Raw genomic sequence first — 54949 nt, 5'->3', positions numbered from 1 at the left:
CCTAACCTGGTCCTCGTGACTCTCGATCCTGAAGACAGCAAGATCATCACCTTGGCGCGGGCGGCCAGGGCGCGCAACGAGGCCGCCGAGGGCGCCGCCGTGCGCGACGAGACCGGCCGCACGTACTCGGCGACCGACGTCGCGCTGTCGTCGCTGAGGCTGTCGGCCGTGCAGGTCGCGGTGGCCATGGCGGTCTCCAGCGGCGCGCGGTCGCTGGAGGCGGTCGCGCTGGTGACGGCGGGCGAGCCGTCCCCGGCCGACGAGGCGGTCGCGTCGGAGCTGGGCGTCAAGGCCCTGCTCGTGGCCGGCCCCGACGGCACGCTGAGGTCCTGACGTGGGCATGACGCCGTTCCTGGCCCGGCTGCGGGCCAAGATCGGCAACGACCTGCTCATGCTGCCGTCGGTCAACGGGTGCGTGTTCGACCGCGCCGGGCGGGTGCTGATGGCCAGGCACGGCGACGACGGCCTGTGGGCCACCCCCGGCGGCGGCGTCGACCCCGGCGAGCGGCCCGAGGAGGCGGTGGTCAGGGAGCTGCGCGAAGAGCTGGCCATCGAGGTCGAGGTGCGCGGGCTGGTCGGCGTCTTCGGCGGCCCCGAGTACCGCACGGTCTACCCCAACGGGCACGAGGTGGCGTACGTCATCGCCATGTACGCCTGCACCCTCGCCTCCGGCACGCCCGTCCCCGACGGGGACGAGATCACCGACTACCGATGGGTGGCCGAGCACGAGGTCGACGGCCTGACGACGACGGCCTGGACGCCCCTGGCGCTGCCCGACGCGTTCGCCTGGTGGCGTGAACACGGCGGCTGATAAGCGACAATGCACAATGTGACTTCGCCAGACAACCATCGCGCCGGATTCGCCTGCTTCGTGGGAAGGCCGAACGTCGGCAAGTCCACGTTGATGAACGCCCTGGTCGGCGCCAAGGTGGCGATCACCTCGTCCAAGCCGCAGACGACCAGACGGGTCATCAGGGGCATCGTGCACCGCCCCGACGCCCAGATCGTCATCGTGGACACGCCGGGCCTGCACCGGCCGCGCACGCTCCTCGGCGAGCGGCTGGACAGCCTGGTGCTGTCCACGCTCACCGAGGTCGACGTGATCGGCTTCTGCGTGCCGGCCAACGAGCCCATCGGCAAGGGCGACCGGTTCATCGCCGACAAGCTGGCGGCGGTGAAGAAGACGCCCGTGGTCGCCGTGGTGACCAAGTGCGACCTGGCGAGCCGGCAGCAGATCGCCGAGCAGCTGCTCGCGGTGTCGCAGGTGGCCGAGTTCGCGGCGGTCGTGCCGGTGTCGGCGCAGTCGGGCGAGCAGCTCGACGTCCTGGGCGACGTGCTGATCGAGCACCTGCCCGAGTCGCCGCCGCTCTACGAGGGCGGGCAGCTCACCGACGAGCCCGAGCAGGTGATGGTGGGCGAGCTGATCAGGGAGGCGGCCCTGGAGGGCGTCCGCGACGAGCTGCCGCACTCGATCGCCGTGGTCGTCGACGAGATGTTGCCCCGCGAGGGGCGCGAGGACCTGCTCGACATCTACGCCCACATGTTCGTCGAGCGGCCCTCCCAGAAGGCCATCGTCATCGGGCACAAGGGCGAGCGGCTGCGCGACGTGGGCACCAAGGCCCGCAAGCAGATCGAGGCGCTGCTCGGCACGCGGGTCTACCTCGACCTGCGGATCAGCGTGGCCAAAGACTGGCAGCGCGACCCCAAGCAGCTGCGCCGGCTCGGTTTCTTCGACTGACCCGACAGCGCCCGTGACCCCACAGCGCCCGAGCGGGCCGGGTCAGCGGGCCCGGCGCACCAGGGTGAGCACGGACAGCACGACGATCGCGAGCGAGCAGGCCAGCGCGGCGAACCAGCCGAACCTGATGACCGGCTCGACCGACAGCAGCCGGCCCAGGTCGATGGAGAGCCGGTCGCCGATGCGGCCGGGGTCGGCGACGAACATCACCAGCAGCAGCGTGGCCAGCGCGCCCGGGATCACGGCAAGGGCCGCGACGCGCGGCCGGCTGCCCAGCAGGCCCGTGACGCCGAGCGCCAGCGCCGCCAGCCCGGCGAGCAGGGTGTACAGGCCCGTGCTGACGTCGATGCCGCGCACGTCGTCGGAGACGCCGCCGCCGAGCAGGTCGCTGCGGGCCTCGATCCCGGCCCAGGGCATGATCGCGGTGAGCACCAGGAGGGCGGCCGCGACGGCGACGGCCAGCGCGGCGCCGCGGCGGGCGGACGTCGTCCGGGCGGGCTTGAGGTCATCGGCCACACGATCACTGTAAGCCGGGCTCCCGCCCGTCACCACCCGGCGCGACGGACTCGTCACCAAGCCGCGCGCCCGCCGCCGGGCGGTGATGGGGGCGGGGGCCGGCGGTCAGGTCGTCGCCAAGCCGCGCACCCGCCGTCGGGTGGGGACGGGCGGGGGCGGCGGTCAGGGGGTGGCGAGGAAGGCGCGGGCGTTGGCGGCGGCCCGGCGGTCGCCGGTCTCGTCGAAGATCTCCAGGGCGGCCGTGGCCAGCTCGCGGGCTCGTCCGGCGGCGCCCTCCGCCCGGTTGACCCGGGCCAGGGTCAGCAGCGCGTACGCGTCGAGCAGGCGGTCGCCGAGCCGTACGGCGATGCCCCTGGCGCGTTCGGCGGCGGACCTGGCGTCGGGTTTGGCGCCCTGCGCCAGCCGTACGGCGGCCAGGTCGAGCAGGGTGTCGGCCTGCCGGTGCCGGTCGCCCAGCTCGGTCAGGTGGCCGACGGCCGCCAGCAGGCGGACGGCGGCCTCCTCCAGACGGCCCGCCCGGCGCAGCACCGCGCCCAGCACGCGTTCGGCGTCGGCGGCGTCCCGCTCGTTGTCGGCCGCCTCCAGGCAGGCCAGCAGCGCCCGCTCGGCCTCCTCCAGCCGGTCCCGCTCCAGGTGCACGCGGCCCAGGCGGCGCCGGGTGTGGTTGACGTCGCGGGTGCGGCCCTGGCGCAGGAACATGCCGAGCGCCAGCCGCAGCTTCTCGTGGGCCAGGTCCCAGTCGCGCTCGGCCAGGTGCAGGTCGCCCTGGTCGAGCAGGACGAGCGCCTCGCCCCGGTCGTCGCCGGACCGCCTGGCGCTCTCCAGCGCCCGGTCCGAGACCGCCCGCCAGTCGTCGAGGAACCGGTGACGCTCCAGGTACGGCCCCAGCAGGTGCGCCAGCCGCCAGCACGGCTCGTCGAGGCCGGCGGCGTGCAGGTCGGCCACCAGGCTCACCAGGAACGGCCGTTCGGCGTCCAGCCACTCGACCGACTCCCTGATGTCCCTGGTCGCCACGGCCGTGCCCGGGTCGCCCGACACCAGCGAGAAGCGCGAGGCCCGCACCCGGGCCAGCACGAGCTCCGACACCTCGGCCAGCACGCCCGGCAGCGGCTGCTCGCGGGCGAACAGCCGGGTCAGGTCGTGCATCCGGTAGCGGACCTGACCGGCCGCGTCCACGCCGTGCGTCTCCAGCAGGCCCGCGTCCACCAGGGCCTCGGCGCCGCCGCCGAGCCGGTCGGTGAGCCAGTCGGCGAAGTCGGGGGCCGACAGCGCGCCGAGGCCGCGTAACGTGCGCCTGGCGGGCTCGGGCAGGCCCTCGTAGCCGATGGCGAACACGCTGCGGACCGCCTGGTCGCCCGCGTGCAGCCGGTCGAGCCGCTTGTGCTCGTCCTCAAGGAGGCCCACCAGGTAGTCCACCGTCCAGTTCGGGCGGGCCGCCAGCCTGGACGCGGCGATGCGCAGCGCGATCGGCAGGCCGCCGCAGAAGCGGGCCAGGCGGTGCAGCGCCTCGTCCGCGGGTCGTCCGGAGCCGGTCGTGAGCAGGGCCAGGGCGTCCTCCTGGCCGAGCACGCCCACCGACAGCCGGGTCGCGCCGGTCAAGCCGCCCAGGGACGAGCGGCTGGTCACGACCGTCGGGCAGGACGTCAGCAGCGGGCGCACCTGGGCCTCGCCGGCGGCGTTGTCCAGCAGGACCAGCAGGCCGCGGTTGGCGGTGTAGGCGCGGAACAGGCGCTCGCGCTGCTCAAGCCCGGCCGGGATGGCCTGGGCCGGGCAGCCGAGCCAACGCAGGAAGTCCTCCAGGACGGCCGAGGGGGCCGTGGTCTCGCGCAGGTCGGCGTACAGGATGCCGTCGGGGAAGGACTCGCGGGCCCGCCAGGCGGCGTGCACGGCCAGGGCCGACTTGCCCGCGCCGGCCTGGCCGTGCACGACGACGTGGCCGCCGACCACCCGGTCGAGCAGGTCGGCGCGGCCGGTGAAGCCCGCGATGTCGGGCGGCAGCAGCACCGGAGGGCCCGCCGACACGTGCAGCGACACGTCGTCGTGGAGCATGCGGTGGTAGAGGAGCTGGAGCTCGGGGTCCGGCTCGATCGCGTGGCCGCCGTCGAGCTGGTCGCGCAGCACCGCGTACGCGGCCAGCGCGTCGACCCGGCGGCCGCTGCGGTAGAGGGCCAGCATGTACTGGCCGCGGAAGCGCTGCCACAGCGGGTGCTGCTTGGTCAGCCGCTTCAGCTCGGCCAGCAGCTCGCGGTGGCGGCCGGCGTCCAGGTCGGCCTGGAGGCGGCGTTCCAGGGCGAGCAGGCGCAGCTCCTCCAGCTCCTCGCGCAGGCGCCGGGTCTCCTCCCACCGCTCGCCGTCGGGGTCCAGGTCCTCCAGCGCGGGGCCGCGCCACAGCGCCAGCGCCTCCTCGTACGAGCCGCGGTCCACCAGCAGCCGGAACCGGTCGACGTCGAGCTGGTGGCCGCCGATCGCCAGCGCGTACGAGCCGGACACGGTGGTGATCACGTCCTTGCCCAGGAGCTGGCGGAGCTGGCCCACGTACCCGCGTACCAGGGAGTCGGAGCGGTCGCCGCCCTCGCGCGGCCACAGCAGCCGGCGCAGCCGCTCCACGGTCAGCGGACGGCCCGCGTTCAGCAGGAACATCGCCAGCAGGTCGCGGTGCTTGGGGGTCGTGGGGGTGCGATCCCGGCCGCCGTCACGGACGTCGAGCGGCCCCATGATGCGAAATTCCACGCGACCTTCCTTTTGGGAGGGGATGTCGATCAGAATGGCACATCTGATGGCTCCTCTGATCTCGTCCGACCCTCACCGGTTGGGCCGCTACTGGCTGGCCGGACGGCTGGGCGCCGGTGGCCAGGGCGTGGTCTACGAGGCGTACGGCGAGGCCGGGGAGCGCGTCGCGGTCAAGGTGCCCAGGTTCGACAGCGCGCAGTCGCGGTCCAGGCTGGCCAAGGAGGCGGCGGCGGCCCAGCGGGTGGCCTCCTTCTGCACGGCCAGGGTGATCGAGGCGCAGGTGGACGACGCGCCGCTGTACATCGTCAGCGAGTACGTCCCGGGGCCGAGCCTGCGGGAGGTGGCCGCGGGGACGGGGGCGTACGAGGCGGACGCGCTGCGCCGCCTGGCGATCGGGGTCGCCACCGCGCTGACGGCCATCCACCGGGCCGGGATCGTGCACCGCGACCTCAAGCCGGACAACATCATCCTGGGCCCGGACGGCCCCCGCGTGATCGACTTCGGGGTGGCCAGGGAGGCCGGGCCGACCACCAGCGGGCCGGCCATGGGCACGCCGGGCTACATGGCGCCCGAGGTGCTCACCGGGCGCGCCGCCACCGAGGCGGCGGACGTGTGGGCGTGGGGGATGGTGGTGCTGTTCGCGGCGCGGGGGCGTGACGCGGTCGAGCCGGGCGAGCCGATGGCGGTCGTGGGCCGGGTGCTGGAGTTCGAGGCGGACGTCGCCGGGCTGCCGGAGGAGCTGGCGTCGCTGGTGTCGGCCGCCACCGCCCGCGACCCCGCCGCCCGTCCTGCCGCCGGGGACCTCCTGCTCCGCCTCCTGGGCGAGGGCCCCCGGCGGGACGACGGCGATCCCCTGGCCCGTGGCGGGATCGTGGCGGGGGAGCTGAAGGGGCAGGCGGGGCCGGACCTGGGGGCGATCGCCGAAGAGCTCTACGGCGAGCTGAGCGAGGACGAGCGGGCCGCCGTGCCCGAGGTCTTCCTGCGGCTGCTCGACGGCGACGGGCTGCGTCCCGTGGAGCGCGAGGAGCTGCCCGAGGCCAAGACGGTCGACTCGATGCTGGGCCTGTTCGTCTCGGCGGGCATCCTGAGGACGGGCGGCGGCGCGTACGAGCTGGTCGCCCCCGGCCTGGTGCAGGCGTGGCCGCGGCTGCGCGACTGGCTGGCGGGCAACCGCGAGGGCCTGCCCGTGCACCGCCGCCTGGCCGAGGCCGCCGCCGAGTGGGACGGCCACGGCCGCAAGCCCGCTGACCTGCTCCACGGCACCCACCTGGACCGCACGCTGCAATGGGCCGCCACCGAGCGCAAGGACCTCACCCTGGCCAGGCGCGAGCGCGAGTTCCTGGACGCCGCCGCCGGGCAGGCCCGCACCCGCACCAGGCGGCGCGGCCTGCTCGCGGCCGTGCTGGCGGTGCTGCTGGTGGCGGCGCTGGGCGGGCTCGGCGCGGCGGAGTACCTGCGCAGGGAGTCGGCCCGGCAGCGGGACGAGGCGCTGGCCAGGGAGCTGGTGCTGCGCGCCGGCGGGCTGCGCGAGCTGGAGCCCGCGCTGGCCGGCCTGCTCTCCGTGGCGGCCTGGCGGCTGGCCCCTGAGCTGATCGAGACGGCGGGCGGGCTGTACGACGCGGTCTCCCAGCACGTCACCGACGTGTTCGTGGCGCCGAACGTGGCGGCGGGGAGCGTGCAGGCGCTCAGCTTGGACGGCCGCGTCCTGGCCTCCGCGACGGACGGCACCGCCCGCCTGTGGGACATCCCGACCGGCCGGGAGCTGCACGAGCTGGCCGGTCTGGGGGCAGGCGTGCAGAGCCTCGCCGTGAGCCTCGACGGCCGTCTTGTGGCCGCCCTGGACGACAAGGGCGTGCGGCTGTGGGACACCGCCACCGGCAGGCCGCTCGGCGGCCGGTTCGCGAACAACGCGAGCGGGTTCGGGGCGCTGGAGTTCGACCGCACCGGTCGCAGGCTCTCGGTCCCGTACAGCTCCGAGAGCGAGCGATGGTGGGACGTCGCCACCCGCGCCCCCCTCACCGCCCCCGACGGCGCGATCCTGAACGGCGTCAGCCCCGACGGCCGTTACGGCTACGTCGCCGACGACGACGAGGAGCGGGCCGTGGTGTGGGACCTGCGCCGCCGCAGGCGCCTGGACCTGCCGACGCTGCCCGGCACCGGCACCTCCGTCGAGGCCAGGTTCAGCGAGGACAACGGCGCCCTCGTGGTCATCGAGGACGTCCCCCGCCACGACAAACCCAAGATCCATCTGTACGAGCTGACCGCCGGCACCGCCGAGAGCGAGTTCGAAGGCCAGAACGCCCAGGCCGCGGACCTGGTCTTCGGCGGCCGGTACATGGCCACGTGGCGGCCGGGGGACCTGCTCGTCCTGCGGCCGCGCGACAGCCTGGTGACCGCTCTGCGGCTGCCCCTGCCGGACGGCGTCACGCAGGTCCGCTACGACCTGGCGGGCAAGGCCGTACGCCTGCTGGACGCGGCCGGCGGCGTCACCACGGTCGACGTCTCCCCGCTGTTCGACCCGGCGGTCGACGGGGAGCTGCCGGACCTGCGGATGCGCGAGGACGGCCGGGTCCTGGCCGTCAAGCGGGACGACCGGCTCGAACTGCTCGACCCGGCGACCCGTCGCCGCCTGGCCGGCCCGATCGCCTGGAGGGGCGAGGGGTCGGCGATGGCGTTCAGCGGGGACGGCACGCGGCTGGCCTACGGCGACGGCCCCCGCGTCCGCGTGCTCGACGTCGCGGGCGGGCGGGAGACGCAGGCGTTCGAGCTCGCCGGGAAGGGGGCGGAGAAGGCGGACGCGCTCGCCTTCAGCCCCGACGGCCGCACCCTGGCCGTGCTGCCCTCCAGGTTCGAGGGGGCGCTGCCGCTGGAGCTGCGCGACCTCGCGACCTCGCGGACGCGGACCACGAAGGTGTCCGGCGTCGGGCCGATGAGCTTCGCGCCGGACGGCTCGCGGCTGCTCATGGGAGGCCCTGAGCTGCGGCTCTACGACCCGGTCGGCGGGACCGTGCTGCCGGTGGGGGACGAGGCCAGGCGGATCGGCGGCGCCTTCGCCTACAGCCCCGACGGACGCCAGGTGGCCTTCTCCCATCCCGACCGGATCACGCTGTGGGACCGGGACCTGCGGACCCTGCTCGGCGCTTTCCCCACCGTGCCGGGCGCGGAGCAGTTCGAGCTGCCGGCCTGGTCGCCCGACGGGCGGCTGATCGCCACGTACGAGAAGGGCCCGCGGATCCGCCTGTGGGACGTGGCCTCGCGGCGGCACATCGGGGTCGTGTTCGACGGGCTGGCCGAGTCGACGGGCGACAACGTCTGGCTCGGCTTCTCGGCCGACGGGACCAAGTTGCGCACGCTGGACGACGACGGCGCCTTCCGTACACATGACCTCGACCGGCGGCACGTGGCCGCGACCGTGTGCGCCCGCGCCCGCCGTGCGCTCACGGCGGCGGAGTGGCGGGCGTACCTGCCGGGGGTCGAGCCGTTCGACGTGTGCCGCTAGGACGTCCAGGCGACCACCTGGAACCAGACCGCCTTGCCGGGCGGCTCGGGATGCCAGCCCCAGCCGTAGGACAGCCGGTGGACGATGGCCAGCCCCCGCCCGCGCCCCGCCAGCGGGTCCGCCTGGCCCATCCGGGGCAGGGCCGTGCACGAGTCGCGGACCTCCACGGTCAGCAGGGAACCCTCCCTGACCACCACGATCCGGACGGGTTCCGCCGAAGGGTCGTGGGTGAGCGCGTTGGTGGCCAGTTCCGAGACGAGCAGCTGCGCCGTCTCGACGGCCTCCATCAACGCTTCGTGGTCGGTGGCGAGGTCGCCGACGAACCGCCGGACGGACGAGACGCATCCGGGATGCCGGGGCATCCACCGCTCGCCGAGGACCGTGTCCGGCAGGGGCCGCCGGTCGGCGAGCGTCACGGCGGGACTTTCGGGTTTCATGTGGCCAGCGTGACGCCACTTGACTACGGTCGGTAGTGGCCCGGTCGCAAGGAGTGGACTTTGAAGTCCGGGCCGTCGGCGTTGAACTCGGGCGAGGGGAGGGCGAGATGGTCGACTTCTACGCGCCCCAGGCGATCTGGGGCAGAGAGCTACGGCACTACCGGAAGGCGGCGGGCCTGACGCAGGGGCAACTCGCTGAGCGCATCCATTTCAGCGAGGGCCTGATCAGCGGCGTCGAGACCGGCCAGCTCCCGGCCAGCCCCGAGTTCGCCGAGTCCTGCGACAAGGCCCTGGCCACCGGCGGAGCGCTGCGCCGCCTGCTCGACTGGCGCAAGGGTCAGATCTTCCCCTCCTGGTTCGGCAAGTGGCACGAGAAGGAGCAGGCGGCCCTCACCCTGCGGACCTACGAGCCGCTGCTGGTGCCGGGGTTGTTGCAGACCGAGCAGTACGCCCGCGCCGTGCTGCGCGGCAACGAGGCCGCGGTGGCCGCCCGCTTGGAAAGACAGGCGATCCTCGCCCGCGACGACCCGCCGTCGTTGCGCTGCGTCCTCGACGAGGCGGTGCTGTTCCGGCCCATCGGCGGCCCGGAGCTGATGAAGGGGCAACTACGACGGCTGCTCGACGTGGTCACCCCCCGGCTCAGCATCCAGGTCCTCCCGCACGGGTTGCACTCCGGCCTGACGGGTGGTTTCGTGATCGCGACCCTGGACGGAGGCTCCGAGGTGTTGTACGCGGAAACAGCGGTGCGCGGCATCACCACGAGCGATCATGAGGACGTCTCGGCGGCCGTGGAGCGGTTCGAGGCCATCCGTACCGAGGCGCTGCCCTTGAGCATGTCCCTTGAAACGATAAAGAAAGCCATGGTGGAACGATGGACCTGAGCTTCGCCCGGTGGCAGAAGTCCAGTTTTTCCGGTGACAACGGCGGCAATTGCGTCGAGATCGCCGAGCTCAAGAACGTTCATGGCGGCCCTGAGCACAAGGTCGGGCAGGACGAGCTGGTCGTCGTGCGTGACTCCAAGGACCCCGACGGACCCAAGCTGTTCTTCACGCCCGCCGAGTGGGACGCGTTCCTGGCGGGCGTGAAGGCGAGAGAGTTCGACCGCGCGTGACGGCGGGGTTCAGCAGGTGGCCGGACCGGCGTCCCGCTGGACCTCGATGGAGGGCGTCTCGCCCTCGTGCGGCGGCATCGCGGACGCGGCCACGAGTGGATCGCCCGGGGTGCCGCCGACCTTCTCCAGGAAGTCGCTCCACTCGGTCGGCACGGCGAGCGCGGTGATCGAATACCACTCCCCGGCCATCGAGGGGTCGCCGCCTTCGAGCGAGACGGGCACGTCCCACTGGCCGGAGGCCCGTACGGTGTCGACGCGGTAGAAGCGGGTGCGTCTGGTGCGCGGGGTGCCGGTCGTCCGGCGCACCCCGACCAGCAGGGACGTGCCCTCGGGCAGCGTCGCGGTGCCTCTCACCAGCGGGCAGGGCGGCGCGGTGGCCCCGGGGCCGGTGACGGGCGCGGTGATGGCGAGCCGGGGCGTCTCCCGCTCGCTCTGCGCCTGGCTGTACTTCGCCACGACGCCGGGCAGGCCCACCAGCGTCGTGGCCATGCCGACGATGGCGGTCGCCCACTTCCTTCTGGCGCTCCATACGCGTGGAGCGGACCCGGCGCTGTGGCCGAGCTTTCGGTTCTTGGCCATGTGCGATATTTCCCCCGATCGTGCGCCGCGAGATGGATACGCGGAAACGCGACGTGTCCCATTTTTTCGGGATAAACGTCGAATTGGAGTGTTTTACTCAACGGGGTGGAAGGGTGTCGGCCTGCACCCGATTTCGGGTGATGCCGTTTCCCCTGCTCATACCCTTGATCGTCCGCGTAACCCCCGGCCGAGGGTGTTTTTGAGATCAACTTGACGGTCGTTCACCAAGCGTGAATCAGGGGTTATTGGCCCAAATACGCGCTGACTGCACGATTTCCTCAAGGCTGTCGCTGTGCGCGCCCTTCCAGTAGACCTGGCCGCAGTCGCCGCACCGGCCGTAGGCGTCATAGCTGCGCCGGGTGCCCGCCTCCAGCAGCGGTTCGACCTCCTCCTTCGGCACCGGCACGAGCACGCCGTTGCAGGCCGTGCAGCGCGTCCAGGGGGCCAGCGGCGGCGCGAACCGTTCGAGCACGTCGCGCAATTGGTCGGCGGGGCGCGAGCCGCGGACGTAGGCCCCCAGCCACAACGCGCGGCGGCGCAGCAGGCCGCGGTCCTGGGTGAGCAGCACCCGCCGCTCCTCGTTGGCCTGGACCACCAGCGCCGGGTCGTCCATGTCGTTGTGGTAGGCGGTGTCCACGCCGAGCAGGCGCAGCCGCCGGGCCAGCGTGCCGAGGTGCACGTCGAGCAGGAACCGTGGCTCGGCGGGCAGCGGCTGCGGGCGGGGCATCGGCCGCACCTCGACCGCCTCGCCCGGCGCGAGCAGGTGGGAGGGGGGCACGCCGCGGCCGTCCGACACCATCGGGCCGACCTCGGTCAAGGGGATGCCGAGCGACTCCACGTGATGGCCGAGCGTCGAGGTGCCGTCGGTGGTCACCCGATGCCACTCGCGCCGGCGGCTCACGGGCAGGAACATCCTCAGCTCAGCGGCGATGCGCAGGCGTGCGTCCCGTTCGGTCACGCTGTCCATTCTGCGGGACCGGATACCGTGAAATCATGCCCATCTCCCGCCGAGCCTTCCTCGGGCTCGCCGCGCTCGCGGCCGGCTGCTCCACGGCCAGGCCCGCCGAGCTGCGGCTGGTCACCGGGCTGGCGGGCGGCCCGTACGGCGCGCTCGGGCAGCGGCTGGCGGGCGAGCTGCGGCACGACGGGCTGACCGTGCGGGTGGTGGAGACCGCGGCCAGCGTCCAGAACCTCACCATGATGGCCGGCGGCCGGGCCGACGTCGGGTTCGCGCTGGCCGACAGCGCCGACGACGCGGTCCGGGTGCGCCACCAGCCGGTCTCCGCGCTGGCCCGGATGTACATGAACTACGTGCATCTGGTCGTGCGCGAGGGCGCGCGGATCACCGGCGTCGCTGACCTGGCGGGGCGTCCGGTGTCGATCGGGGTCGAGGGGTCGGGCACGGCGGTGACCGCGACGCGCGTGTTGGCGGCCGCCGGGCTGCGCACCCCGCCGGAGATCACCAGGCTCGGGCTCGACGCCTCCGTCACCGAGCTGCGCGACGGCCGCATCGAGGCGTTCTTCTGGTCCGGCGGCGTGCCGACGCCCGCGCTCGCCGCGCTCGACGACATCGCGCTGGTCCCGCTGGAGTCGCTGGTGCCGGTGCTGCGCCGCCGCTACGGGCCGGTCTACGAGCACGCCGCCGTGCCCGCGGGCGCGTACGGGCTGGCCAGGCAGGTGCCGACCGTCGGCACGCCGAGCTACCTGATGTGCCGGACGACGCTCCCCGACGAGCTGGCCTACACCGTCACCGAGACGCTCTTCCGCGCCCGCGACCGCCTCCAGGCCCCGTCGGCCCCCGGCGGCCGCCTCGACCGGCGCTACGCCATCGGCACCGGCGTCGTGCCCCTGCACCCGGGGGCGGCCCGCTACTACCGCTCGGTCTACGGCTGACCCGGCGCCAGCTCGACCACCAGCCCGTGCGGCACGGCGGGCAGCAGCCGCAGTGTGGCCCCGCACGCCTTGGCCAGCTCGGCGGCGATGGCGAGCCCGAGCCCGCTGCCCGGGACGTTCGCGTGCGCCCCCGACCGCCAGAACCGCCCGAGCGCCTCGGCCCGCTCCTCCTCGCCCAGCCCCGGCCCGTCGTCGGCGACGCGCAGGACCCCGCCGTCGAGCGTGACCGTCACCGTGCCGCCCTCGGGGACGAACTTCTGGGCGTTGTCCAGGGCGATGTCGGCGATCCTGGCCGCCGCCTCCGGCACCAGCGCGCCCGCGGGGACGTCGGCCACCAGGCACACCCCCTTGGCTGCGTAGACCTCGCGCCACACCGCCAGCCGCCCGCCGAGCGCGACCTCCTTGCCCGCCAGGCCCGCGCCCGCCTCGACAGTGGCCAGCGCCAGCAGGTCCTCCACCAGCAGCGCCAGCCGGTCGAGCTCGGACATCGCCTCGGCGTACTCGGCCGTGCCCTCCTCGCGCAGGTGCGGCTCCAGGTTCTCCAGCCGCAGCCCGAGCACGGTGAGCGGGGTGCGCAGCTCGTGCGAGGCGTCGGCCACGAACGCCCGCTGCCGTTCCATCGCCGCCGAGACCGCGTCGGCCATCGCGTTGAAGCGCTCCTCCAGCCGCCGCAGCTCCGACGGGCCCACCCCGGGATGCGCCCGCGCGTCGAGCTGACCCTGCGCGATGGCCCGCGTGGTGCGGTCGAGCTCGGTCACCGGCCGCAGGATCCAGCGGGCCAGCCGCCGGGCCGCCAGCGCCGAATAGGCCAGCGCGACCAGCGCCCCCGCCGCCAGCGCGCCCCACACCAGCGACACGTCCAGCCGGGCCTGGCCGGTCGGGGCCTCCAGCAGCACCACGCCGGACAGCTGCGCGTCGCGTCCGGCGGGCTCGGCCAGCAGCACCGTGGCCGGGCCGAACGGGCTGACCGTGGGCAGGTCCTCGGTCGTGCGGCCGGACAGCGCGAGCCGGGTCGCCTCCCGGTCGTCGGCCTCGAAGCGGCCGGCCGAGACCAGGATCGAGCCGTCGCGGTCGCGCACCCGGACGGCCGCGCCGTACAGGTCGGCGTACCGGGAGACCTCGGTGATCAGGCCCGTACGGTCGTCGTCGCGGGCCGCCGCGTCGGCCAGCTCGGCGAACCGGGTGGCGTCGGCGCGCCGGTCGAGCAGCAGGCGGTTGGTCCGGTGGGAGGCGTAGGCCAGGCCGAGCGGCACCGCCAGCGCCGCGATCAGGAAGACGATCAACGTGGTGAACGTGACCACCAGACGCGTGTTCATCCCGTCGAGCCCAGCCGGTAGCCGGTGCCGCGCAACGTCTCCACCAGCCCCGGACGCCCGGTCTTGGACCGCAGCCCCGCCACGTGCACGTCGAGCGACCGGGACGCCGACAGCAGCGGGTCGCCCCAGACCTCGTCGAGGATCTCCTCCCGGCTGCGCACCACGCCCGGCTCGCGGGCCAGCAGCGCCAGCACGTCGAACTCGCGCCTGGTCAGCGTCACCGGCTCCCCGGCCACCGTGACCTGCCGCGACTCCAGGTCGATGCGCACGTCGCCGACGCACACCACGTGGTCGCGCACCGGCATCGGACGCGTGCCGCGCCGCATCACCGCCTCCATGCGGGCCATCAGCTCGACCGTGCGGAACGGCTTGACCAGGTAGTCGTCGGCCCCCGAACGCAGGCCGCGCAGCACCTCGCGCTCCTGCGTGCGCGCGGTGACCACGATGAGCGGCACCGCCGAGACGCGGCGCAGCCGGCGCAGCACGTCGAGCCCGTCCATGTCGGGCAGGCCCAGGTCGAGCAGTACGAAGTCGACGCCCCCCGCCAGGCGGAGGGCGTCGACGGCCAGGCCGGCGCGGGTGACCGAGTGGCCGTGCCGGGCCAGCGCCGTGGTGAGCGCGGAGGCGAGACGATCGTCGTCCTCGACCAGGAGAACCCGCATATGGCCAGGTTAGACGCGGGCGGTGACCGGATCCGACGGCTCGGCGCCTTCGCTGCGGGACAGCGCCACGTCGCGAGTCTCGCGCATGGTCAGGTAGACGACCAGGGACACGGCGGCGCAGGCGGAGACGTACCAGAAGAAGCCGGACTCGATGCCCTTGTCCTTGAACCACAGGGCGACGTACTCGGCGGTGCCGCCGAACAGGGCGTTCGCGATCGCGTACGGCAGCGCCACCCCCAGGGCGCGCACGTGCGTCGGGAACAGCTCGGCCTTCACCACGGCGTTGATCGAGGTGTAACCGGTGACGATGACCAGGCCGGCCAGCGACAGGACGAGCGCGCCCCCGAAGCCGCTCGCCCCGCCCAGCGCGCTCATCAACGGTACGGTCCCCAGCATCGACCCGATCCCGAACGTGATCAGCAGCGGCCTGCGCCCGATCCGGTCCGACAACGCCCCGGCCAGCGGCTGGATGCACATGAAGATGAACAGCGCGCAGAAGCTGACCAGCGTCGCGGTCTCCTTCGCCAGACCCGCGGTGTTCGACAGGTACTTGGTGAGGTACGTCGTGTAGGTGTAGTACGCGACCGTCCCGCCCATGGTCAGGGCGATGACCAGCAGCGCCTCCTTCTTGTGCGCGAGGAGCTGCCTGATGGTGCCCTTGTCCCGGCGCTCCTCTTCCTCCTCGCCGTACACCTCCGTCTCCAGCAGGCTGCGGCGCAGGTAGAACACGACGGCGGCGGCCACGGCCCCGACCACGAACGGGATGCGCCAGCCGTAGGAGTTCAGGGCCTCCTTCGACATCGTGTTCTGCAGGATGATCTGCAGGCCGAGGCCGACGAGCTGGCCGGCGGTCATGGAGACGTACTGGAAGCTGGAGGCGAAGCCGCGCCGGCCGCGGGGGGTGGCCTCGGTCAGGTAGGTGGCGCTGGCGGCGTACTCGCCGCCGACCGACAGGCCCTGGAGCAGCCGCGCGACCACCAGGACCAGCGCGCCGGCGTAACCGACCGACTCGTACGTCGGGGCGACGGCGATGAGCAGCGCGCTGGCCGACATCAGCGTGACGGTGAGCGTGAGCGCCGCCTTGCGGCCCCGGCGGTCGGCGTAGCGGCCGAGCAGCCAGCCGCCGAGCGGGCGCATGAAGAAGCCGACGGCGAAGATGGCCGCGGTGTTGAGCAGTTTGGCCGTGTCGTCCCCGTCAGGGAAGAACGAAGCGGCGAAGTACACGGCGAAGCTGCTGTAGACGAACCAGTCGTACCACTCGACCAGATTGCCGACGGAGCCGCCGATCACTGCCTTCCACGGCACGCGCGCTTTGTTCATGTAGGACCTCCTGGGGGGAGTGGATGCAGGCCAGAGCCTCTCCCCAGAAGGTTGTTCGGACAAGGTCGGCGGCTCAGATCTAACGTGCGCTTAACATCGGGTTCTTCTCAGCGCAACGGAGGCTGCGCGTTCCTGGCGCGTTCGAGCGCGAGATCGGCCCACCACTCGCCGCTCTCCGGGGCCACCACGCCGCGCTCGGGGTCCTTGTCGCCGTTCGTGCCGCGCCGGCAGCGCCCGCCGGAGCTGCCCGCCCGGGTGATCCACAGGTAGGCGTCCACGAGCTCCTCGCCGGTGTCGGTCGTGGGCCGTTCGCCGACGCCCCGGCCCGGCGGGTTGCACCAGACCTGCGGGTCGGCGTACTTCTTCGTCGGCGTCCACGAGCCCTGGCCGTTCCTGGCGGTGTCCACCACGAAGTGCGGCAGGTCGCCGCCGGGGTCGGCGTCCTTCGGGCAGGTCGTGCCGCCCGTCCTGCGCATGACGGCGACGCAGGCCGACAGCGACTTGCCGTACTCGACGGCCTTCGGGGTGCGCTGGAAGGAGGCGGTGTTGACGAAGAACCCGTCGGCCTGGTCGATCCCCGCGCCGATCAGGCGCCGGGCCATGATCTCGGTGCCGGGGTAGAGGTCCTGGCTGCCGTCGAGGTAGACGGCCGTGCCGGGGTGCCCGGTCCGCAGCGACCGCACGGCCTCGCGCAGGTCCCGGTAGCGCTGCTCGGCCGTGCCGGCCAGCTTGCAGTCCTTGGTGCCGGGGAGGTTGACCAGGCTGGAGGGCTCCAGGATGATCACGGCCTTGCGGTCGCCGATCTGGCGGGCGACGCCCTTGACCCATTCCTGGTAGACCCGCATCTCGCCCGCGCCGACGGCGGCGCAGTCGCCGCCGCCCGGCATGTAGTTGATCAGGAGCACGGGCACGCCGCCCGCGTCCTGGGCGGCGGTCACGGCGGTCTCGACCGTGGCCCTGACCTCGGGCTGGTTCAGGCGGACGGCGTGCGGGACGGCGGCCAGCCGGTCCATCAGGGCGGCGTCGGCCGGGCGGTCCTTCCGCCACACGGCGGCCTGGCGGGCGGCGGCCTTCTCCTTCTCGGAGTAGAAGGTGACGCCGTTCTCGCGGAGGGGGTTGCGGGGGGTCGTCGTTCGGGCGGGGGTTCCCTGGTCGGTGGTGGGCGTGGTCGTACGGGGGGTGGCGGTGTCGTGGCGGGTCCACAGGAGGGCCGTGGTGACGCCCGCGGCCAGCACGACGGCCGCGGAGGCCGCCAGCAGCCTCGTACGCCGCTTTCCCGCCGCCGTCCCGTCCGTCCCTTCGGGGGGAGCCGTCCCGTCCGTCCCTTCGGGGGGAGAAGGGGGAAGAGTGCGCCGCCCGTCGGTGGTGGGTGGGGGAGGGGGAGTCCGGGCCTCGGAGGGGGGTGGGGTGGGGAGGGCGGTTGCGGGGGTGGTGGTGCTGAGGTGGTCCATCAGTTGCTGGGCCGTGGGGCGGGTGGCGGGGTTCTTGGAGAGGGACGCCGTCACCAGGTCCAGCAGCGGCCCCGACAGCCCGCGCAGCTCGGGAGCCTCGTTCACGATGCGTAACAGGATCGTCGGCACCGACCCCGCCCCGAACGGCGGCAGCCCCCCGGCGGCGAAGGCCACGGTGCAGCCCCACGAGAAGACGTCCGAGGCCGGCCCGACCGGCGAGCCCGCCACCTGCTCGGGCGACATGTACGACGGCGTCCCCACGATCGCGCTGCTCATCTCCGCGTCCGCCAGCCGCGCGATGCCGAAGTCGATGACCTTGGGTCCCACCTGGGACAGCAGCACGTTCGACGGCTTGAGGTCCCGGTGCACGACCCCGGCCCCGTGGATGGCGCGCAACGCCATCGCCATGGCCGCCGCGAGCCCGTCCAGCGCCGAGCCCTTCAGCGGCCCGGAGTCGCGCACGGCGTCGTCGAGGCTGGGCCCCTCGACGTACTCGGTGACCAGGTACGCCACGTCCGCCCGTACGTCGGCGTCGAGCACCGGGGCGGTGCAGAAACGGGCGACCCGCCGGGCGGCGGCCACCTCGCGGGCGAACCGCCGCCGGAAGTCGGGGTCGGAGGCCATCCTGGCGTGGATGAGCTTGACGGCCACCCGCGTGCCGCCGGGGTCCTCGCCCAGGTAGACGACGCCCATGCCGCCCTCGCCCAGCCGGCCCAGCAGGGCGTAGCGCCCCACCTGCCGCGGATCACCGTCCCTCAGCGCCTCCGACGTCATGACTCGTCAGGCTACTCGGCGAGGGGGCGGACCGTCAGCCGCCATTCGTCCCACTCGTCGAGCAGCTCGAAGCCCATGGCCTCGTTGATGGCCAGCATGTGGGTGTTGGACGTGGCGTTCCAGGTGATGATCCGCTCCAGGTGGGGCTCGCGCTCGCGCAGCCACAGCAGGTTGGAGATCTTGAGCAGCAGGCCCAGGCGATGGCCGCGGTGCTCGCGCAGGACGGTGGTGTCGGTCTGGTGGCCCCAGCCGTCGGAGCGGTCGGCGGCGAGGTAGATCCGCGTGTAACCGGCGGGCGCGCCGTCGGAGTCGCGCCTGGCGATCATCGTGTAACAGGTCTCGCCGCCGACCGTGACGCGCTCCTCGCGCAGACGCAGGCGGTCGAGGCTGAAGGTCATGTCCTGGACGTCGGCGTCGCGCGGGGCGTCGTTCATGCCGCTCATCACCGTGGCGAGGTCGGCCAGCAGCTCCGGCCCGGCCGGACCGGCGAAGCGCTCGACGGTGTAGCCGGGGACCTCGGGCAGCATGCCGCGCAGCGCGTCCCAGTCGGCCGTGCGCAGGTCGAGCGTGCGGCGGGCCTCCTGGAGAGCGACCGTCATCCCGTGGGCGCGGGCGAAGCGGGCGCCGACGCCGGTGGTGGGGGTCTCGGTGAGCAGCAGGGTGCGGCCGTGGGCACGCATCCGGCCGAGCGCGTGCTCGAACAGCTGGGTCCCGAGGCCGCGGCCGCGCAGCTCGGGCCGGACCACGAGCGGGAAGATCCAGCCCATGTGCCGGTTGTCGTGCTGAGGGAGCGCCAGGCTGTAGCCGCCGGCGACCTCGCCGCCGTCGGTCAGGACCCAGGTCTCGACCCGGTCGCCGGGAGGGCCCAGGCGGGCGATGACGGACAGGCGGAGGAGTGACAACTTGGGGCCGGGCTCGTGCGCGTGGGCGGCCAGGTAGGCGTCGTACAGGCCCGTCATCAGCTCGCCCGGCCGGTCGAAGTCGATTGGCTGGATGTGCATCCGTCCAGCCAATCGCATCGGCGCCGCCTCCGGCCAGCCGTTTTACCGCCGGTGCCCCTACTGCCGGTAGTTCTCCACCTCGCCGGCCGGGCGGACGGCCGCGCCGTCGGGGTCGTCGCCCGCGCCGCGCCTGGCCCGGCGCTGCCGGAGCAGGTCCCAGCACTGGTCGAGCGCCACTTCCAGCTCCTTGACGCGCGCGTGCTCCTCGTCGGAGGTGACCTCGCCCGCCGACAGCCTGCCGCGCAGTTCGTGCTCTTCGGTGACCAGAGCGCTGATCCTGGTGAGAATCTCGTCGTCCCGCATGCCCAAGACTCTAACGACTGCGTGATAGAACACGCCCTATGTCTGGTATCGCGCTGGTAAGGAAGCCCGGCCCCCGGATCGCCGAGGGCATCGTCACGCACATCGAGCGCGAACCCGTGGACCACGAGCGTGCACGTCACCAGCATGACGCCTACGTCGCGGCGCTGGCCGCCGCCGGATGGCGGCCCGTCTACGCCGAGGACGCCGACCATCTGCCCGACGCGCCGTTCGTGGAGGACGCCGTGGTGGTGTCGGGACGGCTGGCCGTGCTCACCCGGCCGGGCGCGCCGGACCGGCGTCCCGAGGTCGAGTCGGTGGAGCGGGCCGTACGGGAGCTCGGCCTGAAGGCCGTCAGGATCGCCCGCCCCGGCACCCTGGACGGCGGCGACGTGCTCCAGGTCGGCCCCACCGTGTACGTCGGCAGGTCGGGCCGGACCAACGACGAGGGCGTCGGCCAGCTCGCCGCCCTGCTGCCCGAGCGCCGGATCGTGCCGGTGGGCCTGCGCGGCGTGCTGCACCTGAAGTCGGCGGTGACCGCCCTGCCCGACGGGACGCTCATCGGCGATCCCGGTCGCGTCGAGCTGCCGGACCTGCTGGAACCGCCGGAGGAGCCGGGCGCGCACGTGGTGCCGCTGGGCGGCGACCGCGTCCTGCTGGCCGCCTCTGCCCCGGGGACGGCGGCGATGCTGGAGCGGCGCGGGCTCGCCGTGACGACGGTGGACATCTCGGAATTCGAGCGGCTGGAGGGCTGCGTCACCTGCCTGAGCGTGCTCATCCCGGACTAGAGGACAGGGCGAGCCGGAATTTCACGGCCCCCACCAGGCGTTTTCCCATTGGTTGACCGATCGGCTCTCATGATGTGAGATCAGGGGCGGCGTATCCCGAGACGTCTGGTAGCGTGCTTGGCATGCTGCGCGGGCTGCTTCTTAGCTGCCGCGGCGAGGGCCTGTAAGGCCGGCTCCCTCGTCGCGGAGCCAGTCATGCGCGTCGGCCGCTTTCACTCGACCGACGAGGAGCAGCAGACATGAACGCCCAGCAGCCCAGCCCCATGCCGGCCCATCGTTACGAGCCGTTCCAGCCGATCAGGCTGACCGATCGCACCTGGCCCGACCAGGTCATCACCAAGGCGCCCCGGTGGTGCGCGGTAGACCTGCGCGACGGCAACCAGGCCCTGATCGACCCGATGGACTCCCACCGCAAGCTCCAGATGTTCGAGCTGCTGGTGCGCCTGGGCTACAAGGAGATCGAGGTGGGCTTCCCGGCCGCCTCCCAGACCGACTTCGACTTCATCCGGCAGATCATCGACGAGGGCCGCGTCCCCGACGACGTCGCCATCCAGGTGCTGACCCAGGCCAGGCCCGAGCTGATCGAGCGCACCTTCGAGGCGATCGAGGGCGCCAAGCAGGCCATCGTCCACCTGTACAACTCGACCTCCACCCTCCAGCGCCGCGTCGTGTTCGGCCTGGACCGGGAGGGCATCACGGCCATCGCCGTCGAGGGCGCCAAGCTGGTCAAGAAGCTGGCCGACGCCACCGACGTCGACGTGCGCTTCCAGTACTCGCCCGAGTCGTTCACCGGCACCGAGCTGGAGTACGCCGTCGAGGTGTGCGACGCCGTCAACGAGGTGTGGCAGCCCACCCCCGACCGCAAGGTCATCATCAACCTGCCCGCCACGGTCGAGATGGCCACGCCCAACATCTACGCCGACCAGATCGAGTGGATGCACCGCAACCTCAAGCACCGCGACTCGATCGTGCTGTCCCTGCACCCGCACAACGACCGCGGCAGCGCCGTGGCCGCCGCCGAGCTGGGCTACATGGCGGGCGCCGACCGCATCGAGGGCTGCCTGTTCGGCAACGGCGAGCGCACCGGCAACGTCTGCCTGGTCACGCTGGGCATGAACCTGTTCTCCCAGGGCGTCGACCCCGAGATCGACTTCAGTGACATCGACGAGATCCGCCGCGTCACCGAATACTGCAACCAGCTGCCGGTGCACCCGCGTCACCCGTGGGGCGGTGAGCTGGTCTACACCGCCTTCTCCGGCTCCCACCAGGACGCCATCAAGAAGGGCTTCGAGCACCTGGAGCGCGACGCCGCGGCGGCCGGCACGCCGGTGGCCGAGTTCACCTGGGCGGTGCCCTACCTGCCCATCGACCCGAAGGACATCGGCCGCTCCTACGAGGCCGTCATCCGGGTCAACAGCCAGTCGGGCAAGGGCGGCGTGGCCTACATCATGAAGGCCGACCACCAGCTCGACCTGCCGCGCCGGCTGCAGATCGAGTTCTCCAAGGTCGTGCAGGCCCGTACCGACTCCGACGGCGGCGAGATCAGCCCCGCCGCCATGTACGAGATCTTCCGCGACGAATACCTGCCCAACCCCGCCAACCGCTGGGGCCGCCTGAGCCTCATGGCCCACCGCCACGAGTCGACCGTCGACGACAAAGACCGCATCGGCGCCGACGTGCGCCTCGACGGTGAGATCCGGGAGATCTCGGGCGTGGGCAACGGCCCGATCTCGGCGTTCATCGACGCCATCGCCGGGGTCGGCATCAAGGTGCGGGTCCTCGACTACGTCGAGCACGCGATGAGCGCGGGCAGCGACGCCAAGGCCGCCTCCTACCTGGAGTGCGAGGTCGACGGGCAGGTGCTGTGGGGTGTGGGCGTCGACGCCAACACCACGACGGCCTCGCTCAAGGCGATCATCTCGGCGGTCAACCGCGCCGCGCGCTGAACCGTCCGGTCGGGCGGAGAAGGGCAGGAGCACCGCGCTCCTGCCCTTCTCCGTGTCGTGGCGGGCCGTTCACGTGGCGAGCCCGAACTCCCCGGCGGCCAGGCGCAGCGCGTGGTCGAAGGCCGCCCACCGGCGCTCGATCGTGTTGTTGAACTGGCCGAACACCTCGAAGTTGACCCAGCCGTAGAGCGTCGCCCAGGACGCCATCGCCCGCCACACCACGTCGTCGGGCACGCCGGACATCAGGGCGCGGATGTTGTCGGCGTCCGCGGCCACCTCGGCGGGCGGCTCGGGAGTGGCCGGCGGGTGCAGCGCGCCGGCGTTCCAGGCGTCGGCGACGATCGCGCCGAGCACGGTGACGTCGCGCAGGCGGGCCACGACGGTGTCCTGCGGCGCCTGGTAGCCGGGCACGGGCGAGCCGTAGATCAGCGCGTACTCGTGGGGGTGGGCCACCGCCCAGTCGCGTACGGCGTGGCCGGCGGCCAGCCAGCGGTCCAGGTGGGCCGTCCGCGGGCAGGCTGCCTCGGCCTGCTCGACGGCCTCGCCCAGCGCGTTGTAGCCGTCGATGATCAGGGCGGTCAGCAGGTCGTCGCGGCTCGGGAAGTAGCGGTAGATGGCCGAGGAGACCATGCCCATCTCCCGCGCCACGGCCCGCAGCGACAGGCCGCCGGCGCCGTCGGTGGCCAGTTGGCGGCGGGCGATGTCGGTGATCTCCCTGGTGAGCTCGGCTCTCACGCGTTCTCGCGCGGTACGGCTGGCTGTCATGGACAGCAGATTATCAGAGCACTAGCAAAAAACGAGAGCACTGCTCTTGACGATTGCCGCTCTCTTGAGAGAGCATTGCTCTCGTAAGCGAACAGCGCACCCCCACAGGAGACCCCCATGCTCGCCCTCGCCAAGAACGCCAACGCCGTCCTGATGTTCTTCCTGGAGCTCGGCGTGCTGGGCGCGGTGGCGTACTGGGGGTTCACGCTCAGCCCCAACTGGCCGATCAAGCTCCTCGCCGGGCTGGGCGGGCCGGCGCTGTTCATCGCCGCGTGGGCGCTGTTCGGCGCGGGGGGCGGCGCCAACGCCACGATCCCGCTGACCGGTCTGGCCCGCGCCGTGCTGGAGATCCTCTGGTTCGGCGGCGGCGCGCTCGCGCTCTACGCCGCCGGCCGGGTCACCCCGGCGATCGTCTTCGCCGCCGTCTTCGTCGTCAACGCGGTGCTCCGCGTCATCTGGAAGCAGGTCTGATCATGGGTAAGCACGTCGTCGTGGGGTCCGGCCAGGTCGGCACGCATCTGGCCACCAAGCTCGCCGCTCAGGGGCACGAGGTCGTCGTCGTGACCCGCTCGGGCCGCGGCCCCGAGGGGACGGTCAGGGTGGCCGCCGACGTCGCCGACAAGGCCCGGCTGTCCGAGCTGAGCAAGGGGGCCGACGTCCTGTACAACTGCGTCAACCCGGCCTACCACCGCTGGCTCACCGACTGGCCGCCGATGGCCGAGTCGTTCCTCGCCGCCGCGGAGTCGAGCGGGGCCGTGCTCGCCATCCTGGGCAACCTCTACCCGTACGGGCCCGTCACCGGCCCGATGACCGAGGACCTGCCGCTCGCCTCCACCACCCCGAAGGCCCAGGTGCGGGCGAAGATCTGGCACGACGCGCTGGCCGCCCACCGGGCCGGGCGCATCAGGGCGACCGAGGTGCGCGGCTCGGACTTCTTCGGCCCAGGCGCCACCGACCAGTCCCACCTGGGCACCCGCTTCATCCCGGCGCTCAGGGCGGGCAAGACCGTCCGGCTCGTCTTCCCGGCCGACGTCCCGCACAGCTGGACCTACCTGCCGGACGTGGCCGACGCCCTGATCACGGCGGGCGCCGACGAGCGGGCCTGGGGCCGCCCCTGGCACGTGCCCACCGACGACCCGATGACCTTCCGCGAGGTCGGCGCGCGGATGGCCGCCCTGCTGGACCTGCCGGCGCCGAAGATGAGCACGCTGCCGTGGCCGCTGCTGCGGGTGTCCGGGCTGTTCTCGCCCATGATCGGCGAGCTGCGGCACGTGCGCTACCAGTTCACCGCGCCGTTCGTGCTCGATTCCTCGGCGTTTCAGCAGGTCTTCGGCGTCGCGCCTACGCCGATGGAGGCCGCGCTGAGGGCTACGCTCGACGGATGAAGATAGCCATGATCGGCCTGGGCGACATCGCGGAGAAGGCGTACCTTCCCGTGCTCGCCGCCCAGTCCCTCGACCTCCACCTCTGCACCCGCAACACCGCGCGGCTCGACCGGCTCGGGGACGCCTACCGCGTCGCCGACCGGTCCACCAGCGTCGACGAGGTGATCAAGGCAGGGGTCGACGCCGCGTTCGTGCACGCCGCGACCGAGGCGCACGCGGAGATCGTCGAGCCGCTGCTCAGCGCCGGGATCCACGTCTACGTCGACAAGCCGATCGCCTACAGCCTCGCCGAGTCCGAGCGCCTGGTGCGCCTGGCCGAGTCCGAGGGCCGGTCGCTCATGGTCGGGTTCAACCGTCGCTTCGCCCCCGGCTACGCCGGGCTCCTCGCCCTTCCCCGCCACCTCGTGCTGATGGAGAAGAACCGCGACAACTACCCCGACGCGCCCCGGCGGGCCATCTTCGAGGACTTCATCCACGTCGTGGACACGCTCAGGTTCCTCGCCCCCGGCCCGGTCACCGAGACCAGGATCCGCACCCGCGTCCGCCGCGACCTGCTTGAACACATCGTCCTGGAGCTGTCGGGCGCCGGGTTCACCGCGATCGGCGTCATGAACCGGGTCAGCGGCGCCGGCGAGGAGACCTGCGAGGTCATGGGCGACGGCATCAAGCGGCGCGTGGTCAACCTCGGCGACGTCCTCGACTACGAGGGCGGCGAGACGCTCACCCGGCGGCCCGACTGGGTGCCGGTCGCCCGGCAGCGCGGCATCGAGCAGATCTGCCAGGAGTTCCTGCTCGCGGTCCGCGAGGGCCGGGTGATCGGCGCCGACGACGCCCTGATCACCCACGCGATCTGCGAGGAGGCCGTCAGCCTGGCTTCCTGATCCGCATCGACTCGTCGGCCCTGGCGAACATGCGGTCGAACGTCGTCCCGCCCAGCCGGGCGAGCACCGTGTAGCCGTCGGTGTCGCTCAACGGGCTGGAGGAGGAGACCACCCCCGCCACCGAGTCGCCGTACAGGACCGGGCCGCCGCTCCCCCCGGCGGCGGCGTGGCAGTTGCGGGTGACCATCACCCCGGGGCCCACCGTCGAGCCCTCCACCGCGTCGCCCAGGCATCGGTACATCTGCGTGCCCGGGTAGCGCTTGCCCGCCGGATAGCCGAGCAGTTCGAGCCCGCGCAGCCCGGCGCCCCGGCCCGTGCGCAGCGGCGGCAGGCCCTGGCCGACCACCGCCTCCAGCGGGCGCTTGCCCTTGACGACCCCGACCAGGCCGACGTCGTACGGGAGCACGTCGGGGGAGTCGGGGGCGGCCTTCCAGCGGTCGGGCACCCAGGTCCGCACTGCGGACCAGACGCCGAGCCGCGGGTTGCCCCGGTCGAAGCCGGGCATGAAGGCCAGCCGCCTGAGCGGCCGGCCGTCGTGGTAGAGACAGTGCGCGGCCGTCAGCACCAGGCTGCGGCTGCGCGAGCCGATGACCGCGCCCCCGCACCACACGTCGGTGCGGGTGACGGGATCATGGCCGAGCAGCACCCCGGTCAGCCGCCGCGCCCCCGTGTAGGGGCGCGGGACCGGCGCGTAGCCCAGGCGGTCGCCGTCCGGGGTCAGCACCTGGGGGACGGGGACGCTGCGCTGTGAGACATCGGTGACGCCAGCCGGATCGAGCAGGACCAGAGACAGTACCAACCTGAGCACCTTCCCACTCTACGGGGAAGATGATCAATGCCCTGACCTGCGACACCAAGGTTTACCTAAGTGGGGGATTGTCATGCGTCGTACTGGGCGCCCAGGGCCCGCAGGCGGGCGTGGACGTCCTCGTACACCGAAGGGGCTCCCAGGTAGGTCTTGGGCAGCTTGGCGACCATGGTGTAGTTGGTGTCGCACACGTTCCCGACCGGCGCCTGGCCCGCCTGGCTGACGAGCTGGTACGCGTCCAGCGTGTCGAGGCCGGTCAGCTCCGACGTCCAGGTCACCAGGTCGTGCTGGCTGATGCGGTAGGCGTCCTCCAGGGGCCTGGCCGAGCCGGTGGACATCAGGTGCAGGTCGTCCTCCAGCCGGGGCCACGGCGTGGCCACGCCCTTGATCAGCTCGACCGCGACCACGGTGTTCATGGCCGACTCCACGGCCGTGCCGCAGACCTCGCCGTGCCCCTGCAGACCATGGCCGTCACCGATCGAGAACATGCCGCCCTCGACGTTGACGCCCAGGTAGACGGTGACGCCCGCGCGCAGCTCCGGGGTGTCCATGTTGCCGCCGTGCGCGTCGGGGGTGATGGTCATGCGGGCCTCGTTCGCGCCCGGGGCCACGCCCACCGTGCCGTGCATCGGGTCGAGCGGCAACGCGACGCTGAAGTCGCTGTTGCGCGCGTGGTAGACCGCCACGCCCTTGTCCACGTCGATGTCGTAGCGCCACACCCGCTCCTCCAGCGGCGGCTGGAGCGTCGCCGTGGTGTGGGTGCCGGTCAGCGCGCCGAAGTGCGGGAACGTGGTCGAGACCGCCCAGTCGCGGGCGGGCGTGATCTTGACGAAGTGCAGCGCCAGCGTGTCGCCGGGCTCGGCCCCCTCCACGTGGAAGGGGCCGGTCACCGGGTTCAGGTACGGGAACTCGCAGACCCGCGACGGCAGGTCGTCCACGGTCCGCACCCGGCCGCCGAAGCAGTCCTCGGTGTACAGCTCCATCACCGTCCCGGGCCGCACCCTGCCCAGGGCGGCACGACCACCGAAGGTGTAGCTGAGCTCCTCCGGCGAGGGGTGGTAGGAGACGACGTTCACTTGACCTCCGAGGGAAGAACGGGCCTGCGGCCCATGCGGTAGGCGATGCCGAGGCCGAAGATACCGAGCAGCAGCCAGATGCCGCCTACCCACTGGGCGGCCACGTTCTGGTTGTACACGACGGCCACCAGGACGACGAACCCGATGACGGGCACCACGAGATGCATCAGCAGGTTACGGCTGCGCCTGCGGAAGACGTAGTGCACGACCACGGCGATGTGCAGCAGCAGGAAGGCGGTCATGGCGCCGAAGTTGACCAGCGAGGCCAGCTCGCCGATGCCGTTCTTCCGCGTGCTCATCCAGATGCCGAGGGCCAGGGAGATCGCGGCCACCAGCAGGGTCGCGTTGACCGGGACCTTGTGCCGCGGGTCGACCTTGGACAGGAACGAGGGCAGCATGCGGTCGCGGGCCATCGCGAACAGCAGCCGGGAGGTGGCCGCCTGGGCGACCAGCGAGTTGGCGAAGCCCCACGCGACGGCGGTGGCCACGGCCGTGAGCACGGACAGCCAGTGGCCGCCGGCGAACTCCGCGGTGTCGTAGAACGCGTTGCCCGTCGTGTCGCCCGCGGAGATCAGGGTCTCCCGGTTGGGCGTGAGCAGCGCGGCCACCCAGGTCTGGACCACGAACAGGACGGCGGCCAGGCCGAGCGCGGCCAGCATGGACCGGCCGAGCCGGGCGCCGCCCTCGCGGTTCTCCTCGGCCAGCGTGGAAATGCCGTCGAAGCCCAGGAACGACAGCACCGCCACCGACGCGGCGCCGAAGACCACCGTCCAGGTGAACGAGGAGGACTCGAAGATCGGGGTGAACGCGCTGGTCTGGGCCTTGCCCTGGGCCAGGGCGATGACGCCGACCACCAGGAAGATCGCCAGCACGATCAGCTCGGCCACCAGCATGACCCTGGTGATCCTGGCCGTCATCTGGATGCCCAGGTAGTTCACCACCGTGTTGAGCAGCACGAACACGACCAGCCAGCCCCAGATGGGGATGCCGGGCACGAACGAGGTCATGGCCGTGCTGGCCACCAGGTAGAGCAGCGCGGGCACGAGGATGTAGTCGAGCAGGATCGCCCAGCCGGCGATGAACCCGACCGGCGCGGCGATGCCCCGCCCGGCGTAGGTGTAGACCGAGCCGGCCATCGGGAACGCGCGGGCCATCTGCGCGTACGACAGCGCGGTGAACCCCATCGCCACCAGGCCGATGATGTAGGCGAGCGCGACCATGCCGTGGGAGACGGCGAAGACGTTGCCGAAGATGCCGAACGGCGCGATCGGCACCATGAAGATCAGGCCGTAGATCATCAGGTCGGAGAAACCCAAGGATCTCTGGAGTTCCTGGCGATAGCCGAACTGCTCGATAGTGCTCATCTGGGGCTCCTCGAAGCGTGGGGGGCGATTGGCACCTTAGAGCCAAAGCTTTCTAGTGAAAAGGTTTCTCAAGCAAGAAATCCAGGCCGTCCGCCCTGCCGAGGTGCACCGTGCGCCGCACCTGGCGGTTCAGCAGCGTGAGCGGGCCGCGCGCGCTCACGATCGTGGTGCCGTCGGCGACCGCGTCGAGGGCGGGGACGGCCAGGCTGCCGGCCCGTCCGGACAGGGCGGCGAGCATCGCGACGGCCTCGTAACAGCCCTGGCCGTGGGCGTTGAGCATGGGGGCGTGCGGGCCGAAGCGTTTGGCGTACCGCTCGGCGAAGTGCAGGCTGGCCTCGGTCGGCAGGTCGCGGAAGTAGCCCATCGAGGCGTAGAGCTCGCCGGTGCCGTCGCCGCCGATGCCGAGCAGGCCGTGCTCCTCCAGCGCCCCGCACAGCCGGGCCGCGCCGAGCCCGCTCGCCGCGTAGGCCCGGTTGAAGGCCACCAGGTCGCTGCCGATCAGCGTGAGCAGGATCGCGTCGGGGCGGGCGCCGGCGATCCGGTCGAGCCAGGAGGCCGCCTCGCCGTACCGGACGAACGTCTCGCCGACGACGGTCGCGCCGCGCGCGCGCAGCCGGCGCCGGGCGCCCGCGTGCACCAGGCGCGGCCAGACGTAGTCGTTGCCCAGTAGGTACCAGCGGCGTGCCCGGTGGGCGCGGACCAGCCATTCGATGCCGGGTTCGAGCTGCCTGCCGGGGGTCTCGCCGAGGAAGTAGACGCCCGGCGCGTGCCCTCCGCCCTCGTACGGCGGCGCGTACACGAACGGGACCCGCCCGCCGATCGCGGCGACCACGTCGACCCGGACGTCGCTCGCGTGCGTGCCCACCACGGCCTCGACCGTGCCGGACGCCACCAGGCCGGCCACCTCGGCGGCCACCTCGCGCCCCGGCCGCCCGCCGTCGACGAGCACCAGCTCGACCTGCCTGCCCAGGACGCCGCCCCGGGCGTTGACCTCTTCGGCGGCCAGCACCGCGCAGTTGATCGCGCACGGTCCCACCAGCCCGAGCACCCCGGACACGGGCACGACGAGGCCGATCCTGACCGCGTCTGAGGGGAGGAGCCGGGCCTCGAAAGGATCGACGATCGCCGCCACGCCGACGAGTATCCTCCGAACTAGCTCTCCGGTGAAAGGACCTGATCTTCCATGGCTAAATCCGGGCTGGGGTCCTCACTCGCGTACGTGCTCAGCCGCGCCGAACGCGAGGTCACGCGCGGCCTGGCGGCGACCCTGGCCGGTGAGGACGTCACCGTCGAGCAGTGGCGCATCCTGCGCGCGCTGGCCGACGGGCGCGGCCACTCGATGGGGGAGCTGGCCGAGGCGGTGCTCATGCCGCACCCGACGCTCACCAAGGCGGTCGACCGGCTGATCGACCGGGCGCTGGTCCACCGGGGCGCGTCGGCGGGCGACCGGCGGCGGGTGGCGGTGTTCCTGGCCGACCGGGGGCGCGACCTGCTGGCCCGCGTGGACGGCGCGGTGGCCGAGCACCACCGGGCCGTCGCCGCCGCGTTCGGCCAGGAGCGCACCGAGCGGCTGATGCGCGAGCTGGAGGACCTGGCGGCGGCCCTCGACCGCGCCTCGGCCGAAGCCGTGGCCCCCCGCTAGCCCAGCCAGTACGTGTCGTGGCGGATGAAGAACTCGGCCTTCTCCTCCTCGCTCTTGCCCGCCAGCTCCGGCAGCCCCTCGAAGTAGCCCTCGCGAGGGGCGCCGGGGGCGAAGTGCAGCAGCATGGTCGCGGGCTCGCCCGACTCGTTGCGGAAGGCGTGCACGCCGCCCTCGGGCACGTGGACCCAGTCGCCGGGCCGCGTGTCGATCCAGCGGCTGCCGTCGTAGATCCGCACCGAGCCTTCGAGGATGTAGAACGACTCGGAGATCGACTTGTGGAAGTGGGGGCTCGGCCCGGACGGCTCGGGCCCCATGACCCAGCGGTAGAGCCCGAACTGGCCGTTGGTGGTGGCTCCGGTGGCCAGGTAGTGGACGGTGTTGCCGTTCTGGTAGGTCAGCTCGGGGCCGTGGGCGTAGGGGCGGTACGTGGCCGACAGCTCGCCGGTGTCGCCCGAATAGCGCGGTTCCGGATAGGTCATGAGGCCATCCTGCCCGAACCGCCGGCGGTCAGCTCTCGCGGTTCCTCCTGTCGTGGTCGCCCCACACCAGAAGGGCCACGCCGACGGCCGCGAGCCCCAGATACGCCGCGAGGGGCAGCTCCACGAGCCGCCCCACGAACCCCCACTCCGTGTCGAACCAGACGCGCCCGACGAACCCGCCGAGCCCCTGGAGCACGGCCATGATCCCGAAGAAACCCCTCATGGCCTCGACAGTGGCAGAACGGGACCCGCCCCGGCATCCGACCTTGGGCGGGTCACGTGCGACCAAAGTCGGTCAGGGGTAGAGCCCGCGCATGCTGTGCGCCTCGGCGACCCGGCCCACGCCGATCACGTGCGCCGCCTCCCGCAGCGTCAGCCCGCGTTCGGCGGACATCGACCTGACCTCGGCGAAGGCGCTCTCCATCAGGTCGCGCAGCTTCACCTCGACCTCACGCGAGCTCCAGGAGAAGGCCTGCATGTTCTGCACCCACTCCAGGTAGGACACGATCACCCCGCCCGCGTTGGCCAGGATGTCCGGCACGACGGTGGTGCCGTTGGCGGCCAGGATCTCGTCGGCCTCCGGCGTGGTGGGGCCGTTGGCGCCCTCCACGATCAGCCGGGCGCGCACGCGGGGCGCGTTCGCCTCGGTGATCACGCCTTCGAGCGCGGCCGGGACGAGCACGTCCACGTCCAGCTCGAAGAGGTCGTCGTGGGCCATCGCGTCGGCGTGCGGGTAGCCGGACACGCCGCCGGTCTCGGCCACCCAGGCGCGCACGCGGGCGACGTCGAGGCCGCCGGGCGCGTAGAGCGCGCCGGTCACGTCCGAGACGGCGACCACCTTGCAGCCCTCGTCGGACAGGTACTGCGCGGCCAGCGCGCCCACCTTGCCGAAGCCCTGCACGGCCACCGTGACGCCCTCGGGTGAGCGCCCGAGCGCGGCCAGCGCCGCGATCTGCACGCCGCGCGAGGTCGAGCCGGTGCGGCCGAGCGAGCCGCCGAGCGTCATCGGCTTGCCGGTGACCACGCCGGGCACCGAGTAGCCGGCGTTGACGCTGTAGGTGTCCATGATCCAGGCCATGGTCTGCTCGTCGGTGCCGACGTCGGGGGCCGGGATGTCCTTCTCCGGGCCGATCAGCGGCAGGATCTCGTTGACGTAGCGGCGGGTGAGCCGTTCGAGCTCGATCGTGGTCAGCGCGCCCGGGTCCACGGCCACGCCGCCCTTGGCGCCGCCGTACGGGATGCCGACCAGTGCGCACTTCCACGTCATCCACATCGCCAGGGCGGTGACCTCGTGGATGTCGGTGCCGGGATGAAAGCGGATACCGCCCTTGGCGGGGCCGCGTGAGACGTTGTGCTGGACGCGGAAGCCCTGGACGACGTCCATGCGCCCGTCCTCGCGGCGCACCGGGACCGAGACGGTCAGCGAGCGGCGCGGCGTGGCCAGCATCGTGCGGAGGCCGTCGTCGAGCCCGAGGTGGGCGGCGGCCTGATGGAGTTGGTGGAGAGCGGAGTCGAGCGCCTGTTGACCAGGTGTGATCAGCGCCGGCGTCTTTGACGGCACCATGATGCTCATGGTCGAGTTTCCTCCTGTATGCGCGCCCAGTTTGCGGGAGAAGGCGCCATTGCCTTCCCTCTTGGGCGTGTTGTCTCGATCATCCTAGGCCGGGCTGTTTGACCTTGCCTAGGTTATGAAGGGATATCCAAGCCGTTGATCAACGTGCTGGGAACGTGCCACTCTGGCAGGCTGTCGATCGAGAGTTTGCCGAATCGTCGAAAACCGGAGGGTTGGATGCCCGCACTCGTGGTTGGGCCGATGTTGCGTCACGTCGACTCGGTCAGCGCCTCGATCTGGGTGGAGACCAGCGAGCCCTGCACGGTAACCGTCGAGACGGCAGGCGGGGCTTATCGGTCGCCCACCTTCACCGTGCACGGTCACCACTACGCGATCGTGGATCTCGTCGGCCTGTCCCAGGATATCGCCTCCTATTCCGTCAGCCTCGACGGGGACCAGGTCTGGCCCCTGGCGGGTCGCCCGGCCAGCCGGGTCCGGCTGCTGCCCGCAGAAGGGCCGCGCAGGCTGGCGTTCGGGTCGTGCCGGACGAGCGTGCCGCACGACTCCGCCCACGTCCGCACCCACGGCGACGACGTGCTGCGCGCGTACGGCGTGAGCCTCATGCGCGCCGACGAGCAGGAGTGGCCCGACCTGTTGCTGCTCCTCGGCGACCAGGTCTACGCCGACAGCCCCTCGCCCCAGATGCTCGACTACATCCACGCCCGCCGCTCCACCGAGCCGCAGGGCGAGATCGCCGACTTCGAGGAGTACGCCGAGCTCTACCGCCAGGCGTGGACCGACCCCGAGATCCGCTGGCTGCTGTCCACCGTGCCCACCGCCATGATCTTCGACGACCACGACCTGCGCGACGACTGGAACACCTCGCAGTCCTGGCGGGAGAAGATGGCCCTGACGAGCTGGTGGCCGCGGCGGGTGGTCGCGGGGCTGGGGGCGTACTTCGTCTACCAGCACCTCGGCAACCTGACTCCGGCCGAGCGCGCGGCCGACCCGCTGGTGCGCGAGCTCACCGAGGGCGGCGGCGACGGCGGCCCGGCCCTCGACGCGTTCGCCGCCAAGGCCGACGCCGAGCCGAGCAGCAACCGCTGGAGCTACACCCGCGACCTCGGGCACACCCGGCTCATCATGATCGACACCAGGTGCGCCAGGCAGCTCACCCCCGGCGACCGGCGCATGCTCGACCCCGACGAGTGGGCCTGGCTCCAGGAGCAGGCCGCCACGCCGGCCGAGCGGCTGGTCATCGGCTCCTCGATCCCGTTCCTGCTGCCCGAGGGCGTCCACGGCGTCCAGAACTGGAACGAGGCGCTGTGCGACGGCAAGTGGGGCCGTACGGCCCAGCGGCTGTCGGAGCAGCTGCGCCAGGCCGTCGACCTGGAGCACTGGGCGGCCTTCCGGCGCTCGTTCGAGGACCTGGGCAGGATGCTGGTCAAGCTCGGCAAACCGGCCGTGATCCTGTCCGGCGACGTCCACTACTCCTACCTGGCCAAGGCGTCGGCCGGGCAGATCTACCAGGTCGTCTGCTCGCCGATCCGCAACCCGCTCAGCCGGCTGCTGCGCTGGGCCAACGTGCTCACCCAGTTCGGGCTGGCGACGCTGGTGGGCAGCCTGCTGGCGCGGCTGGCAGGCATCCCGCGGCCGCCGTTCCGCTGGCGGGTGACCAAGGGGCCGCTGTTCCAGAACGCGCTGGCCACGCTGACCTTCCCCGACACGATCACCTGGTACGAGTCGGTGGGCGACGGGGTGCGGCCGATCGACTCGGCCCGGCTGGCGTAGAAAGGACCCATGAACGACGACCAGTACTCCAGGGCGGTGCCCTTCTACGACCTGTGGCACGAGGACGGGCACGTCCCCGAGATCCGCGAGTCGCTGCCGCCCCTGCTGAAGGGCGTGCGGGGCGCCGTCATGGAGATCGGCGCGGGCACCGGCCTGATCACCGAGCTGATCGTGCGCGAGACGCGCGGCGAGGTGTTCGCCGTCGAGCCGGCGCTCGCCATGCGGTCGGTACTGCTGTCGCGGCTGGCCGGTGACGAGGAGGCGCGCCGCCGCGTCACCGTGCTGGCCTGCGGGGCGCTCGACGTCGACGTCGACGTACCGGTCGAGGCGGTCGTGATGATCTCGGTGCTCCAGGCGTTCCCGGCCGGGCGGCGGGAGGAGCTGTGGCGGGTGCTGGCCAGGCAGCTCGAACCGGGCGGGCTGCTGCTGTTCAACTGGCGCGAGCGGCCCGCGCCCACGCCGGGTGAGCTGGAGCTCATGGGGTCGTACCAGGTCGGGCGGCACGCCTACGAGGTCTGGGGCCAGGTGCTCGGCGTCTCCGGCGAGACCGTGCGCTCCCGCTTCCTCTACCGGGTCAGGCAGCGCGGCGTGGTGATCGGCGAGGACGAGGTGACCAGCGAGGCCCACCGGCCGGGCGGCGAGCGGCTGGCCGCGGAGCTGACGGCGGCCGGGTTCGTCAAGGACGAGGCCCCCGACGGGCTGGCGGCCTGGCGGAAGGCGACGTAACCCGAAAAAGGTGGAACCGGGCTTCCGGGTGCGGCCAACAACAGGGTGACCGCATGAGAGAGGACCGGATGTGGTGAGTGTCGAGGACACAACCGAAACGCTGGATGACTCGACCCTGATCGGGCATTCCATGGGCGACCCTGAGCGTTTCGCCGCACTGTTCGACCGGCACGCCGACGAGATCCACCGGTACGCCGCCCGCCGCCTGGGCGCGGAGCTGGCCGACGACGTGACGGGGGAGGTGTTCCTCGTCGCCTTCCGCGGGCGCGGCCGCTACGACCGCACCCTGCCTGACGCCCGGCCCTGGCTGTACGGCATCGCCACCAAGGTCGTGTCCCAGCACCGCAGGGCCGAACGGCGGCGCACCGCGGCCATGGCCAGGGTCGGCGCCGACCGTCCCGGCACGTTCGACGAGCGCAGCGCCGACCGGGTCACCGCAGAGCAGCTCCAGCCGCGCCTGGCCAGGGCGCTGACCAGGCTCAGCGCGAGCGAGCGCGACCTGCTGCTGCTCGTGGCGTGGGCCGACCTGACCTACGAGGACGCCGCCCGCGCCCTCGGGGTGCCGGTCGGCACCGTCCGGTCCAGGCTGCACCGGCTCCGCGTCAAGGTACGCAGGGCGCTCGGCGGCATCGACCCCTTCGCAGCAGAGGAGCCCCAGCATGGATGACGAGATCCGGACGTTCGCCGACGGCAGGCCGTCCGCGCCGCCGTACGAGCCGCAGGCCCGCGCGCGGGCACGGGAACGGCTGCTGGCCGAGGCGCGCGGCGGGCGACGCCTGCGGCTGCCGAGGCTCGGCTGGCAGACGGCCGCCGCGTTCGGCGTCACGGTCGTCCTGGTCGGCGGCGTGGCGGTGGCGCTGTCCGGCCAGGGCGGGACGGAGATCCGCCCGGCCACCTCCGTGGTCCTCTCGGGCGGAGAGCTGAACCCCAGGCCGGACCAGTTCATCCTGATCGAGTCCGACACCATGTACGGCTCGCACTCGGTCGACGCGTCCGGAGGACAGACCCGCTACCTCTACCGCCAGCACCGCAAGATCTGGAAGTCGGTGGACGGCAGCAAGGACGGCCTGCTGCTGACCGAGGGGCAGGAGCCGCGCCCCTGGCCGGGCGAGCCGCTGCCGGCGGACGCCAAGAACTGGCAGGGCAGCGAGTGGAACCAGCTCGCCTCCTGCCCCGACCTGCGCGGCCCCTACCGCGACGACTACGCCTTCCTGAGCACGCTCCCGACCGACGCCACGGCCATGCGCGACCGCCTCTACCAGCCGGTCCCCAAGGGCAAGGACGTCAACGCCGACGCCGCCGCCTTCACCCGCGCAGGCGACCTCGTCAGGGAGAACTACCTGCCCAAGCCGCAGCGGGACGCCCTGTTCGAGGCGGTCAAGACGATCCCCGGCGTCGAGGCGGCCGAGGGCGTGGCCGACTCCTCGGGACGCGTGGGCGTGGCGCTGGGCCGGGTCGCCGACTGGGGCGTGCGTGAAGAGCTGATCTTCGACCCGGCCGCGCACACGTTCCTGGGCGAGCGGCAGGTCGCGGTGGACGCCAAGGCCGGGGCGCCGAAGGACAGCGTCCTGGCGCTGACGGCCCAGCTCGACGTCTCCGTGGTGGACGCCCTGCCGGACGCCCCCGACGCCGGCGCCGACGCGAGCTGCACGCCGGAGACCCAGGCCCCCACACCCATTCCCTCGGAGTCCGGCCCGACGACGGCGGAGCTGCCGGCGGCCGAGGCGACGTTCACGTTCACCCCGGAGCCGACCAGCGCGTTCGCGGTCGAGTCGACCCGCGAGCCGGAGACCGGGCCGACCGGCACCCCGGAGCCGACGGTGACGCGTACCGTCACCCCCACCCCGGGTTCGTGACCTCCACCGGCGGCCGGCGGCCGGCCACCCGGTAGACCCACCCAGCAGGCCCACAGGGCGCGCCGCCACGGCGGCGTGCCCGTGCGGGGTCAGCGGCCGTTTCCCGGAGGGCCGCCGGCCGAAGTACGGCGGGTGGCGTGACCAGGCGAAGCCGTAGGAGACCTAGAGCTCTTCGAGGACGGCGGCGAGCTGGTCGACCGCCCAGACCAGGTCCTCCTCGGAGATCACGATCGGCGGCGCGAGCCGGATCGTGGACCCGTGGGTGTCCTTGGCGAGCACGCCGCGCGCCATCAGCGCCTTGGAGACCTCGCGCCCGGTGCCGAGGGCCGGGTCGATGTCCACGCCCGCCCACAGCCCGCGCCCGCGCACCGCCACCACGCCCTTGCCGGCCAGCTCGCGCAGCCGCGCGTGCAGCACCTCGCCGAGCCGGGCGGCCCTGGCCTGGAACTCGCCGGTGTTCAGGATGTCGATGACGGCGATGCCGACCGCGCAGGCCAGCGGGTTGCCGCCGAACGTGGACCCGTGCTGGCCCGGCTTGATCACCCCGAGGACGTCCTCGTCCGCGGCGATGGCCGACACCGGCACCACGCCGCCGCCGAGCGCCTTGCCCAGGATGTAGATGTCGGGGACGACGTTCTCGTGGTCGCAGGCGAACGTGCGGCCGGTGCGGCCGAGCCCCGACTGGATCTCGTCGGCGATCATCAGCACGTTGTTCTCGGTGCAGATGCGCCTGACCTCGGTGAGGTAGCCGTCCGGCGGCACCAGCACGCCCGCCTCGCCCTGGATCGGCTCGACGAGGACGGCGACGGTGTTGTCGTCGATCGCCTCCCTGATCGCCTCGGCGGACCCGTAGCGGACGATCGTGAAGCCGGGCGTGTACGGGCCGAACCCGTCGTGCGCGTCGGGGTCGGTCGAGAAGCTGATGATCGTGGTGGTGCGGCCGTGGAAGTTGTCCTCCATCACGATGATGTTGGCCTGCTCCGGCGCGACGCCCTTGACCTCGTAGCCCCACTTGCGGGCCACCTTGATCGCGGTCTCGACGGCCTCGGCGCCGGTGTTCATCGGCAGGATCATGTCCTTGCCGGTGAGGTCGCCGAGCCCGGCGCAGAACCGGGCGAACTGGTCGTGGTAGAAGGCCCGGCTGGTCAGCGTGAGGTTCTTCAGCTGCTCCTGGGCGGCCTCGATGATCTTCGGGTTGCCGTGGCCGAAGTTCAGTGACGAGTAGCCCGACAGGCAGTCGAGATAGCGCTTGCCCTCGACGTCGGTGACCCACGCGCCGTGCGCCTCGTGGATGACCACGGGCAGCGGATGGTAGTTGTGCGCGCTGCGGCGCTCGCTTACTTCGATCAGCTCTGCGCTGGTGCTCATGTTACTTCTCCCCCCTGATCTCCAGTGTGCAGCACTTGGGACCGCCGCCCGCCTTGCGCAGCTCCGACAGCTCGACCGGGATGACCTCGTAGCCGTGCCGCTTGAGCTCCAGCTGGAGCCCGGACGCCTCGGAGTTGATCACCACGTTCCTGCCGTCGCTGACCGCGTTGAGGCCGAGCACCTCGGCGTCCTCGGCGGTCGCGATCACCGCGTCGGGGAACATCGAGCGCAGCACCTCCTGGCTGCCCTTGGAGAAGGCGCCGGGGTAGTAGGCGACGTTGCGGCCGTCGAGCGGGAACAGCGCGGTGTCGAGGTGGTAGAAGCGCGGGTCCACCAGCTTCAGCGAGACGACCGGGCGGCCCAGGTACTCCTGCGCCTCCTGGTGGGCGACCACGTCGGTGCGGAAGCCGGTGCCGGCGAGGATGACCTCGTCGAGGGTGAGGAAGTCGCCCTCGCCCTCGTTGACGTACGTGGGCTCCAGGGTCGGGTAGCCGCGCTCGACGAACCAGCGCAGGTAGGCCGGGCCCTCGGGGCCGCGCTCGGGGAAGGTGAAGCGGGCGCCGTAGACCCGGCCGCCGACGACCAGCGCGCCGTTGGCGGCGAACACCATGTCGGGCAGGCCCTCGATCGGGTCGATCAGGCTGACCTTGTGCCCGAGCTCCTCGTACGCCGACTTCAGCCCTTCCCACTGCCGGATCGCCACCTCACGGTCGGCGCCGGCCTCGGGGTCCATCCACGGGTTGATCGCGTACTCGACCGCGAAGTGGTCCGGGCGGCACATGAGGAAGTGTTTGGGCATGCAGGGCTCCGTCGTCATTGCAGGGGAAGTTCCCGTGTCGGGGGAGACGAGCACAGCCTAAGAATTGACGTTTGCGCAGGCCAAGCGGTTCGCATTGCGCGTTGGCGCAGGTCTGTTGCGTCTATCGGCTGACCACGTGCGATCCGTTGCGCGCGTCCGTGAGAGCGGCTCCCGGAGGCGTGTCGACCAGCCGTGACAGCACGATCGAGCTCTTCGTCCGGACCACGAAAGCCTCGGCCGCGATGCGCTCGATGACCCGCTCGACGTGCCGCACGTCGGTGGCCCTGATGTGCAGCAGCGCGTCGGCCTCGCCGGTGATCGTGGCCGCCGCCACCACCTCGGGGAACTTGGCCACCGCCAGCGCGATGTCCGACGGCTTGGTCTTGCCCTGGCAGAACAGCTCGACGTACGCCTCGGTGGTCCAGCCGAGCGCCTGCGGCGCCACCCGCGCGCTGAAACCGGTGATCGCCCCGCTCTTCTGCAGCCGGTCGACCCGCCGCTTGACGGCCGACGCGCTCAGCCCCACCTGATGGCCGATGTCCGCGTAGGTCGCGCGGGCGTCGTCGACGAGCGCCGCGATGATGTCACGATCGAGCCGGTCCAGTTCCACGCGCTCTGTATACCGCCTGGCCAGGCTGGCGCGCGACGAGCGCCGCGCGGGAGACTGGGCGCTCGGTCCACTGCCGGAGGATTGACGCCACATGAATATCGCACGCTTTCCCGAGGGTTTCGTCTGGGGGGTCTCGACGTCGGCCTTCCAGATCGAGGGCGGCACGGCCGCCGACGGCCGCGGGCCGTCCATTTGGGACGCCTTCGCCGGCGGCCCGGCCGACGCCTGCGACCATTACCACCGATATCGCGACGACGTCCGGCTGATGAAAGACCTGGGAATGGCGGCGTACCGATTCTCGGTGAGCTGGCCGCGCATTCTTCCCGAGGGCGCGGGAAAGGTGAACGCGGCCGGTCTCGACTTTTACCAGCGGCTGGTCGACGCGCTGCTGGAGGCGGGCATCACGCCGTACGCCACGCTTTATCACTGGGACCTGCCGCAGGCGCTGGAGGAGCGCGGCGGCTGGCCGTCCCGCGACACCGCCCGCTGCTTCGCGGACTACGCGGCGATCGTCGCCGACCGGCTGGGCGACCGGGTCGGCACCTGGTTCACCGTCAACGAGCCGTGGGTGGCGGCCTTCGTCGGCCACGGCTCGGGGGTGCACGCGCCGGGCCGCCGGTCGGCCGCCGACGCGTTCCGGGCCGCCCACCACCTGCTGCTCGCCCACGGCCTGGGCGCCCAGGCCCTGCGCGCCGCCGGTGCCGCCGAGGTGGGGGCCGTGCTCAACTTCTCGCCCGTCCTGACGCCCGCCCAGGTCGGCGACTTCGACCGGCCGCTGTCGGAGGAGGACGCCGAGGCCGTGACCAGGATCGACGCCCTGGTCCACCGGCAGTTCCTGGACCCGATGCTGCGCGGCGCCTACCCCGCCGACCTGCTGCCGGTCATCGAGGAGCACGCCGGGCTCGGGCACGTCCACGACGGCGACCTGGCCGACATCGCCCAGCCGCTCGACCTGCTCGGCGTCAATTACTACGCGCCCGCCGTCGTCCAGGCGCAGCCCGGCGAACCGGCCGACCCGGCCTATCCGGGAAGCGCGGGCGTGCTTTTCAGCACCATTCCCACGGCGGTCACCGCGATGGGCTGGCCGATCGTCCCGAACGCCCTCTCCCTGTTACTGCGGCGGCTCTCCAGGGAATATCCCGGCCTCGAACTCATGGTCACCGAGAACGGCGCCGACTTCGTCGACACGGTCACCCCCGACGGCATTCACGACGTCGACCGCGTGCATTTCGTCGAGGAACACCTGAGGGCTCTGCGTTCCTCGGTCGAGGAGGGCGCGAACGTCCGCGGATATCTCGTCTGGACGCTGCTGGACAATCTCGAATGGGCCGACGGCTACCGGCGCAAGTTCGGCCTCGTGCACGTCGACTTCGACACCCAGCGCAGGCGGCCCAAGGACAGCGCGCTGTGGTACCGCGACGTGATCAGGCGCAACGGCCTGACCGAGGCCCCGCCCAGACGGCCCACGCTGGAGACCGTGGCCGCCCGCGCCCGCGTCTCCCGGGCCACGGTCTCCCGCGTGGTCAACGGCGAGGCGTCGGTCAGCCCCGAGGTGCGCTCCACGGTCCTCCAGGCCGTCAAGGAGCTCGGCTACGTGCCCAACGCCGCCGCCCGCAGCCTGGTGACCCGGCGCACCGACACCGTCGCTCTCGTGCTGTCGGTGCCCAGGCACGCCGCCGACCCGATGGTCCCGGCCGTCGTCCAGTACGTGACGAGCCTGCTGGAGGGCGCGGGCAAGCAGATCACCCTCATGCTCGCCGACACCGCCGAGAGCCACCGCCGCATCGTCCGGCACGCCGAGGCCCGCCTGGTGGACGGCGTCGTCCTGCTGCCGCCCGAGCGGGGCGACACACTGGCCGAACGCCTCTCGCGCACCGGCGTGCCCCTCGTGCTGCTGGGCCGGCCGCCGGTCAGCTCGCTGGTGCCGTACGTGGACGCCGACAACGCCGCGGGCGCGGCGGCGGCCACCGAGCACCTGCTGGCCACCGGCCGCCGCCGCATCGGCGTGATCTGCGGCCCGATGGACCTGGTCGCCACCCAGGACCGGCTCGCCGGCCATCGTGCGGCCATGGAACGCGCCGGGCTGCGGGTCCGCCCGGCGATCGGCGACCTGACCCGCGCCTCCGGCACGGCGGCCGCCGGGCAGCTCCTCGGCGACGCCCCCGACCTGGACGCGATCTTCGCGGCCGACGACCGCATGGCGATCGGCGCGCTGCTGGCCGCCCGCGCCGCGGGCCGGCGGGTGCCCGAGGACCTGGCGATCGTCGGCTTCGACGACATCGACGCCGCCTCGGCCACCACCCCCGCGCTCACCACCGTGCGGGTGCCGGTCACCGAGCAGGCGCTGGCGCTCGCGCGGCTGCTGCTGTCGCGGCTGGAGGGCAGGAGCACCACGCCGGTCGTGCTGCCCACCCGGCTGGTGGTGCGGGAGTCGGCCTAGATCTGCCGTTCGAACAGGCGCGGGAAGACCTTGGACACCTTCGACAGCAGGTACTGGCCGTAGGTTCCGGTGAAGTCGACCTGCCCGTCCCAGCGCTCGCCGGCGGCGTAGGGGAGGGGCGGGACCTCGCTGTCCCAGCCGGGGTCGAAGAAGAACGGGTAGCTCAGGCGCTCGTTGCCGCTGCGGTTGCGTACGCGGTGCGGGGTCGAGCGGTAGCGGCCGCCGGTGAGCTTGTCGAGCATGTCGCCGATGTTGCAGACGAACGTGCCCGCCAGCGGCGGCGCCTCGATCCAGCCGTCCGCGGTGCGGACCTGGAGGCCGCCGTTGGAGTCCTGGAGGAGGAGGGTGAGCAGGCCGTAGTCGGTGTGCTCGCCCACGCCCCAGGTCTCGTCGTCGTCCGGCGGCGCGGGCGGGTAGTGGAAGATCCGGAACAGGACGGTGGGGTCGGCGGTGTAGCCGGTGCGGAAGTAGCCCTCGTCCAGGCCCAGGCTGAGCGCCACGCCGGACATGACCGCCTGCGCGACCCCCGTCATCGTGTCCAGGTAGGCGAGCACGGCCTCCCGCAGCTCGGGCACCTGGACGGGGAACTGGTTGGGGCCGTGCAGCGGGAGCGGGCCGGGCGGCTGCTCGGCGCCGAAGTAGACGCCCTCCTTCAGGTCGGGCCTGCCCGAGGTGAGCTCGCCGCCCACCGGGAAGAAGCCGCGCCAGGCCGGGCCGCCCCGGTCCATGGAGATCTCGTTCTTGACCTCCTCGGGCAGCGCGAAGAAACGCCTGGCGGCCGCGTCGAGCCGGTCGAGGAGCTCCTGCGGCACGCCGTGCCCGGAGACGTAGAAGAACCCGTTGTCCCGGCAGGCCGCGCCGATCGCCGCGCCGGCGGCCTGCCTGTCACCGCCCGTGGCACCGTCGAGCAGCGGGGAGATGTCGATCACCGGCAATTCGCGCACCGTCCCATTGTTCCCCGGCCCGGCCGCGGCGTACCGGAGGCGCCGAGCCGGGCCTGAGGGGAACCCTGAGGGAGGTCAGGCCGTCGAGAAGGTGAACCAGTTGACGTTGACGAAGTCGGCGGGCTGGCCGCTGCTGAAGGTCAGGTAGACGGTGTGCGTGCCGGTCACCCCGCCGATGTTGGCCGGTACCGTGCGCCAGCTCTGCCAGCCGCCCGTGTCGGCCAGCGCGAAGTCGCCGATCGGCGGCGCGGACGGGCTGTCCAGCCGCACCTGCACCAGCCCGCTCACACCGGCCGCGGCCCCCGACGCCACCCTGGCCTTGAACTGGAGGGCGGGCTCGGAGCCGAAGTTCACGCCGTCGTAGCGCAGCCAGTCGCCGTTGGCGATCGCGCCGACGTTCTGGCCGCCGCCGGTGTCGGTGGTGGTCTCGACGATGGTGCCCGACTGGCCCTGGTAGCGCTCGGCCTGGATGGTGGAGCGCGCGTCCACGCCGCCCGGGACGGTGGGGGTCACGGTCGGGGTCGCGGTCGGGGTGGAGACCGTGCCGCTCTGCCAGACGGCCACGTAGTCCACCAGCATCGGATGCCCCGGGACGGTCGCCGCCGTCGGCGTGCCCGTGCCGGCCAGGGCGTTGGGGAACGCGCCGCCCATCGCCAGGTTGAGCAGCAGGAAGTAGCCGCCGTGCCCGGTCATGTTGTTCCAGGTGGTGGCGTCGAGCTGGTTCTGGCTCACGCTGTGGAACTGCTGGCCGTCGACGTACCAGCGCAGCTGGTTCGGGCTGGCGGCGCGGTCCCACTCGAAGCGGTAGGTGTGGAAGGCCGACTGGCAGGTGGAGCCTGGGCAGGCCCGGCTCGCGCCGAGGCCGGTCGTCTCGTTGCAGGGCCCGCCGGGGTTGACGCCGCAGTGGAGCACGCCCCACACGGAGTTGAGGCCGTTGACGTTCTCCATGATGTCGAACTCGCCGATGCCCGGCCAGTTCCAGTAGCTCCCCCGGTACGGCGCCCCGAGCGCCCAGAACGCCGGCCAGTAGCCGAGCGCCGCCTGACCGGTCACGTTCGGCATCTGGATCCTGCCCTCGATCCGCAGGACGCGTCCGGCGGCCGGCTTGAAGTCGGCCCGCCTGGTCTCGATGCGGGCCGAGGTCCACTCGCCCGAGCCGCTGCGCAGGGGCGTGATGCGCAGGTTGCCGGAGCCGTCGAGGCCGAGGTTGGACGTGCCGGCGGTGTAGTTCTGGACCTCGCCGGTGCCCCAGTTGCCCGGCCCGCCGGGGTAGCCGTGCCCGGTGTCGACGATCCACTCGGCGGACGAGGGCGGCGTGCCCGCCGAGCCGTTGAAGTCGTCGGACCAGACCAGCGACCAGCCGGACGGCGTGGACGGCACGGACGCCGAGGCGCTGACGGCCACTTTGACGAGCAGGCCGGTGAGTGCCACGAGCACCACCGCCACGGCCACCAGGCGGCGCCGGTGCCGGATCTCTGTTGTCATCCCAGCTCCATGGGGGTGTGGAGTCGAGCGAGAGAGCGCTCTCTTGACGCGACGTAAACACGCCCGTGACCGCGTGTCAATACGAGAGAGCGCTCCAGGATCGGGCGTCGCGGCCGGTTCCGGGCGCGGACGCGAAACGGCGGCCACCGGCGCCCTGGTCGGGAGCCCGTGACCGCCGTCGTGCCCGGCGTCGTGTCCGGAGGGGGAGGTGGCCGCTCAGCCCTTCTCCGCCTCGCCGGTGGCCTGTTCGAGCGCGTCCTCGGGCGAGGCCTCAAGGTCCTGTTCGGCGTCGGCGCCGGCCTGCGCAGAGGCCTTGTCCAGACGCACCCAGCTCGTCACGCTCTCCACCGCGAACAGCACGAACAGGTACGCCGTCAGCACCGCGAGCACCGGCGTCAGCCAGCCCAGCGCCGCGCCCGCACCGATGATCAGCAGGCGCAGCTCCCAGCCGAGCCCCGCGTGGAACACCCACGCGGGCGGCCAGATGCTCTGCCGGGTGCGGTAGACGGTGTCGTAGGTGTGGTAGCCCACCACGTAGACCAGCACGAACAGCAGCCACTTCGGCGCGCCGGCGGCCAGGCCGATCGCGATCATGGCGAGGAACTCGGTGCCGCGCAGCAGCGGCGGGGTGAGCCAGTCGAAGCGGCCCAGGTGGTCGCGCGGTGCGGTCGGCAGCACGAGCAGCAGCGTGATGGCCACCGGCACGAGCAGCAGCGGCCCCTTGTCGGGCAGCCCGACGACGGTGACGGCGACGACGGCGAGCAGTGCCACGAGCGTGGCGGGCACGGGCGGCAGGCCCTTGCCCAGCTTGCCCGCCAGGGCGTGCACGAGCGGGCCGTCGTCGCGGTAGGCGAGCAGGCGGGCGGTCTGGATGCGGCGGCGTTCCTCGTCGGGGTCCGGCGTGGGGGTGGCCATGGCCTGCGGTTGAGTGATCATACGAGCGACCTCATGAGGCGTCCGGTGAGGGTGTAGGCGGCGGCGACGGAGCCCCAGATCACGAGGGTGAGGAAAGTGATCCGGGCGTCGAAGAGGGCGGCGGTGATCGCGATGGCCGCGAACCGCTCGCCGATGGGGAACACGATCATCTTCCGCGCCCAGTGGACCGCGCGGAACTTGCCCGCCCTGGTCCACATCTTGAGCACACCGCGCAGGCCCTGGCTGCGCTCTGCCTTGCGCCGCTCCAGCGCCTTGCGCAGGTCGCGGTCGTCGGGGGCGTCGAGCGGGAGGGTGGGGAGCTGCCCGGGCGGCTTGCGCCGGTTGGAGATGCCGAAGGAGAAGTCGAGCAGGTGGCGTACGGACTGGAGCCCGATGGCGGCCAGCGCCAGGATCCAGATGTCGTCGCCGTTGCCCGAGACGACCCAGCCGACGGCCAGACCGGCGAAGACCACGTATTCCTTGAAGCGGTCGAAGGTGGCGTCGAGCCAGGCCCCCAGCACGCCGAACTTGCGGGCGTAGCGGGCCACCTGGCCGTCGACGCAGTCGAAGACGAAGGCGAAGTAGATCAGCAGGCCGCCGGCGACCATCCACGGACGGTCGCCGGTGGCGAAGCAGGCGGCCGCGGCCACGCCGAGCGTGATCGAGATCAGCGTCACCTGGTTGGGCGTCAGCCCGCGCCGCGCCGCCCAGCGGGCGATGAAGCGCGAGTAGGTGGAGACGAAGTAGGTGGTGAAGAAGCCGTCGGCGCCCTTGACCGCGTTGTTGAGCCGGGCGCGGTCCTCGTTCATGCCGGCCATCTCGGAGCCGGCCTCGTTGACCTCCTCCTGCGTGCTCACCCGGCGGTAGAACAGGTCGCGGCGGCCGCGCACGCCGACCGACACGCCGTTGCGCACCAGGCCGAACACGAGGAGCTGGACGAGGTCGTCGTCCTTGCCGAAGCGGCCGGCCATCTGGGCCAGCTCGCGGCAGGTCTGCGCGAGCACGGGGGCGTTGCGGGCGCTGATGTGCAGCGGGCCGAGCACCACCGCGTTGGGCCTGGTCACCGCGTGGTTGGCGGTGCCGACCGACACGACGCGGGACTTGCCGACGCGGGCGCGCACCGGCAGCCCTTCGAGGCGGCCGTAGCCGATCTCCGGATCGGCCTCGTCGATCGGTACGGTGTCCTCCTGCGCCTCCTCGGTCACCTCCAGCCGCGGCTCCTTGGCCACGAGCGCCAGCGCGCCGCGCTTGGCCTTGCTGATCTGGTAGATCAGCTCGTCGTGGACGACCGAGTTCTGGGGGATGATGAAGAGGTTCTCCGTTGCCGAATCTGCGACGTCGGCCAGGGCACGCAGGGCGGCGGCCACGTCGCCGGTCTCGATCGTGGCCGGCCGCGGGTCATAGGAAGCGAGCTGGCTTCGCAGCCGCTCGGCCACGGTGGGATTGCCGGGCAGCGCGGCCAGCCTCAGGCCGGTCGGAGAGGTGTCGGGGCCGGGCGAAGAGCCCAGCAGGACCACGCGGGTCATGACTCCCTTTCGAGGCAGTAGCGGGGGGTTGAACAACGGGTGATGCGGGGACAGACGTCAAAGTCTAGTGACGGCAGGGCAAAGTCGCGTCACAAGAGCATGCCCGGAACATGCCTCGCGTGCGGCCGTAAGATGGGCAAGTGAGTCTCTACCGCGACGAAGGCGTCGTCCTGCGGACGCAGAAACTCGGTGAGGCCGATCGCATCGTCACCGTTCTGGCCAAGCGCACCGGCAAGATCCGGGCGGTGGCGAGGGGCGTGCGCCGCACCAAGTCCCGCTTCGGCGCGCGGCTGGAGCCGTTCACGCACGTCGACCTCCAGCTCCACACCGGCCGCACGCTCGACGTGGTCACGCAGGCGGAGACCATCAGGCCCTATGGCGAGGCGCTGGCCGTCGACTATCCCCGCTACACCGCGGGCAGCGCCATGCTGGAGACGGCCGACCGGCTGACCCACGGCGAGAAGGAGCCGGCGCTGCGGCAGTTCCTGCTGCTGGTCGGCGGGCTGCGCACGCTGTCCGAGCGCGTCCACGAGGCCAGGCTGGTGCTCGACGCGTACTTCCTGCGCTCGCTGGCGGTGGCCGGCTACGCGCCCGCGCTGGAGGCGTGCGCCAAGTGCCAGGCCCCGGCGGTCAGGGCCTTCGCCATCGTCGCGGGCGGCGTGGTGTGCGGGGCGTGCCGCCCGGCGGGCTCGGCGGTGCCGGCGGGGGAGACGATCGGGCTCATGACGGCGCTGCTGCGCGGCGACTGGGCCACCGCCGACGCCTCGGAGTCGCGTCACCGCAGCGAGTGCAGCGGTCTGGTCGCCGCATATCTGCAATGGCATCTCGAACACGGAATACGCTCTCTGCGACACGTCGAAAGGGAGCATGCGTGAACGTCCGGCCTCCGACCCCTCATCCGTCAGGCGCCACCCCGCCGCCGATCCCGCGTGACCTCGTGCCCCGGCACGTCGCCGTCGTGATGGACGGCAACGGCCGCTGGGCCAAGGCGCGCGGCCTGCCCCGCACCGAGGGCCACAAGGCGGGCGAGTCCTCGCTGTTCGACGTCATCGAGGGGGCTCTTGAGCTGGGCGTGCCCTACCTGAGCGCCTACGCCTTCTCCACGGAGAACTGGAAGCGCTCGCCCGACGAGGTGCGCTTCCTCATGGGCTTCAACCGCGACGTGATCAGGCGGCGGCGCGACGAGCTCAACGCCATGGGCGTGCGGGTGCGCTGGGCGGGCCGTCCGGGGCGGTTGTGGAAGAGCGTGATCTCCGAGTTGCAGACCGCCGAGCAGATGACCGTCGGCAACAGCAAGCTGACGTTGCAGTTCTGCGTCAACTACGGCGGCCAGGCCGAGATCGTCGACGCGGCGGTCAAGCTGGCGGCCGACATCGCGGCGGGGCGGGTCAAGCCGTCCAAGGTGAACGAGAAGGTGTTCGCCCGCTACCTCGACGAGCCGGAGATCCCGCCGGTCGACCTGTTCCTGCGCTCCTCCGGCGAGCAGCGCTTCTCCAACTTCCTGCTGTGGCAGTCGGCCTACGCCGAGATGGTCTTCCTCGACCGGCTCTGGCCCGACTTCGACCGCCGCGACCTGTGGGAGGCGTGCGAGACGTACGCCAAGCGCGACCGCCGCTACGGCGGCGCGATCCCCAACCAGGTCCCCGGCGCCTAGGGAAACCCCGAGTGCACCTCCGCTGAGCTGCCGCACTGGACGGCGACTATACGCTGATATAGCGTCCTACTCGTTCGGGTAGTCAACTGTACGAGCGAATAGTCATGAGGCAGATCATGAGCGACGCCATCTCGGTGGCCGGACTCGTCAAGGCGTACGGCCGGACCAGGGCCCTCGACGGCCTCGACCTGACCGTGCGCACCGGCGAGGTGCACGGTTTCCTGGGCCCCAACGGCGCGGGCAAGAGCACCACGATCCGCATCCTGCTCGGCCTCGCGCGGGCCGACGCGGGCAGTGTCCGCCTGCTCGGCGGCGACCCCTGGCGCGAGGCCGCCGAGCTGCACCGTCGCCTGGCGTACGTGCCGGGCGACGTCACGCTCTGGCCGGACCTGTCCGGCGGCGAGGTCATCGACCTGCTGGGCCGGCTGCGCGGCGGCCTCGACCGCGGGTGCAGGAACGACCTGCTCGACCGGTTCGGCCTCGACCCGCGCAAGAAGGGCCGGGCCTACTCCAAGGGCAACCGGCAGAAGGTCGCGCTGGTCGCGGCGCTCGCCTCCGACGCCGAGCTGCTGCTGCTCGACGAGCCGACCTCCGGGCTCGACCCGCTCATGGAGGAGACGTTCCGGGAGGTCGTCAGGGAGGAGCGGCGGCGCGGCGACCGTACCGTGCTGCTGTCCAGCCACGTCCTGTCCGAGGTCGAGGCCCTGTGCGACCGGGTCACGATCATCCGCGACGGGCGCGCGGTCGAGAGCGGCACCCTGGCCGCCCTGCGCCACCTGACCCGCACCACCGTCCACGCCGAGCTCGACCGGCCCGCCGAAGGGCTGGCCGGGCTGCCCGGCGTGCACGACCTGCGCGCGGAGGACGGCCGGGTGCGGTTCGACGTGGACGCGGACGCGCTCGGCGCGGCGCTGCGCAGCCTGACCGCGGCGGGCGTGCGCACCCTGGACAGCCGCCCGCCCACGCTGGAGGAGCTGTTCCTGCGCCACTACGAGGGCGGCCGGCGGGCGGAGGCCGTGCGATGAGCGGCACCGGGACGCTCGTCCGCCTGGCGCTGCGCCGCGAGCGTGCCGTCGCCCCCTGGTGGTTCCTGCTGCTCGTGGCCCTGAGCCTGGCGATGGTCGGCTACATCAACCGGAACATGGGCACCTACGAGCTGAAGCTCGCCTACACCGACGTCGTCCGCCGTTACGCCTTCTTCCGGGCGCTCGGCGGTGGGGTCGTCGAACCGCGCCTGGAGGTGCTGGCGACCTGGCGCAGCGGCGGCTTCCTCTACGTGATCAACGCGTTCGCCGCCCTGATGACCGTCGTGCGGCACACCCGCAGGGAGGAGGACGCGGGCCGGACCGAACTGGTGCGCGCGGGCGTGGTCGGCTGCCGGGCGCCGCTCGGCGCGGCCCTGCTGGTCGCCGGGGCGACCAGCCTGACCGGCGGGGCGCTGACCGCCGCCGCCCTGCTCGCCGCCGGCCTCGAACCCGTCGGCACGCTCGCCTACGGCGCCGCCGTCGTGGTGGCGGGCTGGGTGTTCGCGGGCGTCGCCGCCGTCGCCGCGCAACTGGCGCGCGACGCCCGTACCGCCACGGTCATCGGCCTGTACGCCCTCGGCCTCGCCTACGTCCTGCGCTACGCCGCCGACGCGAGCGACCGGCCCTGGCTCAAGGCCCTGTCACCGCTCGGCTGGAGCCACCTGGTGGACGCCTACCGGGACGAGCGGTGGTGGCTGCTCGGCGTGTCCACGCTGGCCGCCGGGGCGCTGTGCGCGGTGGCGTACGCGCTGCTCGGCCGCCGCGACCTCGGCTCGGGCCTGCTGCCGGAACGTCCGGGCAAGGAGGAGGCCCCCGCGTTGCGCGGCCCGGTCTCGCTGGCCTGGCGGCTGCACCGCGGCCTGCTGCTGAAGTGGGCGGCCGGGACGGCGGCGTTCGCGGCGGTGGGCGGCGCGATGGGCCCGCTGGCCAAGGACGTCCTGGCCCGCCCGAGCGTCGTGGTCACCAACATCACGACCCTGCTCGGCGTCCCGGCGGCCGACGCCCTCGACGGGTACATGTGGTACTACCTGCTGATCCTCGCCTACGGCATCGCGCTCTACCCGGTGCTCATGATCATGCGGCTGCGCGCCGAGGAGACCTCGGGCCGCGCCGACCACGTGCAGTCCACACCCCTGACCCGGGTCCGCTGGGCGGCCGGGCACCTGGCGGTGGCCGCGCTCGGCACGGTCGCGCTGCTGGCACTGGCCGCCCTCGTCTTCAGTGCCGTGTACGCCGCGCTCCTCGGCGACCTCGCCGGCACCGCGCCGCGCTTCCTGGCCGCCGCGCTCAGCCAGGCTCCGGCGGCCTGGTGCGTCGGCGCGGTCTGCCTGACGGCCTACGGGCTGCTGCCCCGGGCGAGCGTGCCGCTGTGCTGGGCGGCCTGGGTCCTGACCGCCCTGCTCGGCCAGGTCGTCGCCCCCTTCTACGGGGTGTGGGGCGGCACGCCGTTCGAGCCGTTCCACTACCTGCCGAACATCATGGCGGGGCAGGCGTTCGGCACGGTGCCCGAGCTGACGCTGCTCGCCCTGACGGCCGCGCTCACGGCCGGCGGGCTGTTCGCCCTGCGGCGGCGCGACGTCGGCTGAGGAACGTGGCTCGGCGGCGGGATTGGGAATTCTGTCACGCGGGTCAGGCTGAGAGCGGGTGAAGGCGGGTACAACCCGTTCCCCCACGAAGAAGGAGGGCCGATGATCCCAGGTTGCGGCTCGTGCAACTGCTCCGACGTCTTCGCCACCGCCAAGCCGCCGTGGTGGCAGACGTCCAGCGAAGCGCCCTGAATCCGGCGCGGCTGCCGCCCGCCCCCCGGTCATCGCGGGGGCGGGCGGTCCGCGTGATCGGGGACGGTCAGGCGCGCCGGCGGGCGCGGTAGGCGGCGACGTGCATGCGGTTGCCGCAGGTGCGGCTGTCGCAGTAGACCCGTGAGCGGTTGCGGGACTCGTCCACGAACACGCGGTCGCAGTCGGGGGCCGAGCACGTGCGCAGGCGTTCCATCTCGCCCTCCACCAGCAGGTGCGCCAGCGCCACGCCGCAGTCGGCGGCCATGTGCTCGGCGAGTGTGGCGTCGGTGGCGAAGTAGTGGACGTGCAGCGGATGGCCGTCGTGCTCGGTCAGCCTGGGCGTGATGCGCGTCTCGGCGAGCAGCGCGTTGAGGGTGCGCACGGCGCTCGCCACGTCGGAGGCCGTGAACACCCGGTGGAACGCCTCGCGCACCATGCGGACCTGGCCGAGGTCGCGGGCCGTCAGCGCGCCGATGCCGCTGATCTGCCGGGACTCCACGAAGGTTTGCAGCTCGGCCAGGCTGGCCAGGTCGTCGTCGCCGCCGGTGGACGGCGAGGTGTTGACCAGGTCGACAACGGTCGCCAAAGAATGCACCATGTCATGGCCAAACGGCATGTTGACTCCTGTCGGGGCCGGTTCTAGCGTGGTCGCAGCGTATCTCTCCCATGGGGCTCGGGGGGTTTCCATGAGTGCATATCGGCGTATCGTCCTGATCGCGATCGCCGGAGCACTGATCATCTCCACCTCCGCGCCGCTGGTGCGCCTGTCCGGGGTGTCGCCCGCGACGTCGGCGTTGTTCCGCTGCGCGTACGCGGTGCCGCCCATGCTCCTGCTCGCCTGGCTCGAACGGCGGAAGCTGGGGCCCCTGCCTTGGAAGAGCGCGTGGCGGGCCTGGGCCGCGGGCGCGCTGTTCTCGCTCGACCTGCTGTTCTGGCACCAGTCGATCAAGTGGGTCGGCGCGGGCCTGGCGACCGTGCTGGGCAACCTTCAGGTGTTCATCGTGGCCTTCGCCGCCTGGGGCATCTTCCGCGAGCGCCCCTCCAACCGGCTCATGGCGAGCACGCCGATCGTCTTCGGCGGGGTCGTGCTGATCTCCGGCGTGTTCGACGGCGCGGCGTACGGGCTCGACCCCGTCATGGGGGCGGCCACCGGGATGGCGACCTCGGTCGTGTACGCCGCGTACCTGCTGCTCATGAAGGCCGGCCCGGGACGGACGGCGGGTCCGCTGGCGCAGGCGACCGTCGTGGCCACCGTGCTGATCGCGGCGCTCAGCCCGCTGTTCGGCGGGGCCGACCTGGCGCCGGAATGGCCGGCGCACGGGTGGCTGCTGCTGCTCGCCCTGGGGCCGCAGGTGGTGGGGTGGCTGCTGATTACGTACTCGCTGCCCAGGCAGCCCGCGGCGCTCACCGCGCTGCTGCTGCTCGTGCAGCCGATGACCACCGTCGCCGTCTCCACCCTCACGCTGGGGGAGCGGCCCTCGGCGCTGCAACTGGCCGGATGCGCCGCGGTCGTGCTCGGCGTCCTGTACGGCTCCCGCGGCCCTCAGCCCACCCGGGCCGGCGCCGAGCAGGACGAGCAGGTGCCGAAGACCTCGACCGTGTGAGTGATCTCGGTGAAGCCGTGGTCGCTGCCCACCGCCTCGGCCCAGCGCTCGACGGCGGGCCCGGCCACCTCGACCGTGTGGCCGCAACGACGGCACACCAGGTGATGGTGATGGTCGTCGCTGGCGCACGCGCGGTAGACCGACTCACCCTCGTCGGTGCGCAGCACGTCGACCTGGCCGCAGTCGGCCAGCGCCTGCAGCGCCCGGTAGACGGTGGTCAGACCGATCTTGGCGCCGTGCAGGCGCATCTCGGCATAGACGTCCTGGGCGCTGCGGAACCCCTCGCTCCCGCGAAGGGTGTCGTGCACGGCATCGCGCCTCGTCGTCATGCGACCTCCTCGACACGGACTTGTGGTCGCCGGCTCACTGGGGACTCCTGGATACGGCCTCGCCGTACGAATTTACCGACAGCGAGGGCCAGGACGAAGCCGGCGAGGGCGAGAAGCACGATCGCCGCGCCCGGAGGCACCCGCGACGACATCGTCGAGGCGAGCAGCCCGCCCACCGAGGCGAGCACGCCGAACAGCATCGCCAGCCCCATCGTGGCCCGGAAACCCCGGGTGAGCTGCTGGCTCGTGGCCACCGGGATCACCATCAGCGCGCTGACCAGCAGCAGGCCGACCACCCGCATGGCGATGACCACGGTGAGCGCGGCGGTGACCGCGATCAGCAGGCTGAGGAAGCGCACCGGCAGGCCGCTGGCCCTGGCCATCTCCTCGTCCTGGCAGAGCACGAACAGCTCCCTGCCGAAGACGACGACCACGCCGATCACCGCCACGGCCAGCGCGCCGATGATCCAGATGTCCTGCTGGGTGACGCTGGCGATGGCGCCGAACAGGTAGGAGTTGAGCTTGGCGTTGCTGCCGCCGGGCGCGATGCCCATGAGCATGACGCCGCCCGCGATGCCGCCGTAGAACAGCAGGGCGAGCGCGACGTCGCCGCTGGTCCGGCCCCGGGCTCTGACCAGCTCGATCGCCACCGCGCCCAGCACGGAGACGACCACGGCCGTCAGCACCGGCGCCGTGCCGGTCAGGAAGCCCAGCGCCACGCCGGTCAGCGCGACGTGCCCGATGCCGTCGCCGAGCAGCGACAGCCTGCGCTGCACGATGAACGTGCCCACCGCGGGCGCGCACAGCCCCACCAGCAGCGCGGCGATCAACGCGAGCTGGAAGAGGTTCTCCTGCAGAAGCTCGATCATCGTGGTTCTCCCTGCGGCCCGGTCGGCGGGCCGGCGTGCGGATGTCGGTGCTCGTGTCCCGGCCCGGCGTGCTCGCCGCCGGTCCGCGGCGGCTCGCCGTCGTGCGCGACGCGGCCCTCCCGGACCACGACGCCGCGCGTGATCAGCGGCTCCAGCGGGCCCAGCTCGTGGGCGACCAGGACGATCGTCTTGCCGTCGCGGACCAGGCCCGTCAGCGTGCCGGCCAGGAGTTGCTGGGTCTCGGCGTCCACGCCCGCGGTGGGCTCGTCCATCACGTACGTGTCGGGCTCGCCGGCCAGGGCGCGGGCGATGAGCACGCGCTGCTGCTGGCCGCCCGAGAGCGACTGCACGGGGTCGCCGGCCCGGCCGGTCAGGTCGACCGCGTCCAGGGCGTGGGCGACCGCCGCCCGGTCGGCCGCGCTGGTCCTGCGCAGCCGGCTCTGCCGGGCGACGCGGCCCGAGGCCACGACCTCGCGGACCGTGGCGGGCACGCCGCCGCCGACCTGGAGGCGCTGGGGCACGTAGCCGATGCGCCACCAGTCGCGGAACCTGGCGGGCGGGGAGCCGTACAGGAGGGTCCGGCCGCCGGACAGCGGGGTGAGGCCGAGCAGCGCGCGGACCAGGGTGGACTTGCCCGAGCCGTTGGCGCCCAGGAGCGCCACGACCTCGCCGGGACGGACGGTCAGGTCGATGCCGCGCAGGATCTGCCGGCCGTCGAAGCCGACCCGGCCGTCGGTCATCGCGAAGGCCGTCTCGCTCATGCCGCACACCCCAGCGCCGTCCGGAGGGTCTCCAGGTTGCCGCGCATGGCCGTCAGGTAGTCGCCGGCGGGCTTGCTCTCCAGCGGGTCGAGCACGGCCGTCCTCGCGCCGACCTCGCCGGCCAGCACCTCGGCCACCTTCGGGCTGACCAGGGACTCGGTGAAGATCGTGGTGGCGCCCTCGGACCTGGCCAGCGCGGCCACCTCCGACAGGCGCTTCGGCGACGGCTCGGTCTCGGGGTCGAGCGTGATGCCCACCTGCTTGAGCTTGTAGCGGTCGGCCAGGTAGCCGAACGCCTCGTGCGCGGTGATCAGGGTCTTTCCCGCGCAGGCGGCCAGGCCCTTGGCGAACTCCTGGTCGAGGCCGCCCAGCACGCCCGCCGCCTTGGCGGCGCGGTCCTCGTACGCCTGCGCGTGGGCGGGGTCGGCGGCGGCCAGGCGCTCGCCCAGCTTGCCG

General features: G+C 72.5%; 55 protein-coding genes (2 of these 55 only partly in view). 24 read left to right on the top strand and 31 right to left on the bottom strand.

All coding sequences use genetic code 11. The annotated features are described in order from the left end of the window. The 4 genes in view from ACWCSU_RS37555 to era are tightly spaced (at most 18 nt apart) and all read left to right on the top strand, a layout consistent with a single transcriptional unit that may run on beyond the window. Positions 1-5 carry the final stretch of a hypothetical protein gene (locus ACWCSU_RS37555; protein ID WP_357694078.1) on the top strand. It extends 631 nt beyond the left edge of the window, so the window shows 5 of its 636 coding nt (coding positions 632-636); the start codon falls outside the window, past its left edge; the stop codon is at positions 3-5. Positions 6-15: 10 nt separating this feature from the next. After that, complete coding sequence (locus tag ACWCSU_RS37550; protein WP_397042760.1) at positions 16-333, top strand: cytidine deaminase; 318 nt, start codon at positions 16-18, stop codon at positions 331-333. Between the two features lie 7 nt (positions 334-340). Beyond that, complete coding sequence (locus ACWCSU_RS37545; RefSeq protein ID WP_357694647.1) at positions 341-811, top strand: NUDIX domain-containing protein; 471 nt, start codon at positions 341-343, stop codon at positions 809-811. Positions 812-829: 18 nt separating this feature from the next. Beyond that, positions 830-1738: a GTPase Era gene (era, locus tag ACWCSU_RS37540; RefSeq protein ID WP_397042758.1), complete on the top strand. Its 909-nt coding sequence runs from the start codon at positions 830-832 to the stop codon at positions 1736-1738. Between the two features lie 42 nt (positions 1739-1780). On the opposite strand, the gene ACWCSU_RS37535 is transcribed toward era, so the two are convergent. Together ACWCSU_RS37535 and ACWCSU_RS37530 are read right to left on the bottom strand one after the other, a co-directional pair. Continuing rightward, positions 1781-2254: a hypothetical protein gene (locus ACWCSU_RS37535; RefSeq protein ID WP_449941549.1), complete on the bottom strand. Its 474-nt coding sequence runs from the start codon at positions 2252-2254 to the stop codon at positions 1781-1783. Between the two features lie 162 nt (positions 2255-2416). Continuing rightward, positions 2417-4984 (bottom strand): BTAD domain-containing putative transcriptional regulator, encoded by a 2568-nt coding sequence (locus tag ACWCSU_RS37530; RefSeq protein WP_449941547.1) that lies wholly within the window; start codon positions 4982-4984, stop codon positions 2417-2419. Positions 4985-5030: 46 nt separating this feature from the next. On the opposite strand from ACWCSU_RS37530, the gene ACWCSU_RS37525 reads away from it, so the two are divergent. Continuing rightward, complete coding sequence (locus tag ACWCSU_RS37525; RefSeq protein ID WP_449941545.1) at positions 5031-8483, top strand: protein kinase domain-containing protein; 3453 nt, start codon at positions 5031-5033, stop codon at positions 8481-8483. On the opposite strand, the gene ACWCSU_RS37520 is transcribed toward ACWCSU_RS37525, so the two are convergent. Further along, a complete protein-coding gene (locus tag ACWCSU_RS37520) occupies positions 8480-8920 on the bottom strand; it encodes an ATP-binding protein (protein WP_357694067.1) in 441 nt (146 codons plus the stop codon). The two genes, ACWCSU_RS37525 and ACWCSU_RS37520, sit on opposite strands and share 4 nt — an antisense overlap. 107 nt (positions 8921-9027) lie before the next feature. Between ACWCSU_RS37520 and ACWCSU_RS37515 the strand changes: the two genes are divergently transcribed. Beyond that, on the top strand, positions 9028-9801 hold the full coding sequence (locus ACWCSU_RS37515; RefSeq protein ID WP_357694064.1) for a helix-turn-helix domain-containing protein: 774 nt from the start codon (positions 9028-9030) through the stop codon (positions 9799-9801). Then, the gene (locus tag ACWCSU_RS37510) at positions 9792-10031 is read left to right on the top strand and encodes a DUF397 domain-containing protein (protein ID WP_357694061.1); all 240 of its coding nucleotides are present in this window, start codon (positions 9792-9794) and stop codon (positions 10029-10031) included. The genes ACWCSU_RS37515 and ACWCSU_RS37510 overlap by 10 nt, the downstream gene beginning before the upstream one ends. A gap of 9 nt (positions 10032-10040) precedes the next feature. Here the strand turns inward: ACWCSU_RS37510 and ACWCSU_RS37505 are convergent, their stop codons facing one another. Then, positions 10041-10610 (bottom strand): hypothetical protein, encoded by a 570-nt coding sequence (locus tag ACWCSU_RS37505; protein ID WP_449941543.1) that lies wholly within the window; start codon positions 10608-10610, stop codon positions 10041-10043. 235 nt (positions 10611-10845) lie between these two features. Next, positions 10846-11577: a Mut7-C RNAse domain-containing protein gene (locus ACWCSU_RS37500; protein ID WP_397042750.1), complete on the bottom strand. Its 732-nt coding sequence runs from the start codon at positions 11575-11577 to the stop codon at positions 10846-10848. Between the two features lie 26 nt (positions 11578-11603). Between ACWCSU_RS37500 and ACWCSU_RS37495 the strand changes: the two genes are divergently transcribed. After that, complete coding sequence (locus tag ACWCSU_RS37495) at positions 11604-12503, top strand: TAXI family TRAP transporter solute-binding subunit (protein ID WP_397042748.1); 900 nt, start codon at positions 11604-11606, stop codon at positions 12501-12503. Here the strand turns inward: ACWCSU_RS37495 and ACWCSU_RS37490 are convergent. The 6 genes from ACWCSU_RS37490 to ACWCSU_RS37465 form a co-directional block, all read right to left on the bottom strand. Next, entirely contained in the window at positions 12494-13819 is a 1326-nt protein-coding gene (locus ACWCSU_RS37490; RefSeq protein WP_357694052.1) for a sensor histidine kinase, read from the bottom strand. The two genes, ACWCSU_RS37495 and ACWCSU_RS37490, sit on opposite strands and share 10 nt — an antisense overlap. Further along, positions 13816-14481 (bottom strand): response regulator transcription factor, encoded by a 666-nt coding sequence (locus ACWCSU_RS37485; RefSeq protein ID WP_357694051.1) that lies wholly within the window; start codon positions 14479-14481, stop codon positions 13816-13818. Before ACWCSU_RS37485 ends, ACWCSU_RS37490 begins: the two co-directional genes overlap by 4 nt. A 9-nt stretch (positions 14482-14490) precedes the next feature. Next, positions 14491-15801, bottom strand: coding sequence for an MFS transporter (locus ACWCSU_RS37480; RefSeq protein WP_449941538.1), 1311 nt, complete (start codon positions 15799-15801; stop codon positions 14491-14493). Positions 15802-15908: 107 nt separating this feature from the next. Beyond that, positions 15909-18026: a glycoside hydrolase family 6 protein gene (locus ACWCSU_RS37475; RefSeq protein ID WP_449941535.1), complete on the bottom strand. Its 2118-nt coding sequence runs from the start codon at positions 18024-18026 to the stop codon at positions 15909-15911. A gap of 11 nt (positions 18027-18037) precedes the next feature. Next, on the bottom strand, positions 18038-19027 hold the full coding sequence (locus tag ACWCSU_RS37470; protein WP_449941532.1) for a GNAT family N-acetyltransferase: 990 nt from the start codon (positions 19025-19027) through the stop codon (positions 18038-18040). Positions 19028-19084: 57 nt separating this feature from the next. Next, positions 19085-19330 (bottom strand): DUF2630 family protein, encoded by a 246-nt coding sequence (locus ACWCSU_RS37465; protein ID WP_364086829.1) that lies wholly within the window; start codon positions 19328-19330, stop codon positions 19085-19087. A gap of 38 nt (positions 19331-19368) precedes the next feature. Between ACWCSU_RS37465 and ddaH (ACWCSU_RS37460) the strand changes: the two genes are divergently transcribed. Both ddaH (ACWCSU_RS37460) and leuA read left to right on the top strand, forming a co-directional pair. Continuing rightward, a complete protein-coding gene (gene ddaH / locus ACWCSU_RS37460) occupies positions 19369-20115 on the top strand; it encodes a dimethylargininase (RefSeq protein WP_449941531.1) in 747 nt (248 codons plus the stop codon). Positions 20116-20354: 239 nt separating this feature from the next. Then, positions 20355-22061, top strand: a complete 1707-nt coding sequence (gene leuA, locus ACWCSU_RS37455; protein WP_357694038.1) for a 2-isopropylmalate synthase — start codon at positions 20355-20357, stop codon at positions 22059-22061. Between the two features lie 69 nt (positions 22062-22130). On the opposite strand, the gene ACWCSU_RS37450 is transcribed toward leuA, so the two are convergent. Beyond that, a complete protein-coding gene (locus ACWCSU_RS37450) occupies positions 22131-22826 on the bottom strand; it encodes a TetR/AcrR family transcriptional regulator (RefSeq protein WP_449941527.1) in 696 nt (231 codons plus the stop codon). Positions 22827-22943: 117 nt separating this feature from the next. On the opposite strand from ACWCSU_RS37450, the gene ACWCSU_RS37445 reads away from it, so the two are divergent. The 3 genes from ACWCSU_RS37445 to ACWCSU_RS37435 are packed head-to-tail and all read left to right on the top strand — an operon-like array spanning position 22944 to position 25092. Then, the gene (locus ACWCSU_RS37445) at positions 22944-23297 is read left to right on the top strand and encodes a YrdB family protein (RefSeq protein ID WP_357694033.1); all 354 of its coding nucleotides are present in this window, start codon (positions 22944-22946) and stop codon (positions 23295-23297) included. A gap of 2 nt (positions 23298-23299) precedes the next feature. After that, positions 23300-24211: an NAD-dependent epimerase/dehydratase family protein gene (locus tag ACWCSU_RS37440; RefSeq protein ID WP_357694031.1), complete on the top strand. Its 912-nt coding sequence runs from the start codon at positions 23300-23302 to the stop codon at positions 24209-24211. After that, positions 24208-25092, top strand: coding sequence for a Gfo/Idh/MocA family protein (locus tag ACWCSU_RS37435; RefSeq protein ID WP_357694028.1), 885 nt, complete (start codon positions 24208-24210; stop codon positions 25090-25092). The genes ACWCSU_RS37440 and ACWCSU_RS37435 overlap by 4 nt, the downstream gene beginning before the upstream one ends. On the opposite strand, the gene ACWCSU_RS37430 is transcribed toward ACWCSU_RS37435, so the two are convergent. The 4 genes from ACWCSU_RS37430 to ACWCSU_RS37415 form a co-directional block, all read right to left on the bottom strand. Continuing rightward, entirely contained in the window at positions 25076-25900 is an 825-nt protein-coding gene (locus ACWCSU_RS37430; RefSeq protein WP_449941525.1) for a trypsin-like serine peptidase, read from the bottom strand. The genes ACWCSU_RS37435 and ACWCSU_RS37430 overlap by 17 nt on opposite strands. 71 nt (positions 25901-25971) lie before the next feature. Next, a complete protein-coding gene (locus ACWCSU_RS37425) occupies positions 25972-26976 on the bottom strand; it encodes an acetamidase/formamidase family protein (RefSeq protein WP_397042728.1) in 1005 nt (334 codons plus the stop codon). After that, a complete protein-coding gene (locus ACWCSU_RS37420) occupies positions 26973-28340 on the bottom strand; it encodes an APC family permease (protein ID WP_357694020.1) in 1368 nt (455 codons plus the stop codon). Before ACWCSU_RS37420 ends, ACWCSU_RS37425 begins: the two co-directional genes overlap by 4 nt. A gap of 52 nt (positions 28341-28392) precedes the next feature. After that, the gene (locus tag ACWCSU_RS37415; RefSeq protein WP_449941523.1) at positions 28393-29472 is read right to left on the bottom strand and encodes a substrate-binding domain-containing protein; all 1080 of its coding nucleotides are present in this window, start codon (positions 29470-29472) and stop codon (positions 28393-28395) included. 51 nt (positions 29473-29523) lie between these two features. Here ACWCSU_RS37415 and ACWCSU_RS37410 point away from each other — a divergent pair, with 51 nt between their 5' ends. Further along, positions 29524-29982, top strand: coding sequence for a MarR family winged helix-turn-helix transcriptional regulator (locus ACWCSU_RS37410; protein WP_449941520.1), 459 nt, complete (start codon positions 29524-29526; stop codon positions 29980-29982). Here ACWCSU_RS37410 and ACWCSU_RS37405 read toward each other — a convergent pair. From ACWCSU_RS37405 to ACWCSU_RS37395, 3 genes are all read right to left on the bottom strand, one after another. After that, positions 29979-30461, bottom strand: coding sequence for a cupin domain-containing protein (locus ACWCSU_RS37405; RefSeq protein ID WP_357694012.1), 483 nt, complete (start codon positions 30459-30461; stop codon positions 29979-29981). The two genes, ACWCSU_RS37410 and ACWCSU_RS37405, sit on opposite strands and share 4 nt — an antisense overlap. A 28-nt stretch (positions 30462-30489) precedes the next feature. Next, positions 30490-30684 carry a hypothetical protein gene (locus ACWCSU_RS37400; RefSeq protein WP_357694010.1) on the bottom strand — a complete coding sequence of 65 codons (195 nt, stop codon included), beginning with the start codon at positions 30682-30684 and terminating at the stop codon, positions 30490-30492. A gap of 72 nt (positions 30685-30756) precedes the next feature. Further along, positions 30757-32034: a Glu/Leu/Phe/Val family dehydrogenase gene (locus ACWCSU_RS37395; protein WP_357694008.1), complete on the bottom strand. Its 1278-nt coding sequence runs from the start codon at positions 32032-32034 to the stop codon at positions 30757-30759. 216 nt (positions 32035-32250) lie between these two features. Between ACWCSU_RS37395 and ACWCSU_RS37390 the strand changes: the two genes are divergently transcribed. From ACWCSU_RS37390 to ACWCSU_RS37375, 4 genes are all read left to right on the top strand, one after another. Beyond that, positions 32251-33804 carry an alkaline phosphatase D family protein gene (locus tag ACWCSU_RS37390; protein ID WP_449941516.1) on the top strand — a complete coding sequence of 518 codons (1554 nt, stop codon included), beginning with the start codon at positions 32251-32253 and terminating at the stop codon, positions 33802-33804. A 9-nt stretch (positions 33805-33813) separates the two neighbouring features. Next, positions 33814-34530 (top strand): class I SAM-dependent methyltransferase, encoded by a 717-nt coding sequence (locus ACWCSU_RS37385; protein WP_449941513.1) that lies wholly within the window; start codon positions 33814-33816, stop codon positions 34528-34530. 130 nt (positions 34531-34660) lie between these two features. Beyond that, positions 34661-35197 carry an RNA polymerase sigma factor gene (locus tag ACWCSU_RS37380; protein WP_357694002.1) on the top strand — a complete coding sequence of 179 codons (537 nt, stop codon included), beginning with the start codon at positions 34661-34663 and terminating at the stop codon, positions 35195-35197. Beyond that, a complete protein-coding gene (locus ACWCSU_RS37375) occupies positions 35190-36386 on the top strand; it encodes a CU044_5270 family protein (protein WP_449941510.1) in 1197 nt (398 codons plus the stop codon). The genes ACWCSU_RS37380 and ACWCSU_RS37375 overlap by 8 nt, the downstream gene beginning before the upstream one ends. A gap of 162 nt (positions 36387-36548) precedes the next feature. Here ACWCSU_RS37375 and rocD read toward each other — a convergent pair whose 3' ends face one another. From rocD to ACWCSU_RS37360, 3 genes are all read right to left on the bottom strand, one after another. Beyond that, positions 36549-37754: an ornithine--oxo-acid transaminase gene (rocD, locus tag ACWCSU_RS37370; protein ID WP_449941508.1), complete on the bottom strand. Its 1206-nt coding sequence runs from the start codon at positions 37752-37754 to the stop codon at positions 36549-36551. A 1-nt stretch (position 37755) separates the two neighbouring features. After that, on the bottom strand, positions 37756-38553 hold the full coding sequence (ddaH, locus tag ACWCSU_RS37365) for a dimethylargininase (RefSeq protein ID WP_364086864.1): 798 nt from the start codon (positions 38551-38553) through the stop codon (positions 37756-37758). A gap of 121 nt (positions 38554-38674) precedes the next feature. After that, complete coding sequence (locus ACWCSU_RS37360) at positions 38675-39163, bottom strand: Lrp/AsnC family transcriptional regulator (RefSeq protein WP_357693992.1); 489 nt, start codon at positions 39161-39163, stop codon at positions 38675-38677. Between the two features lie 91 nt (positions 39164-39254). On the opposite strand from ACWCSU_RS37360, the gene ACWCSU_RS37355 reads away from it, so the two are divergent. Beyond that, entirely contained in the window at positions 39255-41603 is a 2349-nt protein-coding gene (locus ACWCSU_RS37355; RefSeq protein WP_449941503.1) for a GH1 family beta-glucosidase, read from the top strand. Here the strand turns inward: ACWCSU_RS37355 and ACWCSU_RS37350 are convergent. The 4 genes from ACWCSU_RS37350 to ACWCSU_RS37335 form a co-directional block, all read right to left on the bottom strand. Beyond that, complete coding sequence (locus ACWCSU_RS37350) at positions 41600-42547, bottom strand: isopenicillin N synthase family dioxygenase (RefSeq protein ID WP_364086870.1); 948 nt, start codon at positions 42545-42547, stop codon at positions 41600-41602. The two genes, ACWCSU_RS37355 and ACWCSU_RS37350, sit on opposite strands and share 4 nt — an antisense overlap. 75 nt (positions 42548-42622) lie before the next feature. After that, on the bottom strand, positions 42623-44032 hold the full coding sequence (locus ACWCSU_RS37345; RefSeq protein WP_449941500.1) for a glycoside hydrolase family 16 protein: 1410 nt from the start codon (positions 44030-44032) through the stop codon (positions 42623-42625). A 216-nt stretch (positions 44033-44248) separates the two neighbouring features. After that, the gene (locus ACWCSU_RS37340) at positions 44249-44968 is read right to left on the bottom strand and encodes a DUF5941 domain-containing protein (RefSeq protein WP_352323408.1); all 720 of its coding nucleotides are present in this window, start codon (positions 44966-44968) and stop codon (positions 44249-44251) included. Further along, positions 44965-46473, bottom strand: a complete 1509-nt coding sequence (locus ACWCSU_RS37335; protein ID WP_357693980.1) for a CDP-alcohol phosphatidyltransferase family protein — start codon at positions 46471-46473, stop codon at positions 44965-44967. The genes ACWCSU_RS37340 and ACWCSU_RS37335 overlap by 4 nt, the downstream gene beginning before the upstream one ends. 140 nt (positions 46474-46613) lie before the next feature. On the opposite strand from ACWCSU_RS37335, the gene recO reads away from it, so the two are divergent. From recO to ACWCSU_RS37315, 4 genes are all read left to right on the top strand, one after another. Beyond that, complete coding sequence (recO, locus tag ACWCSU_RS37330; RefSeq protein WP_357693977.1) at positions 46614-47348, top strand: DNA repair protein RecO; 735 nt, start codon at positions 46614-46616, stop codon at positions 47346-47348. After that, positions 47345-48127, top strand: a complete 783-nt coding sequence (locus ACWCSU_RS37325) for an isoprenyl transferase (RefSeq protein WP_357693975.1) — start codon at positions 47345-47347, stop codon at positions 48125-48127. The genes recO and ACWCSU_RS37325 overlap by 4 nt, the downstream gene beginning before the upstream one ends. A 116-nt stretch (positions 48128-48243) precedes the next feature. Next, positions 48244-49152: an ABC transporter ATP-binding protein gene (locus ACWCSU_RS37320; RefSeq protein WP_449941496.1), complete on the top strand. Its 909-nt coding sequence runs from the start codon at positions 48244-48246 to the stop codon at positions 49150-49152. Continuing rightward, complete coding sequence (locus tag ACWCSU_RS37315; protein ID WP_449941493.1) at positions 49149-50738, top strand: ABC transporter permease; 1590 nt, start codon at positions 49149-49151, stop codon at positions 50736-50738. The genes ACWCSU_RS37320 and ACWCSU_RS37315 overlap by 4 nt, the downstream gene beginning before the upstream one ends. Before the next feature lie 259 nt (positions 50739-50997). On the opposite strand, the gene ACWCSU_RS37310 is transcribed toward ACWCSU_RS37315, so the two are convergent. After that, positions 50998-51525, bottom strand: a complete 528-nt coding sequence (locus ACWCSU_RS37310) for a CGNR zinc finger domain-containing protein (protein ID WP_357694645.1) — start codon at positions 51523-51525, stop codon at positions 50998-51000. A 91-nt stretch (positions 51526-51616) separates the two neighbouring features. Between ACWCSU_RS37310 and ACWCSU_RS37305 the strand changes: the two genes are divergently transcribed. Continuing rightward, positions 51617-52534 (top strand): DMT family transporter, encoded by a 918-nt coding sequence (locus ACWCSU_RS37305; protein WP_397042705.1) that lies wholly within the window; start codon positions 51617-51619, stop codon positions 52532-52534. Here the strand turns inward: ACWCSU_RS37305 and ACWCSU_RS37300 are convergent. The 4 genes in view from ACWCSU_RS37300 to ACWCSU_RS37285 are tightly spaced (each overlapping or abutting the next) and all read right to left on the bottom strand, a layout consistent with a single transcriptional unit that may run on beyond the window. After that, entirely contained in the window at positions 52474-52863 is a 390-nt protein-coding gene (locus ACWCSU_RS37300; protein ID WP_357693965.1) for a Fur family transcriptional regulator, read from the bottom strand. The genes ACWCSU_RS37305 and ACWCSU_RS37300 overlap by 61 nt on opposite strands. Beyond that, positions 52860-53732 (bottom strand): metal ABC transporter permease, encoded by an 873-nt coding sequence (locus ACWCSU_RS37295; protein ID WP_357693962.1) that lies wholly within the window; start codon positions 53730-53732, stop codon positions 52860-52862. The genes ACWCSU_RS37300 and ACWCSU_RS37295 overlap by 4 nt, the downstream gene beginning before the upstream one ends. After that, complete coding sequence (locus ACWCSU_RS37290) at positions 53729-54493, bottom strand: metal ABC transporter ATP-binding protein (RefSeq protein ID WP_449941490.1); 765 nt, start codon at positions 54491-54493, stop codon at positions 53729-53731. Before ACWCSU_RS37290 ends, ACWCSU_RS37295 begins: the two co-directional genes overlap by 4 nt. Beyond that, on the bottom strand, positions 54490-54949 hold the 3' portion of the coding sequence (locus ACWCSU_RS37285; protein WP_449941487.1) for a metal ABC transporter substrate-binding protein. The gene runs 449 nt beyond the window's last position; the window shows 460 of its 909 coding nt (coding positions 450-909); its start codon lies beyond the right edge, outside the window; the stop codon is at positions 54490-54492. Before ACWCSU_RS37285 ends, ACWCSU_RS37290 begins: the two co-directional genes overlap by 4 nt.

The organism is Nonomuraea sp. NPDC001699 (genome assembly GCF_053596455.1).
The sequence above is the reverse complement of the archived record's forward strand: the minus strand, read 5'-3'. Positions and strand labels throughout refer to the sequence as shown.

Bases quoted from the DNA above. Each gene is read 5' to 3' on its own strand.
- ACWCSU_RS37545 (WP_357694647.1), top strand. From the start codon at position 341: ATGACGCCGTTCCTGGCCCGGCTGCGGGCCAAGATCGGCAACGACCTG.
- ACWCSU_RS37525 (WP_449941545.1), top strand. From the start codon at position 5,031: ATGGCTCCTCTGATCTCGTCCGACCCTCACCGGTTGGGCCGCTACTGG.
- ACWCSU_RS37520 (WP_357694067.1), bottom strand. From the start codon at position 8,920: ATGAAACCCGAAAGTCCCGCCGTGACGCTCGCCGACCGGCGGCCCCTG.
- ACWCSU_RS37515 (WP_357694064.1), top strand. From the start codon at position 9,028: ATGGTCGACTTCTACGCGCCCCAGGCGATCTGGGGCAGAGAGCTACGG.
- ACWCSU_RS37510 (WP_357694061.1), top strand. From the start codon at position 9,792: ATGGACCTGAGCTTCGCCCGGTGGCAGAAGTCCAGTTTTTCCGGTGAC.
- ACWCSU_RS37505 (WP_449941543.1), bottom strand. From the start codon at position 10,610: ATGGCCAAGAACCGAAAGCTCGGCCACAGCGCCGGGTCCGCTCCACGC.
- ACWCSU_RS37500 (WP_397042750.1), bottom strand. From the start codon at position 11,577: ATGGACAGCGTGACCGAACGGGACGCACGCCTGCGCATCGCCGCTGAG.
- ACWCSU_RS37495 (WP_397042748.1), top strand. From the start codon at position 11,604: ATGCCCATCTCCCGCCGAGCCTTCCTCGGGCTCGCCGCGCTCGCGGCC.
- ACWCSU_RS37490 (WP_357694052.1), bottom strand. From the start codon at position 13,819: ATGAACACGCGTCTGGTGGTCACGTTCACCACGTTGATCGTCTTCCTG.
- ACWCSU_RS37485 (WP_357694051.1), bottom strand. From the start codon at position 14,481: ATGCGGGTTCTCCTGGTCGAGGACGACGATCGTCTCGCCTCCGCGCTC.
- ACWCSU_RS37480 (WP_449941538.1), bottom strand. From the start codon at position 15,801: ATGAACAAAGCGCGCGTGCCGTGGAAGGCAGTGATCGGCGGCTCCGTC.
- ACWCSU_RS37475 (WP_449941535.1), bottom strand. From the start codon at position 18,026: ATGACGTCGGAGGCGCTGAGGGACGGTGATCCGCGGCAGGTGGGGCGC.
- ACWCSU_RS37470 (WP_449941532.1), bottom strand. From the start codon at position 19,027: ATGCACATCCAGCCAATCGACTTCGACCGGCCGGGCGAGCTGATGACG.
- ACWCSU_RS37465 (WP_364086829.1), bottom strand. From the start codon at position 19,330: ATGCGGGACGACGAGATTCTCACCAGGATCAGCGCTCTGGTCACCGAA.
- ddaH (WP_449941531.1), top strand. From the start codon at position 19,369: ATGTCTGGTATCGCGCTGGTAAGGAAGCCCGGCCCCCGGATCGCCGAG.
- leuA (WP_357694038.1), top strand. From the start codon at position 20,355: ATGAACGCCCAGCAGCCCAGCCCCATGCCGGCCCATCGTTACGAGCCG.
- ACWCSU_RS37450 (WP_449941527.1), bottom strand. From the start codon at position 22,826: ATGACAGCCAGCCGTACCGCGCGAGAACGCGTGAGAGCCGAGCTCACC.
- ACWCSU_RS37445 (WP_357694033.1), top strand. From the start codon at position 22,944: ATGCTCGCCCTCGCCAAGAACGCCAACGCCGTCCTGATGTTCTTCCTG.
- ACWCSU_RS37440 (WP_357694031.1), top strand. From the start codon at position 23,300: ATGGGTAAGCACGTCGTCGTGGGGTCCGGCCAGGTCGGCACGCATCTG.
- ACWCSU_RS37435 (WP_357694028.1), top strand. From the start codon at position 24,208: ATGAAGATAGCCATGATCGGCCTGGGCGACATCGCGGAGAAGGCGTAC.
- ACWCSU_RS37420 (WP_357694020.1), bottom strand. From the start codon at position 28,340: ATGAGCACTATCGAGCAGTTCGGCTATCGCCAGGAACTCCAGAGATCC.
- ACWCSU_RS37410 (WP_449941520.1), top strand. From the start codon at position 29,524: ATGGCTAAATCCGGGCTGGGGTCCTCACTCGCGTACGTGCTCAGCCGC.
- ACWCSU_RS37405 (WP_357694012.1), bottom strand. From the start codon at position 30,461: ATGACCTATCCGGAACCGCGCTATTCGGGCGACACCGGCGAGCTGTCG.
- ACWCSU_RS37400 (WP_357694010.1), bottom strand. From the start codon at position 30,684: ATGAGGGGTTTCTTCGGGATCATGGCCGTGCTCCAGGGGCTCGGCGGG.
- ACWCSU_RS37395 (WP_357694008.1), bottom strand. From the start codon at position 32,034: ATGAGCATCATGGTGCCGTCAAAGACGCCGGCGCTGATCACACCTGGT.
- ACWCSU_RS37390 (WP_449941516.1), top strand. From the start codon at position 32,251: ATGCCCGCACTCGTGGTTGGGCCGATGTTGCGTCACGTCGACTCGGTC.
- ACWCSU_RS37385 (WP_449941513.1), top strand. From the start codon at position 33,814: ATGAACGACGACCAGTACTCCAGGGCGGTGCCCTTCTACGACCTGTGG.
- ACWCSU_RS37380 (WP_357694002.1), top strand. From the start codon at position 34,661: ATGGGCGACCCTGAGCGTTTCGCCGCACTGTTCGACCGGCACGCCGAC.
- ACWCSU_RS37375 (WP_449941510.1), top strand. From the start codon at position 35,190: ATGGATGACGAGATCCGGACGTTCGCCGACGGCAGGCCGTCCGCGCCG.
- rocD (WP_449941508.1), bottom strand. From the start codon at position 37,754: ATGAGCACCAGCGCAGAGCTGATCGAAGTAAGCGAGCGCCGCAGCGCG.
- ddaH (WP_364086864.1), bottom strand. From the start codon at position 38,553: ATGCCCAAACACTTCCTCATGTGCCGCCCGGACCACTTCGCGGTCGAG.
- ACWCSU_RS37355 (WP_449941503.1), top strand. From the start codon at position 39,255: ATGAATATCGCACGCTTTCCCGAGGGTTTCGTCTGGGGGGTCTCGACG.
- ACWCSU_RS37345 (WP_449941500.1), bottom strand. From the start codon at position 44,032: ATGACAACAGAGATCCGGCACCGGCGCCGCCTGGTGGCCGTGGCGGTG.
- ACWCSU_RS37340 (WP_352323408.1), bottom strand. From the start codon at position 44,968: ATGATCACTCAACCGCAGGCCATGGCCACCCCCACGCCGGACCCCGAC.
- ACWCSU_RS37335 (WP_357693980.1), bottom strand. From the start codon at position 46,473: ATGACCCGCGTGGTCCTGCTGGGCTCTTCGCCCGGCCCCGACACCTCT.
- ACWCSU_RS37320 (WP_449941496.1), top strand. From the start codon at position 48,244: ATGAGCGACGCCATCTCGGTGGCCGGACTCGTCAAGGCGTACGGCCGG.
- ACWCSU_RS37315 (WP_449941493.1), top strand. From the start codon at position 49,149: ATGAGCGGCACCGGGACGCTCGTCCGCCTGGCGCTGCGCCGCGAGCGT.
- ACWCSU_RS37305 (WP_397042705.1), top strand. From the start codon at position 51,617: ATGAGTGCATATCGGCGTATCGTCCTGATCGCGATCGCCGGAGCACTG.
- ACWCSU_RS37300 (WP_357693965.1), bottom strand. From the start codon at position 52,863: ATGACGACGAGGCGCGATGCCGTGCACGACACCCTTCGCGGGAGCGAG.
- ACWCSU_RS37295 (WP_357693962.1), bottom strand. From the start codon at position 53,732: ATGATCGAGCTTCTGCAGGAGAACCTCTTCCAGCTCGCGTTGATCGCC.
- ACWCSU_RS37290 (WP_449941490.1), bottom strand. From the start codon at position 54,493: ATGAGCGAGACGGCCTTCGCGATGACCGACGGCCGGGTCGGCTTCGAC.